Genomic DNA, 56,655 nt, shown 5'->3' with positions numbered 1-56,655 from the left:
ACTCTCCGAGGCGGCACGCCTGTTGACCAGGGTCGGGGACTGGCTGGAGTCACGGGACTGGCACAACCCCTCGTGGTGCCCCTGGCAGCTGGGACTGGCCTCGGCACTCGCCCGCACCGCTCCCGACCAGGCGGTGCTGCACGCCCAGGACGCCGCCAAGCGAGCCCGGGACTTCGGTGCGGCGTCGGCGATCGGCCAGGCGCTGCGTGTCCAGGCGGAGGTGACGGGTGGGCAGGCGGCGCTCGATCTGCACACGCAGGCCGTCGATCATCTGGAGCGGTCGCCCGCGGCGTACGAACTGGCCCGCGCCCTGGTGGGCCATGGCGCCGCGCTGGTCCGCAGCGGCCGGCTGCACGACGCCGCCGACCGGCTGTACCAGGGGCTGGAGGGAGCGGTGCACTGCGGCGCCGAGGGCCTGGCCGACCGGGCCAGGCGGGAACTCTCCGCAGCGGGTCTGCGCCCGCTGCCCCTGCGCTACACGCAGACGGACATGCTGACGGGCCCGGAACGCCGGGCCGCCGAGAAGACGGCCCAGGGCCACCCGGCGCCGGTGGTCGCGAAGGACCTGCGGATCACCGAGCAGGGCGTACGGCAGTTGCTGTCCTCCGTGTACCGCAAGCTCGGCACGGACACGGCGGGCCTCGCCGACGCCCTGGAGAGCTGCGCCCGGCCGGGGCGGTAGCGGGCCGCGGGGCGGGCCTCACATCGGGCCGGGGCCCGTCCCGCCCTTGAGGCGTTCCAGGTCGGAGGGGCGGACCTGGATGACGACGAGGGCGATCAGCGCGGCGACGGCGGTGAAGATCGCCGCCATGATGAAGGCGGCCGAGACACCGGCGGTGAGGATCTCGTCGGACCAGGGTTTCGGCACCTGCCCGGTCTGCTCGAACCGCAGGCGCTCGCTGGGGGTCGCCTGCCGGAGGAAGTCCGGGATCTGTTTCTCCGCCTCGTTGGTGCTGGCCGTGCCGTACATCGTGACCAGGATGGACAGGCCGAGCGAGCCGCCGACCTGCTGGGTGGCGTTGAGGAGTCCGGACGCCGCGCCGGTCTCCGGCGTGGCCACGTTGGACAGCGCCATGAGGGTCAGCGACACGAACTCCATGCCCATGCCCAGGCTGAAGACGAGCATCGGGCCGAGGACACTGCCCGCGTAGGTGGAGTCCACATCGGTCAGGGTGAGCCAGGCGAGGCCCGCGGCGGCCAGGATCGCGCCCACCACCATGAACGGTTTGGGCCCGTAGACGGGCAGGAAGCGCGACGCCAGTCCTGCGCCGACGGCGATGACCGCGCTGACCGGCAGGAAGGCCAGTCCGGCCGCGAGCGGGCTGAAGCCCAGCACGTTCTGCACGAAGAGCGTCAGGAAGAAGAACATGCCGAAGATCGCGGCGGCGAGGCACAGCATGATGCCGTAGGTGCCCGCGCGGTTGCGGTCGGCGAACATGTGCAGGGGCGTGATGGGCTGTCTGGAGCGCCGCTCGATCAGGATGAAGGCCGCCAGGACGACGACCGCCCCGACGAACGAGGCCACCGTGAGCGGATCCCGCCAGCCGTCCTGCGCGGCTCTGATGAACCCGTAGACGAGCAGCACCATGCCCGCGGTGGAGGTGAGCGCGCCGGCGATGTCGAAGCGCCCGGGGTGGCGCTCGGACTCCCTGATGTAACGGGGCGTGGCGAGCACGATGAGCAGGCCGATGGGCACGTTGACGAACAGCACCCACCGCCAGTTCAGCCACTCCACGAGCATGCCGCCGGCGAGCAGGCCGATCGCGCCGCCGCCGGCCGAGACCGCGGCGAATACGCCGAAGGCGCGGTTGCGTTCGGGCCCTTCGCGGAAGGTGGTGCTGATCAGGGCGAGGGACGTCGGGGAGGCGATGGCGCCGCCGACGCCCTGGAGGGCGCGTGCGCCGAGGAGTTGGCCGGAGTTCTGGGCGAACCCGCCGAGCAGGGAGGCGAGCACGAAGAGCAGCACGCCGAAGATGAAGACGCGCCGCCGGCCCAGGATGTCGCCGGCCCGGCCGCCGAGCAGCAGCAGGCCGCCGAAGGTGAGGGTGTAGGCGTTGACCACCCACGACAGGCTGGTGGTGGAGAAGTCGAGCGAACTCTGGATGTGCGGGAGCGCGATGTTCACGATGGTGATGTCGAGGACCACCATCAGCTGGCAGGAGGCGATGACGAACAGCGCCATCGCGTTTCCGCCACCACCGGATTCCCTGGTGGTGGTCGCCTGTGGTGAAGCCGGCTGCGGGCTGCTGCCTGCGGTGTCCACCGTTCGACGGTACGCCCGCCTCCCTGACGTCACCACTCGGGCCGGGTCCCAGCCGTCGCCGGGGACGGCCGCGAGCAGCAGCCGGGTGTACGGGTGGGCCGGATCGGTGAGTACCTGCCGGGTCGGGCCCTGCTCGACGATCCGGCCCTGGCGCATCACCGGCACGTCGTCGGTGATGTGCTGCACCACCGCCAGGTCGTGCCCGACGAAGACGGGCGCGACCCCGGTGTCCCGGCGGATCTCGTCGAGCGGCCGCAGGATCTGGGCCTGGACCGACACGTCCAGGGCGGCCACGGCCTCGTCCAGGACCAGCACCCACGGGCCCGGGGCGAGCGTCCGGGCGAGCGCACCGAGTCCGCTTCCATGTTCGCGAACGACTGGTCGTAGAGCACCTCGCCGCGTGCGTTGAGGGCGAGCACGTCGAGCAGCGAGACCCCCGGCGCCCTCGGCGGTGCCGCGCATCTCCTCCAGCAGGTGCGGGGCGTAGGAGGCGACCGGCTCCTGCCCGTGGGCGGCGCGGGCGGTGACCTGCTCCCAGGTCAGGCCGACGGAGTGGCCGAAGGCCTCCTCGTAGTGGGCGAGCGCGGTGTGCGGCCGGTCGCGGACGGCCTCGCCGTACTGGCGGCCGCGCTCGGCCGGGCTGCCGGAGATCCGGCGAGCGCCCCGGCTCGACGAGAGGGAGGGACGGGGACGCAGGGGGTGCCACAGCGGTCGAGGCCCGGGCCGCCGCGCTCAGCTCCTGAGACGCGCGCTCCGTCAGCCCGTCACCGGATCCGCCTCCGGTGCGGAGAAGGGGTGGCGGAGCGGCAGCGGCGGCCACGCCGGCATCGTGCAGCCCTCCACCGTGAAGGTGTGGCTTCCCGACCCGACCTCGAACGGCGGCTTGCCGCCGGGGAGTTCTACCCGGGCGGTGGTGTTGGGCGGGACGACCGCCGTGACCGTGACGGTGCCGCCCTGCCGCTCCCACCCGGCCTCGGCGCGCCCGTACGGCGTGAGGTGCGCGGCATGCGCGCGGGTCAGCGTGCCGCCGGGCACCGGTGCGATGCGCAGCCGCTTCCAGCCGGGCCCGGCCTGCCCGAGCCCGGCGACGGTGCGGTGCAGCCAGTCGGCGACCGCGCCGAGCGCGTAGTGGTTGAAGGAGGTCATCTCGCCAGGGTTGACGGTGCCGTCGGGCAGCAGCGAGTCCCAGCGCTCCCAGACCGTGGTGGCGCCCATGGTCACCGGGTACAGCCAGGACGGGCAGCCGGTCTCCAGCAGCATCCGGTAGGCGATCTCGGGCGCGCCCGCCTCGGTGAGCGCGTCGCAGATCAGCGGGGTGCCGGCGAACCCGGTCGCGATCCGGAACCCGGCCCGGCGGACGATCTCCACCAGGCGCCGGCCGGCCCGCTCGCGCTGCCGTGCGGTGGGCAGCAGCGCGAACCGCAGGGCCAGCGCGTACGCGGTCTGCGCGTCCGAGGCCAGCAGGCCGCCCGGAGTGACGAACTCGTCGGCGAAGGCGGCCCGCACCCGTCCGGCGAGCCGCGTGTACCGCTCGGCGTGCTCCGGCTTACCCAGCAGGGCCGCCACTTCGGCCATGATCTCGGCCGTGCGGGCCGCGTAGGCGTTGGCCACCAGGTCGCCGTCGGTCCGGGCGTCTCCCGGCCGGTCCGGCGGGGCGCCCGGGTCCAGCCAGTCGCCGAGCTGGAACTCGGCGCGCCACAGGCCACCGCCCTCCGTCGCATACCGCTCCAGTTCGTCGGCCCAGGCGGACATCGACTCCCACTGGGTGCGCAACAGGCCCTCGTCGCCGAAGGCCCGGTACAGCGCCCAGGGGACGAGGACCGCGCTGTCGGCCCAGATCGCGTTCGCCGCGCCCGGGAAGCCGTCGGGCAGGGCGTCGGGCACGACCAGCGGCGGGATCGCGCAGTCGGGGCGGGCGAGTTGCTCGGCGGCGAGGTCGCGCAGCCAGGAGCCGAGCATTCCGGAGCAGTCGTACAGGAAGGCGGCCGTGGGGGCGAAGACGGCGATGTCGCCGGTCCAGCCCAGGCGTTCGTCGCGCTGCGGGCAGTCGGTCGGCAGATCCAGGAAGTTGCCGCGCATACCCCACACGATGTTCGCGTGCAGTTGCTCGACCAGGGGGTCGGAGCACGCGAACCAGCCGGTGCGTTCCATGTCGGTGTGCAGGACGACGGCTTCGATGTCGTCGGGGTCCAACTCGCCAGGCCAGTCGTCCACTTGGGCGTACCGGAAGCCGTGGAAGGTGAAGAGCGGCTCGTACGTCTCGCCCTCGGGGGCGCCCTTGAGGGTGTAGCGGTCGGTGGCCTCGGCGTGCCTCAGGGGGCGCAGGGCGAGTTCGCCGTGTTCCAGGACCTCGGCGTGGCGCAGGGTGACCGTCCGCCCCGCCTCGCCCCGCACCCTGAGCCGCAGACGGCCGACCAGGTTCTGGCCGAAGTCCAGCACGGTGTGTCCGGCCGGGGTGGTCAGGACCCTCGCGGGCCTCAGTGTCCGCGTACGGCGTACGGGCGGGCCGGTCGGCGCCACCAAGTCGCCCCGGGGCATGCCCAGTTCGACGACGGGCACCCAGCCGTCGCCGGCCTCGCCGGGCGCGGACCAGCCGGGGCGCTCCAGGCGGGCGTCGTACTCCTCGCCGTCGTACAGCTCGGACCGCAGCGCCGGGCCGGTCGCGGCCTGCCAGTGCCCGTCGGTGGCGACGGTCTCGCGGCTCCCGTCGGTGTAGCGGATCTCCAGCTGGGCGAGCAGGGCGGGCCGGTCGCCGTAGACGGCGCGCCGGCCGCCGTGGAAGCCGAGCCGGCCGCTGTACCAGCCCTCGCCGAGCTGTGCGCCGAGCACGTTCGCGCCCTCGCGCAGCTGCTCCGTCACGTCGTAGACGGAGTAGCGCAGCCGGTGATGGTACGAGGACCAGCCCGGGGTGAGGACGTCCGCGCCGACCGGGCGGCCGTTGAGCTCCGGCCGGCAGACGCCGAGGGCGGTGACGTACAGGCGGGCCGAGGCGACCGGTGCGCGCAGCCGGAAGGAGCGGCGCAGCAGGACCACGGGCTGTGGCCGTCCCGGGTCGACGCCCAGGTCCGGGTGCGGGGCGATCGGGCGGGCCGTCCAGTCCGCCGCGTCCAGCAGTCCGGTCTCCGCGTACGCGACCGGCGACCAGGCGGAGACCCGGTCCTCGGCGTCCCGAACGCGCACCCGTGCCCCGACCCGCGTGCGCGACGCCAGGTCCGGCCCGGGCCACGGCACCAGCACCGACGCGTCCGAGGCGACACGACCGTCCGTCCCGCCGATACGGGTGCCGGCGTCGTCGAGCAGCTCGATCTCGTACGCCGACTGGCGCCAGCCGGGTGCGTCGGTCTCGGTGCGCCAGCTCAGCCGGGGCCGGGGCTCGCCGATGCCGAGCGGCTCCCGGTGGTGTTCGAAGACGGGGGCGGTGACCTCGGCCTGCATGGGGAAGCTCCTCACTCCGCGTTCTGCTCGTGAGTTCGTCGACCCGGCGATACGAGGCGGGCTTCGAGGCCGGTCGCCGGACCGGCCTCGCGGTCAGCGGCCGCCGCGGATCAGGCCGGTCAGATAGCGCCACAGCGACGAGCGCTGCCGGGCGGACGGGTCCGGCAGGACCTCTTCCGCCACCCCCGGCGCGGGGTCGTCCGCCGCCGGCCGCACGGGCGCCGAGGCGAGTTCGTACCGCACGGGCAGCGAGCGCAGGCCCCGCATGAACGGGGAAGAGCGCCAGGGCAGTTGGTCGGCGGGCAGCGCGAGGTCGAGGTGGTCGAACCGCTCGAACAGGCGCCCTACACCGGCCGCGGCGACCGTCGAGGCGAGCTCCCGGGCCGGACACTGCCGCGGACCGGCTCCCCAGGACAGATGCGCCCGGGTGCTGATGGTGGTGCCGGAGGCGACGTGGTCGGCGAAGAGCGGGTCGGCGTGCGCGGCGGCCGAGGAGACCCACACCGGGTCGCCCGCGCGGATCGTGTACTTGCCGAGCGGGGTGTCCTCGGCCGCGAAGCGCGGGACGAAGTTCACCAGGGGCGGCTTGCGCATGACCACCCGGTTCATGGTCTCCCTGACCATTCCGGCGGACAGGCTGGCGCGCACGCTGCTCTCCCCCGAGAGGACCTCGACGACGGTGTTGGAGATGAGGATGCCGACGTGGTCGGAGGTCATGCCCAGCAGCATGAACAGCTCGCGGGCGAGCTGGTCGAGCGAGAGGTCCGGGTGCGCGGCCAGCAGGTACGAGGGGAAGTCGTCGCCCGGCTTCTGCAGCTTCCCCGCGGCCAGTTCCGCCAGGGTCGCGAGCAGGCGCTCGAGCGCGGCCTCGGCGTCCGGGCCCGCGTCGAGCACGCGCCACATGTCCATCAGCGCGTCGTCGCCCTGCGAGCCGGGGAAGCCGAGCAGATGGCTCGCCACCATCAGCGGAAGCGGCCGGGAGAACTGCGCGGACAGGTCCGCCACGCCGGTCCTGCCGCCCTGTCCCACCAGGGTGATCAGCTCGTCGGCGTAGGCGGTGACGGCGGACTTCAGGCGCTTGGCCTGCGGGTGGCGCGGGTCCTGGAACGGCTTGAGGGCCACGTCCCACGCGGACCGCAGCGGCCGGTAGCCGGGGCCGCCCTGGATCAGGATGTGGTTGACCTCCAGGGACGGGCCGAGCGGCCAGTCGGCCGGCACCCTGCCCTCGGAGCGGGCCCGCCAGTTCTCCAGCCCCTTCGGGAAGCCGTCGTTGTCCTGGAGCACCTGGAGCGCCTCGCGGTAGCCGAGGACCAGCCAGGCGGGTACCCCCAGCAGATCGACCGGCGCGACCGGGCCGTGCTCGTGCCGCAGCCGCTCGTAGACGAGCGAGGGACGTGTCTCGTAGTCCCGGGTCAGCAGCGGTTCGGGACTCAGGGACTCCAGCCGCGTGTCGTCCAGGTCCACGGATCCGCCGTTACCCCACTGGGATTCCATCGTCTTGCCACCCCTCCGACACGCCCCGTACCGGCACACCATCAGCCGGTAGCCGGAAACGGTGGGGACCCTACCCCAGTACGAACTCGTGGGTAACGACGGGGGTGGGGTGACGGGGTGGAGTGACGGGGTGGAGTGACGGGGGCGGCGGGGCGGGCCGTGGATCAGGCGGCCGTGTAGCCGAGTTGACGGCGCATGTAGGGCGTCATGAGCGTCTTCGCCTTGGCCAGGGTGGTGGTGCGGCTGCCGAGGACGGCGGACTCGCCGCCGGGTACGGGCAGCACGGTCAGTCCGTCGGCCGGGCCGAACGGCACGATGAGGGGGGTGCGCTGGATCGGCCGGTAGAAGCGCGGTTCCTTGCGATGCTTGCCGGAACTCTGCAGGTAGGCGCGGATGTTGTGGGCGGCGATGTCCGCCTGGGCGAGGGCGGCGGGGGTGATCTTGAGTTCGCTGACGTCGTTCACGTCGCCGACGGCGAACACGTCGAGCTTCCCCTCGACGCGCAGTGTCCGGTCGACCTTGACGTGTCCGTCCCTGTTGAGCCAGTCGCCGTGTCCGGCCAGGCGGAGCCAGAGGGTGTTGGGGGTGGTTCCGGTCGCCCAGAAGGACAGGTCGGCATCGATGATGTCGCCGCGGGCGTCGCGGTAGGTGCCGAAGTCGTTTCCGGGGGACATGAAGGCGTCGAGCCGTACCTCGACATCGTGGGACTCCAGCCAGGCCAGTGCCTTGCGTCCCGGCCGGGTGCTGCCCGTGGAGTCGAGCAGCGCCGGCCCGGAGTGGGCGAGCGTGACCCGGGCGTCGGGGCGGGCGAGGCGGATCTCGGCGCTGAGTTCGACACCCCCGGGGCCGCCGCCGACGACGAGGACGTGTTCGGCCGTGGCGACGTTGCGCTGGTGTTCGGCGAAGGACTTGGCCGCCTCCTCGGTGGTGGTGCCCGAGAAGCGGGCCGGCTCGGGGTAGTCGGCGCCGGTGGCGATCACGACCACGTCGTAGGGCAGCCGCTCGCCGGTGGCGAGAACGACCTGCCGCTCGGCGGTGTCGATGCGGACACACTTGCCCGCGACCACCCGGCCGTTGCCGAGCAGCCGGTCGTACGGGATGAAGGGGGTGTGGGTCCACTCGGGGCGGATGCCTGCACGCAGGGAGGCGACGCGGTGGAAGAAGACCTCTTTGCGGTCCACGAGCGTGACCCGGGCGAGACCGTCCAGCCGCTTCGCCAGCCGGACACCGGCGTAGCCCCCGCCGATCACCACTACGTCGCCGTCGTACACACCGAGTCTCCTGTGCCTGGTGGGGGGGCGAGTGCCGCCGCGGACGGGCCCCGCTCGGATCGACCCCCGGCGGCCACTCGACTGACGGTGAGACTAGCCCTTGAAAGTTAAAGGGATTCCGAGGTTCCGTGCATGTTCCGTGAAGGGATCGGCACCCTGACCGGCCGTCACTTCCCCCAGATCTTCCGGTACGCCTCCTGATAGCCCGACGGGTCCCAGGTCGAGGCGCCCTCGCTGTTGCCGGCGGTGGCGATGTGGATGGGGGCCGTGTACCCGCTGGCCGGGCGGTCCGCGAAGGCGCGGTTGAACTCGTCGACGATCTGCCAGCCCTGGAGGGTGAGCGGCTCGGGCACGGTGGCGGCCTGGTACTGCTCGCTGTTGATGCGCTGGAAGGCGGACGGGTCGCCGTCGCCGGCGCCGATGTTGAAGGGCGGTCCCGAGCCCTTCTCGCCGGCCGCGCGGAAGGCGGGGGCGGCGTCGGCGAAGTACAGGTCGTTGATGGCGACGGAGTGGGTCCAGCGGTCCTGGAACCGGGAGAGCAGGGAGGAGATCTCCCGCGGGGTGCGGCTGCTCGCGTCGGGGATCGGGATGTTCTCGACCGAGAGCAGCCGCACGCCGGAGCAGGCGGCGAGTTCCTTCCGGATCAGGTCGGACTTGTTCCTGGCGAAGGGGATCGAGGCGTCGGTGATGACCACGACCCCGGCTCGGCCGTCCGAGTCGGAGATGATCCACTGCGCGCTGATGCGGGCCACGTCCTGGACCCGGGTGGTGACGTTGGTGAAGAGGTCGGGCCGGCGGCTGGGGCCGGGCTCGGGGACCGCGTGCCAGCCGATGAGCGGGATGCCCTGGGCGTTGGCCCGCGCGGCCTGCTGTGCCGTGGAGTCGGGGTCGAACCCGCCGATGACTATGCCCGCGGGCCTCAGGGCCACGGCCTCGCTCATGGCCGCCTGGATACCGGCCGGGGTGCCTCCGCCGTCGATCACCCGGACGTCCCATCCGATGACCCGCGCGGCTTCCCGCACGCCCTTCGCGGCGCCCGCGACGCCGGGATTGGTCATGGTCTGGGCGACGTAGACGATCGTCTTGCCGGACACCGCCGCGGGGCCGTCGGTGGGCCCGCCCCAGGGGATGTCGGTCCGCTCGGCGCGGGTGACGGCGGCCTGGGCCCTGGCGTTCACGGCGGGGCAGCCGCTCGGGCCCGTCGCGGTCTCGTCCGCGCCGTCCGACGAACCGCGTTCGCAGCCGACGAGGGCGGCCGCCGTCGCCAGCAGGGCGCAGGAGGCGAGCCGCGCGGTGCGGGCCGCGGGGGCGGGCTTGTGGTTGCGGTGCACGGAAGCTCCTGTGAGGGGATCGACGCGGCGGGACGTGCCGGGGGTCAGGGGGGTGTGCCCGCCGTTCCGGTCCCGGGCGTCGGGGAGGACGGCGGCGGGGGCGGCGCAGCGGGCGAGTCGCGGGCCGCGGCCCCGCCGCGCAGCCTGCGCCGGGCGGCGTATCCGGCCAGGCCCACGGCGATGAGCAGGGTGCCGCCGTGGAACAGCGGGACCGTCCAGAAGTCGGCCCCGAGCTGGGCGATGCCGGTGAGCCCGACGGCGAGGACGGCGACGGCGACGACGGTGCCGAGGGCGTTGGGCCGGCCCGGCTTGATCGCCGTGGAGCCGAGGAGGGCGCCGACGAAGGCGGGCAGCAGATAGTCGAGGCCGACGCTCGGGTTGCCGATCTGCTGCTGGGACGCGAGCAGCACACCGGCGAAGCCGACGATCAGCCCCGAGGCTGCGAACGCGTAGACGGTGTACTTGCGGGTCGGGATGCCGACCAGGTCGGCCGCCCGCGGGTTCGACCCGACGACGTACAGGTACCGGCCGAGCGGCAGCCGTTCCAGCACCAGCCAGAGGACCCCCGCGAGGGCGAGCACGTAGAAGGCCGGCACCGGGAGGCCGAGGAACGTGGAGTCGTAGAGGTCGGTGAACGCGGGCGGGAGGCCCTGCGGACCCGGGACGATCCGGCTGCCGTCGGTGATCCAGCCGGTCACGGCGTACAGCATGCTGCCGGTTCCCAGGGTGGCGATGAAGGAGTCGATACGGCCGAACTCGACGATGACGCCGTTGAGGACGCCCACGACCAGGCCTCCGGCGATCACCGTGAGGCAGGCGAGCGGCCAGGGCCAGGACTCGTTGACGATGAGCTGCAGCACCATCACGTGGGCCAGGCCGAGGCCGTAGCCGATGGACAGGTCGAACGCGCCGGTGACGATGGGGACCATGGCGGCGAGCGCGAGGACGGCGGGGATCGACTGGTTGGACAGGATCGAGTCGACGGTGTCCAGCGTGGGGAAGGTGTCCGGCAGGGCGAGGGAGAAGACCAGGTAGAGCACGGCGGTGAGGGCGAGCAGGCCGTAGGCGCCGATGTGGTGCCCGCCCGGTCTGCGCGGTCGGGTTCGGGGGCTCTTCATGGGTTCGTCGTGGTGGTGGACGGGGGCATGGCCGAGGCTGCCCGGGTGAGCCCGGCGACGGTGAGCGCCCTGCCGCTGAGTTCGGCCGTCACCGCCCCGCGGACGAAGACCAGGGTGCGCCGGCACACGCTCGCGACCTCCTCGAAGTCGGTGGACAGCAGCAGGACCGCCAGGCCTGCCTCCAGGGCCTCGTCGAGCAGGCGGTGGATGGCGGCCTTGGCGCCGATGTCCACGCTCGCGGTCGGCTCCTCGAGGATCAGCAGCCGCAGGTCCGTGCGCAGCCAGCGGCCGATCACCACCTTCTGCTGGTTGCCGCCGGAGAGGGTGGCGACGGGGGTCTCGCTGTCGCGGGGGCGCACCGAGAACCGTTCGATCAGAGCGGCGGCCGTGGCGCGTTCGCGCCGGGGGCCGATCCAGCGCGGCGCCGGCACGCCGCCCGCGCGCGGGTTGGCCAGGAGGTTCTCCCGCACGGTCAACTCGGCGAGGCAGCTCTCCCGCAGCCGGTCCCCCGGCACGAACCCCACACCGAGACCGACGGCCTCGGCGACCGTACGGGGGCGATACGACCGCCCGTACAGCACGGCCCGCCCGTCCAGGATCGGCCGGGCGCCGGCGAGGGCCCGGCCGAGGTCCATGTGCCCGGCGTCGGAGAGCCCAACCAGCCCGAGCACCTCCCCGCCCGCGAGTTCCAGACTGACGGGTCCGGCCAGGGGGGTGCGTACGGAGTCGAGGGTCAGGACGGGAGGTGTGCCTGCCGCCGGGGGCGGGGCCGGAGGTCCTCCGGCGGGGCGGGTGGCGAGGGGTTTCTCCTCGCCGACGATGTCCTGGACCAGGCGGGCGGGGCCGTGGTCCGTCAGGCTGCCGTGGCTGACGAGGTGGCCGTCGCGCAGGACGGCGAAGGTGTCGGCGACCTGGTAGACCTCGTCCAGGCGGTGGCTGACGTAGAGGACGGCGTGGCCGCGGTCGCGCAGGTCGTGCAGGACGTGGAAGAGCCGGGCGCTGTCCGTGGCGGGCAGGCGGGCGGTGGGCTCGTCGAGGACGATGAGCTTCGCGCGGGCCGCCAGGGCCCTGGCGATGGCGACCAGCGAGCGGTCGGCCGGTGCGAGCCCGGAGACCGGGGCGTCGGGGTCGAGGTGGGCGGCGACGACGCGCAGGGCGTCGACGCAGCGCGCACGGGTGCGGCGCCAGGAGATCAGCCCGGTCCGGCGCCCGTACCCGGTGGTCAGGGCGATGTTCTCGGCAACCGTCATCCACTCCACGAGACCGAGGTCCTGGTGGATGAAGGACATGTCGCGGGAGGCGGTGGGACTGCCGAGGGGCTGCCCGTCCACCGTGATCTGCCCCGCGTCGGCGTGATGGACTCCGGCGAGCACCTTGATGAGCGTGGACTTTCCGGCCCCGTTGGGACCGAGGAAGGCGAGCACACTGCCCGCGTACACATCGAGGTCGACCCCGGCCAGCGCGACGGTCCCGCCGAACCGCTTGCTGAGCCCGCGGATACGGACCAAGGGCTCCGGGCCGAAGGGCGAAGCCGCCTTCGCCGGCATGTCGGGAGCGTCGCGCACTCGATCAAATTACAGCATTTCGGGCATTTCACGGGGTGCTGGGGCTCCAACGGGGCTCTGCGGCTCAATGGCCGCGGAAGCGTCACGCGGCGTCGAGCCCGCATTCGGCCCAGATGACCTTGCCCTCCGGGAGGTAGCGCGTGCCCCAGCTCTGCGAGAGCTGCGCGACGAGGAACAGTCCGCGTCCCCCCTCGTCGGTGCCGGCCGCCCGGCGCAGATGCGGAGCGGTGTTGCTGGCGTCGGAGACCTCGCAGATCAGGGCGTGGCCGTAGAGCAGCCGAACCCGGATGGGCCCGGCGCCGTGCCGGATGGCATTGGTGATCAGCTCGCTGAGGATCAGCTCCGCGACGAACGCGGTCTCCTCGAGCCCCCACTCGGTCAGTCGCCTCGTCGCGTCCGCGCGCACCTCCCCGACGAGTGCCGGGTCGGCCGGAAGCTCCCAGGTGGCGATCCGGTCGGCGTCCAGGGCGTGGACGCGGGCCACGAGCAGGGCGATGTCGTCGTGCGGGTGCGCGGGCGCCACGGTGTCGAGGACCGCCTGGCAGGTGTCCTCGGGTGCGCGCTCCGGGTGGGCCAGGGCCGTACGCAGCTGCTCCAGGACCACGTCGACGTCACGGTCGCGGTCCTCGATGAGGCCGTCGGTGTAGAGGACCAGCTGACTGCCCGCGGGGAGGTCGACCTCGACGGCGTCGAAGGGCAGGCCGCCGAGTCCGAGCGGGGGTCCGGCCGGGAGGTCGGGGTAGGACACGGTGCCGTCGGGGTGGACGAGCGCGGGCGGCGGGTGCCCGGCGCGGGCCATCAGACACCGCTGCGAGGTGGGGTCGTAGACGGCGTAGAGGCAGGTCGCGCCGATGACGCCGGCGCCCTTGCCGTCGGGGTCCTCCCGGTCCAGGCGCCCCACGAGGTTGTCGAGGTGGACGAGGACCTCGTCCGGGGGGAAGTCCAGCTCGGCGAAGCTGCGCGCGGCGGTGCGCAGCCGGCCCATGGTGGCCGCGGAGAGCATGCCGTGGCCGACGACGTCGCCCACGAGGAGTCCGACGCGGGCACCGGAGAGGGGGATGACGTCGTACCAGTCTCCGCCCACGTCGGACTCGGCGGGCAGATAGCGGTGGGCGACCTCGACGGCGTCCTGGTCGGGCAGACCGTGCGGGAGGAGGCGGCGCTGGAGGGCCAGGACCATGGTGCGTTCATGGGTGTAGCGCCGGGCGTTGTCGATGGACAGGGCGGCGCGGGTGGCGAGTTCCTGGGCCAGCGAACAGTCGTCGTCGCCGAAGGAGCTCCCGGCGCGGTAGAAACTGGCGATGCCCAGGAGGACACCGCGGGCGAGCAGGGGCACCGCGATGAGGGAGTGGACGTGGGCCAGCAGGCGCGCGGTGTGCTCGGGGTCCTGGGCGAGCCATCCCGCGGCGGCCTTAAGATCCGGTTCCAGCACCGCCTCGCCACTGTTCAGGCAGCGCAGCTGGGGCGAGGTCGGACCGAAGTCGACGCGCTTGCCGGGCGAGGTGAAGGGCAGGCCCTCGCGTACGCCGTACAGCACCGTGCGGCGCAGGTCGGTGAGGGGGTCGGCGGACTCCTCGCCGCGCAGGACGGCGTCGGGCAGGTCGATGGTGACGAAGTCGGCCAGTCGCGGGACCGCCGTCTCGGCCAGTTCCTCGGCGGTGCGGCGCACGTCCAGGGTGGTGCCGATGCGGGCGCTGGCCTCGGACAGCAGTTCCAGGCGCCGGCGCGCGGCCAGGGCGTAGGCCCCGACGTGCGGCTCCCCCAGCATCACGAGCCCTCGGGCCGGGAAGGGGGCCTCGGCGCGATCGTCCCCGGCGTCGCGGCCCTCTTCGGCCCCGGCGTCGCGACTGCCGTCGACCCCGGCGTCGCGACCCCCGTGGGCCGCGGCGGCGTGGCCCGATCCACCCGTGACGGTCCCGCCGGGTCCGGCGGTTCCCCGATCACCGTCAGCCGCGACGGCGTCGCCCGGCCCGCCCGTGACGGTCCCGCCGGGTCCGGCGGTTCCCCGATCACCGTCAGCCGCGACGGCGTCGCCCGGCCCGCCCGTGACGGTCCGGCCGGGTCCGGCCGTGACGGTCTCCCCGAGGCCGGCGGCGCCCCGATCGCCGTCGGCGGTGACGGCCTCGCCGGACTTCCCGGCTCCCCGGCCGCCGTCGGCCGCGAGGACCGGGCCGGGCACGACGGCGGGGTGGCCGGACGGGAGGGTGATCGAGGGCCGGGCGGGCAGCGGGGCGGCCGGGAGGGCGGCAAGGCCCGTCAGCTCGTCGACCCGCTGCGGGAGGAGGAGGGACCCGCTCGCCGAGGAGTCGTGCGGCACTGCCTCGATGGCGACGCCCTGCACCCCGGACGCACTGGTCATCGGGCGGCTCACGAGTGTCACCCGCCGGCCGTCGGGCAGGGTCACGTCGACGGCGGCCCGCTGTGCACGGGAGATCAGCTCGGCGGCCTTCTCCCGCAGGATCGCCTGGTCACGAGGGTGGAAGTCGCGCACCGGCGCACCCGTCGCGGGGCCGCCGCGCAAGCCGACGGCCCCGGCTCCGGCCCCGGCCGCCAGATACGCCCGCAGCAGTGCGCGCTCGTGCGCGGAGCTCTGCCCCAGCAGCCGCCGCTCGATGATCTCGGCCGCCCGGCGGATCGTCGCGGCCAGCGCGGGGCGGTCGAAACCGCGCGGGTAGCCGAAGCAGAGGACGCCCTCGATGCGCCCGCTGAGCGGATCACGGACGGGAAGCGCGACGCAGGCGCTCTGCTGGGCGCGTTCCGCGAAGTGCTCGGCGCCGTGGACGCGGATGAGCTGCCGCTCCGCGAGGGCCAGACCGATGCCGTTCGTGCCGGCGACCTGCTCGGCGAACACGAACCCGGGGACCCGCTGGATCGCCGGCAGGTCCCTGGCCATCGCCGGATCCCCGAAGCGGCGCAGCAGGACCGTCCCGTTCCCGTCCGCGACCGAGATGTTGACCTTGCTGCCGGAGAAGGTGGACTGCAGCCGGTCCAGCACGGGAACGGCCGCGCGGACGATTCGGCCCCCCGGGTCGAAGTCCTCCCGGTAGGGGAGGTCGGACTCGTCCGGCGACAGCCCCAGGGACCGGCAGCGCTGCCACGAGTTCAGGATGGACGTCCGTACGCCCGCCTCGACGGACTCGCCCTGGAGAAACCGCTCGCGAGGAAGGGCGGGCCCCGTGCCGTCAGTCGCACGCCCCGCCGGCTTGGGTTCCTCGCCGGACCGAACCACGCTTCGCCTCACCTGCGCCTGCGATGAATCCGCTCATCGGAAAGAATCGTGCATTGATGAGGATACGGGCATTGCGGGCATGAGTCACGATTCGCTTGACCCGTCAGGGCGGGCGGCATCCGGCCCGGGAATCAGGGCATGCCGCACCTAGCCCAGGAAACTCAAGCGCACCGTCCGCTCCGGGTTGTCCTTGTTCGTGTCCACCAGGCAGACCGACTGCCACGTGCCGAGCTCCAGCCGGCCGTCCAGCACCGGAAGGGTCGCGTGGGGCGGGACGAGGGCGGGCAGGACGTGGTCGCGTCCGTGGCCGGGACTGCCGTGCCGGTGCTGCCAGCGGTCGTCGGCGGGCAGCAGCGTGTGCAGCGCGGCCAGGAGGTCGTCGTCGCTGCCGGCGCCGGTCTCGAGAACGGCGATCCCGGCTGTCGCGTGCGGGACGAAGACATTGAGGAGGCCGTCGCGGCCGGGGGCCGCCTCGCGCAGGAAGGACGCGCAGTCGCCGGTGATGTCGACGACCCTCTCCGTGGACCCGGAGGTGATGTTCAGAACTCGGGTGGTGAAGACATCTGACATGCCCCCATCCTGACGCACAGGCGGGGCCGCACCCCGTCACCCCGGACCGAGTGGCGATACCGGCGTCCACTGGACGAGACGCCGTTGACCGTGCGCATGCCACCTGGCTAGGTTCAGCCGCATGTTGCGTTCAGCCCTGCTCACCACGCGCGGTCACATCGACCTGCTGCGGGTGGCCTCCGCCGCGTGTCGCCGCGGCTGCTGACGCCCTCTCCTCTCCCTCTTCTCCGCTCACCTCGCCTTCGTCGCGCCTGCCCGCCGATCTCCCCTGATCCCGTGGGCGCGGTGATGACGAGGCGTGCCGTCAACGGCCCTCGCTCTCCCCCTGTGGAGCCTCTTCATGAGCATCAGCCATGCCCCGCCGAGGTCATCGGTACCCGATATTTCGCCTGAATCAGCTTCTGATCTCGACCTCCAGCCCCTCGTCCCCACCTCCTCCCGCCGCACCCGCGTCCCCCGCTGGCTGCGCCGCACCACCGGCCCGGTCCTGCTGCTGGTGTTGTGGCAACTCCTGAGCAGCACGGGCTCGTTGCCGCCGGACGTGCTCGCCTCGCCCGGCCGGATCGCCCAGGTCGGCGGGGACATGGTCGCCGACGGTTCGCTGCCCGCGGCCATGGGCACCTCGCTCCAGCGGGTCGCGGTCGGGCTGCTGTTCGGCCTGGTCGTCGGCACCGGACTCGCCCTGCTCTCGGGCCTGTTCCGGATCGGCGAGGACCTGGTGGACGCGCCCTTGCAGATGCTGCGGACCGTGCCGTTCGTGGGGCTCATCCCGCTGTTCATCATCTGGTTCGGCATCGGCGAGGCCCCCAAGGTCGCCATCATCACGCTCGGCGTGACCTTCCCGCTCTACCTCAACGTCTACGCCGGGATCCGTGGCGTGGACTCCCAGTTGATCGAGGCCGGGGAGTCCCTCGGACTGTCGCGGTGGGGCCTCGTACGGCATGTCGTGCTGCCCGGCGCGCTGCCGAGCGCTATGACCGGCCTGCGCTACTCGCTCGGCATCGCCTGGCTCGCGCTGGTCTTCGCCGAGCAGGTCAACGCCGACTCCGGCATCGGATTCCTCATGGTGCAGGCGCGGGACTTCCTGCGGACCGACGTGATCGTGGTCTGCCTGGTCGTCTACGCCTTCCTCGGCCTGCTCGCCGACTTCATCGTCCGCTCCCTCGAAAGGCTGCTGCTGCAATGGCGACCGACGTTCACCGGCCGGTGACCCCCCAGGCGGTCCACGTCGACGGGCTCACCCGCTCCTTCGACGGCCGTGCCGTCATCGACGACCTGCGACTGGACGTCAGGCCGGGCGAGTTCGTGGCCCTGCTCGGCCGCAGCGGCTGCGGCAAGTCGACGCTGCTGCGCATTCTCGCCGGGCTCGACCGCGACATCGAGGGCAGCGTCCTGGTGCCGCGCCGCAAGGCGGTCGCCTTCCAGGCACCGCGGCTGATGCCGTGGAAGAAGGTGTGGCGCAACATCCTGCTCGGCCTGCCGGGCAAGCCCGAGCGGGCCGTCGCCGAGCAGGCCCTCGACGAGGTCGGCCTCAGCCACCGCTCGGACACCTGGCCCAAAACCCTCTCCGGCGGTGAGGCCCAACGCGCTTCCCTGGCACGGGCGTTGGTGCGCGAGCCGGATCTGCTGCTGCTCGACGAGCCGTTCGGCGCGCTCGACGCGCTCACCCGCATCAAGGCCCAGCGGCTCGTGGGCGAGTTGTGGCAGCGCAGGGGGTGCGCGGTGCTCCTCGTCACCCACGACGTGGAGGAGGCCGTGCTGCTCGCCGACCGCGTCCTGGTGATGGACAACGGCGTCATCGCCCATGAGCAGCACATCGACCTCGACCGTCCCCGCGACATCGCCGACCCGCGCTTCGCCGCGCTGCGCGCCGAACTCCTCGAACGCCTGGGCGTCGAGGCGACGGCCGCCGAAGCCGCCTGACCCACCCAGCGAACTTCACGCACGACACGTACGCCACGTACGACCCACACGAACGGAACCGCCATGCGACGACACCTCGTCCCCGCCGCCCTGCTCCTGCCTCTCGCCCTTCTGCTCACCGCCTGCGGCGGGAACTCGGCCGCCGGTACGTCGGACGGCGGCACCGACGGCCAGGGCGACGTCACGATCAACGTCGGTGACCAGAAGGGTGGTTCGGAGGCCATCCTGCGGGCCGCCGGGGAGCTGGAGAACCTCGACTACAAGATCAAGTGGTCGACGTTCACCTCCGGCCCGCCCCTGCTGGAGGCCGTCAACGCCAAGGCCGTCGACATCGGCGGAGTGGGCAACACCCCGCCGGTGTTCGCGGCCGGGGCGGGTTCGAAGATCAAGGTCGTCGCCGCGTGGCACGGCACCTCCAAGGGCGACACCGTCCTCGTCCCGAACGACTCGTCCCTGAAGAACCCCGCGCAGCTCAAGGGCAAGTCGGTCGCCGTCGCCCAGGGGTCCTCCGCGAACTACCAGCTGGTCGCGTCACTGAGGAAGGTCGGGCTGAAGCTGAGCGACGTCAAGGTCAAGTACCTCCAGCCGGCCGACGCGCTCGCCGCGTTCACCGCCGGCAAGGTCGACGCGTGGGCGGTATGGGACCCGTACACCTCGCAGGTGCTGAAGGCCAAGCAGGGGCGGGTGCTGACCGACGGCGACGGCGTGACCAATGGGCTCACCTTCCAGGTCGCGGCACCGGACGCGCTGAAGGACAAGAAGAAGGCCGCCGCCGTCAAGGACTACCTGGAGCGGCTGCGGCGCGCCTACACCTGGGTGTACGACCACGAGGAGGAGTGGGCGAAGGTCTGGGCGAAGGACACCGGGCTCCCCGAGGACGTGGCACTGGCGGCGGTGAAGCGCACCTACACCACCCGGGTCGAGGTCGCGGTCGACAAGCCGCTGATCGCCTCCGAGCAGGAGATCGCCGACACGTTCACGGCGTTGAAGCTCATCCCGCGCAAGGTCGACTTCGCCGACTTCACCGACACCCGGTTCAACGGCGACCTGCCGCCGTCGACCACCGCGCCCCGGCCCTCGGAAGGCTCGTGACCTGACCTGACCTGACCGTGCGGGAAGATCCCTGCCTTCGGCGCGGTTGGTAGAAGCGTGAACAACACGCGCGAGGTCGAGGTGGTCGTCATAGGCGCAGGTCAGGCCGGTCTGGCCGGCGCCTTTCACCTGCGGCGAGCCGGTTTCGAGCCGGACCGCGACTTCGTCGTGCTGGACCACTCCCCCGGGCCCGGTGGCGCCTGGCAGTTCCGCTGGCCGTCGCTGACGTACGGCAAGGTGCACGGCATGCACGCGCTGCCGGGGATGGAACTCACCGGCGCGGACCCCGCGCGGCCGTCCGCCGAGGTGATCAGCGACTACTTCGACCGCTACGAGCGGACCTTCGACCTGCGGGTGCGGCGCCCGGTCGACGTACGCGCGGTGCGCGAGGGTTCCGGCGGGCGACTGCTCGTGGAGACCTCGGACGGTGTGTGGTCGACGCGGGCGCTGATCAACGCGACCGGCACCTGGGACCGGCCGTTCTGGCCGCGCTACCCCGGGCAGGAGACCTTCCGGGGACGGCAGTTGCACACCGCGCGGTACCCCGGGCCCGAGGAGTTCGCCGGGCAGCGGGTCGTCGTGGTGGGCGGCGGCGCGTCGGGCACTCAGCATCTGCTGGAGATCGCCGCGTACGCCGCCTCCACCACCTGGGTGACGCGGCGCCCGCCCGTCTTCCGTGAGGGGCCCTTCGACGAGGACGCGGGCCGGGCGGCGGTCGCGCTCGTCGAGGAGCGGGTACGGCAGGGGCTGCCGCCCAGGAGCGTCGTCTCGGTCACCGGGCTGCCGCTCAACGAAGCGATCCGGCAGGGCATCGAGGACGGGGTGCTCGACCGGCAGCCGATGTTCGACCGCGTCACCCCCACCGGGGTGGACTGGAAGGACGGCCGGCATGTCGACGCCGACGTCATCCTCTGGGCCACCGGCTTCCGGCCCGCCGTCGACCACCTCGCCCCGCTGCGGCTGCGGGAGCCGGGCGGCGGCATCCGTGTCGAGGGCACGCGCGCGGCCGCCGACCCGCGGATTCACCTCGTCGGCTACGGACCGTCGGCCAGCACGATCGGCGCGAACCGGGCCGGCCGGGCGGCCGTCCGCGACATCAGGCGACTGCTGACGCCGGAGCCGGCCGCGGCGTGACAGTGACGTGACGTCGGCTGCGGGCCGCTTACGGTTGGTCGCGCAGTTCCCCGCGCCCCTGAGGGGCCGCCGCCGTGCCCGTGCTCGTCCTCTGGGTGTTGAACTCCGCGACATTGCGCTGGTGTTCCGCGTAGTCCGCGGTGAAGCGGGTGTCGCCCGGCCGGACCGTGACGAAGTACAGCCAGTCGCCCGGGGGTGGGGTGACGGCGGCGCGCATCGCCTCCTCGCCCGGGTTGTCGATGGGTGTGGGCGGCAGGCCCATGCGCTGGTACGTGTTGTAGGGGTTGTCGATCCGAGTGTCGCTCTCCGTCGTCCGCAGGGTGGAGCGGCCCAGCGCGTAGTTGACGGTGGAGTCCATCTGGAGCGGCATACCGCGTTCGAGGCGGTTGAAGACGACCCGGGCCACCTTGCCCATGTCGGCCGCGGTGGCCGCCTCCGCCTGGACGATGCTCGCGATGGTGACGGCCTGGTAGACGTTCATCGCGTTGCGCTGGGCCCCCGCGGCGATGGGCGCGCCGTTGAACTTCTCGTTCGCGGTGTCGATCATCCGCGCCAGGAGCTTCTCCGGCTTGGCCTTCCAGGGGAGCGGATAGGTCGCCGGGAAGAGGTAGCCCTCCGGGTTGCCGTGGGCGTCGTCCGGCAGTTTCGCGGCGACCTTCGCGACGGACTTCTTCGCGCTGCCGGCGGGCAGGGCGAGGGCCTTGTCGACGGCGGCGTAGACCTGGCTCGCGCGCCAGCCCTCGGGAATCACCAGGGTCGCGGTCCGGCCGCCGCCGTCCCCGGGCCCCAGAATCAGCAGCGGCACCGCCACGGCGGTGCCGACCAGCACGGCTCCGGTCGCGACGAGGACGATACGGCCCCGGCGCGTCAGTCGCAGGGTGCTCCGTGGCGGAGTGTTCGTCTGCATGCGGGCACGGTAACCCGCATTTCGTCACAAACCTGGCATATCTTCAGCTTGTCGGTTCCAGTTGGGCATCCCGGCGTACGAGCGCCGCGTACCGTCCGTCCCGCTCCAGGAGTTCCTCGTGCGTGCCGCGTTCGACGGCACGCCCCGAGTCGAGGACCACGATCTGGTCGGCACGCCGCACCGTGGACAGCCGGTGGGCGATGGTCAGCGTGGTGCGGTCGGCCGAGAGGGCGTCGATGGCCTCCTGGACGGCGGCCTCGGTCCGGGTGTCCAGGGCGCTGGTGGCCTCGTCGAGGATGAGGACCGGCGGGTCGCGCAGAATCGTGCGCGCGATGGCCAGACGCTGCTTCTCACCGCCGGAGAAGCGGTGGCCGCGCTCGCCGACGACGGTGTCGTAGCCGTCGGGCAGGGACGCGATGTGGTCGTGGATCTGCGCCGCCTTCGCCGCCTGGTACAGCTCCTCGTCGGTGGCGTCGGGCCTGGCGAAGCGCAGGTTGTCGGCGACCGAGGCGTGAAAGAGGTACGTCTCCTGCGAGACGACGCCGACCGCGCGCGCCAGGGTGTCGAAGTCGAGGTCACGGACGTCGACCCCGTCGAGGGTGACACGGCCGCCGGTAACGTCGTAGAGCCGGGGCACCAGATAGCCCAGCGTGGACTTGCCTGCGCCCGTGGAGCCGACGAGGGCGAGGCTGCTGCCCGCCGGGACGGTGAGGTCGATGGCGTCGAGGACCGGGCCGCCCTTGTCGTCGTAGCCGAAGGACACGTTGTCGAAGCGGACCTCGCCCTTGACCCGGTCGAGGCGGACCGGGTCCGCGCGCTCGGTGATGTCGACGGGCAGGTCGAGGTACTCGAAGATGCGCTGGAAGAGGGCGAGCGAGCTCTGGATCTGCACACCGGTCGACAGCAGGCTCACGGCCGGGCGGAACAGGCCCTGCTGGAGCGAGACGAACGCGACGATCGTGCCGATGGAGACCTGGGGGCCGCCCAGTTGGAGGGCCATGCCCGCGGTCCAGTAGATGACGGCGGGCAGGGCGGCCATCACGATCGTGATCACGGCCATGCGCCAGCGGCCGGCCATGTTCGACCGCACCTCGAGGTCGACGAGTTCCTCGGACTCGTCGGCGAAGGACTTCGTCAGCGAGTCGGAGCGGCCCATCGTGCGGCCGAGCAGGATGCCGCTGACGGAGAGCGACTCGGTGACGGTGGCGGCCATGGCGGCCATCTGCTTCTGGCGCTGGGTGGTGATCCTGCGGCGCTCCTTGCCGACGCGGCGGCTGATCCACACGAACACCGGCAGCAGCAGCAGCGAGACGACGGTCAGGCGCCAGTCGAGGACGACCATCGCGACGATCGTCGCGACGACGCTGGTCAGGTTGGAGACCAGGGAGGTCGCGGTGGAGGTGACGGTGGCCTGCATGCCGCCGATGTCGTTGGCGATGCGGGACTGCACCTCGCCCGTGCGCGTGCGCGTGAAGAACGCCAGGGACATGCGCTGGAGCCGGCCGTAGACGGCGGTGCGCAGGTCGTGCATGACACGCTGGCCGACCGTCGTCGAGATCAGGGTCTGCAGCACGCCGAAGACGCTGGTGAGGACGGCGCTGAGGATCATGCCGAGGGCGAGCAGGCTGAGCAGGCCGGTGCGCCCTTCGGGGATCGCGACGTCGAGGATCTCCTTCAGCATGAAGGGCGTGGCGACCGAGACCAGCGACGCGGCGCCGACCAGCAGGCCTACGATCGCGAGGCGGCCACGGTAGGGCCGGAAGAGCCTGAGGATGCGGCGAACCTGCCGGGGCTGTTCCTTCGAGCCGTCGGGTGGGGTCCAGGGGGTTTCGTGATCGGGAGGCATGGGCTCCTTCGAGAGCGGTACGGCACCGGCGGGCGCCGGGCGGGTCGGATCGTAGCTCATTGTTACCTATACTCACAATGAACTGCATCCTGATATTGTTCCCGTATGACCACGCCCGATCCCGACGGCCTGCTCGCCGAGCAGCTGCTGCGGCTCACCCGCCGGGTCCATCGCATCCAGAAGCACCATCTGGAGCAGCGCGACCTCGGTATCACCCCGGCCCAGTCCCGGCTGCTGCGCACCCTCGCGCACTGGGGTTCGCCGCCGCGCATGGCCGATTTGGCCGAACGCCTGGAGGTGGTGCCCCGGGCCGTGACGACGCTGGTCGACGCGCTGGAGGCGAGCGGGAAGGTACGGCGGGTCCCGGACCCGGCGAACCGGCGAGTGATCCGCATCGAGCTAACGGACGACGGGCACGGCGCGCTGCGCGAGCTGCGGGCGGCGCGCAGATCGGCCGCGGAGGAGATCCTCGCCCCGCTGGCCGATGATCAGCGCGCGGCGCTCGGAGGGCTGTTGGACACGCTGATCGACGGGGCGCCGGTACGGCGGTGCTGAGGGCTTCGCCGATCAGGCGGGGGGGCGGGTCGGCGGCGCTGAGGGCTTCGCCGATCAGGCGGGAGTCGGCCGGGCGGTGCTGAGAGCCTCACCGACCAAGTGGGCGCCAGCCCGGCGGCGCTGGGGACTTCGCCCATCCTTCCGGAGCCGGCCGGGCGGTGCCGAGAGCCTCACCGACCAAGTGGGCGCCGACGTGACGGAGCCCAGTAGCCGGCGCCAACCCGACGGCGCCGAGGGCCGCACCGACGAACCGACCAAGTGGGCGCCAGCCCGGCGGCACTCAAGACCCTCCCATCCACCGGGAGTCAACCCAGCGGCACCGAGAGCCCCACCGAACGAGAGGGCTCCAGCCCAGCGGCGCTCAGAACCCCTCCCATCCACCGAGAGCCAACCCGACGCCGTCGAGCCCATCAACCAGGCGCCGGCCCCACGGCACCAAGAGACTCGCCCATGAGCTGGGCGTCGGCCCGACGACGGTGCCAGATGCCTCGCCGATCGGCCGGGAGCCGGTGCCGAGGGGCTGAAGCCTGGAGCGGGCACGGCTCGCGAAACGGGCCGCGGCCGCCGCTCGTGCTGCTGGAGCGATGGCCGCGGCCCGTTCGGCTTGGGTGGGTCAACCGACCTCGGGGGCGGGTTCCTTGGGCTTCTGGGTGGGGATGCCCGAGGCCGGGGCATCGGCCGCCGTCGGCTCGACCGCCGGGGCTTCGGCGCCGACGCCCTTGTCGCCGTCGCCCTGGTCGTCGTCCTCCGGCGGAGCCGCGTAGTCGCCGTCGAGCGTCTTCTTCGCCCGGTCGGTGTCCAGGGCGCCCTCCCAACGGGACACCGCGAACACGGCGACGCAGTTGCCGAGCAGGTTCGTGACGACGCGCATCGAGTCCATGATGCGGTCCACGCCGAGCAGCAGAGCCACCGCTCCGGCCGGAATCGCACCCAGGGAAGAGGCGGTCGCGGACAGCGCGAGGAACGCCGAACCGGGGATGCCCGCCATGCCCTTGCTGGTCAGCATCAGCACCAGGACCACGGTGACCTGCTGGCCGAGGGTCAGGTCCACGCCCACCGCCTGGGCGATGAACAGCGTGCCGATGGACAGGTAGAGCGAGGCGCCGTCGAGGTTGAAGGAGTAGCCCGTGGGCAGCACGAGACCCACGGCGTCGTCGCGGGCGCCGGCCCGCCGCAGCTTCTGCATCACCCGCGGCATGACCGCCTCGGTGGACGCGGTACCGAGCGCGAGCAGCATCTCCTCGCGGATGTAGCGCAGGAACTTCCACAGGCTGAGCCCGGTCACCAGGCGCAGAGCGACGGCGAGCAGCACGATGAACAACGCCGCCGCCACATAGCAGAGCACGATGAGCTTGGCGTACGTCTTCATCACGCCCAGCCCGTAGTTGCCGACGAGGTGGGCCATCGCGCCGAACACCGCGATCGGCGCCAGCCGCATGATGAAGCCGACGACCGCGAAGATGACCTCCTGGGCCTGGTCGATCGCGGGCAGGATCTTCGGCACCTTGGTGTGCCCGAGGTGCAGCAGGGCGGCGCCCACCAGACAGGCCAGGATCAGGACCTGGAGCAACTCGTTGTCGGCGAAGGCGCCGACGAAACTCTCGGGCAGCGCGTGAAGGAGGAACTCGGTCGTCGAGGGCAGATGCTCGCCGCCGGTCGTCTTCTCCACGGCGGAGGCGTCCAGCGAGGAGGGGTCGACGTTCATTCCCTTGCCGGGCCCGACGAGGTTGGCGGCGAGGAGACCGATGACCAGGGCGACCGTGGAGGCGATCTCGAACCAGATCAGGGCCTTGACCCCGATCCGGCCGAAGGCCTTCAGGTCACCGGCCTTGGCGATGCCGACGACGACCACGCAGAACACCAGCGGCGAGATCACGGTCTTGATGAGGCGGGTGAAACCGTCGCCGAGCGGCTGGAGAGCCGTGGCCGTGTCCGGCCACAGCTTTCCGACGACGATTCCGAGAACGAGCGCGCAGAGAACCTGCGCGAAAAGTGAGGTACGCAGTGTGCGTGCGACACGTCGCGGCAGAGACGGTACGGACGGTGGCACGGGGCCTCCTTGGGGGGACGGGCTACACAGAGGCCGGAGGGGACTTCTGCGATACGGAAAGTTGCTTCCGTAACCGAACACTCTGGAGGCTGTCTTGATCGCGCACAAGACCGCAATGTTTCGGACACGTAAAAGTGGCTTAAGTGACGCATGTCACACGGGCCCCACCGCTCCCGTCAGCAACGGTCGCGGTCTCCCGTGAGCACCCCCTGCACCGAGGTCAGCGTGCGGTCGTAGCAGCCGTGCGAGCCGTGCAGCCGGTAGCGCTCGCTCGTGGTGCCGACGGCGTGCCGCTGGTCGCGGGGCACGTTCGCCGTGTACGTGGCGTCGCCCGTGTAGGAGTCGTCGAGCCGCGACCAGGCGGTGCGCCGGCCGCCCCGCGACTCGACGGTCGTGGCGCGGTCGCCGAGGGTCAGCACGGTGCGCAGCCGGTCGCCCGCCCCGAGGGTGGTCGTGCCATCCATCGTGTAGGTCCGGTGCGTGCGGGTGCTGCGGGCCGGTCCGCGCCCGTCGACGGTCACCCACTCGTCGTCGGTCCAGATGGCCTCGAGCCCGTCGCTCGTCTCACCGTCGGTCCAGCGGTGCTCGGAGGTGTGGGCGAGCGAGCGGGCTACGGTCGTCGTGACGCGGCCGTGCGAGGTGTCCACGTATCCGGCGACGGTCAGCCGGTGCGCGCCCTCGGTGTCCACCCGGTGCTCCGAACCGGGCGTGTGGTCCGAGGAGTCGGTGAGGTCGCCCTCCCGGTGCACGGTGAGCTTCCCGGTGACGTGGGCGCGCCCCTCGTCCTGCCAGACGAGGACGTTCACGGGAGTGCTCCAGCCGGCCTGCCCCTCCGGGACGCCGACGACCGAGACCTCGACGCGGTGCGGCCGGCCGTCGTTGAGGAGCCCGGCGAAGGGGGTGAGGTCGTAGGTGATCGGTTTGATGTCGAAGGCGCGCGGACCCGGGATCACGTACCAGAGGAACGGGTTGGACCAGCCGCCGGTCCACACGGTCGGGAACGGCGTGGCGATGCCCGCGAGCCGGCCGTCCACGCGGATCTGAACCTCTCGGTAAGGGCCCCGGTCGGTTTTGCAGGAGTACGGCGCGGGATCGGGCACCGAGAGGTACCAGTACTCCTCGCAGCCGCCGCCGGAGCCGGTGGCGTACACCTCGGCGACGATGCGCTCGCTGTTGCGCGGCGTGGTGAGGGCCGAGTCGTCGTCGAGGGTGAGGACCCGGTCGGGGCTCTCGCCGTCCGGGCGGCCCTGGTAGAACGTCAGCGTGACCTTGACGTCGAGGACGCCCGTGTAGGTGTCGTCGACGACGTTGCCGATGAGCATCTCGACGTCCTGGCTGCCGCGGAAGGTGTCGCCGTAGCGCGTGACGTCCTTCTCCACGGACCACTCGATGCCGTCGGGCGAGGGCTGCGGCGTCGACGTACGGAAGATCTCCACCCCGCCGACGTGCAGATAGCCGAGCCGGTCGTACTGGCGCCCCTTGACCTTCCCGTCGAGCCGCAGCACGACCTTGCTCCAGCGGTCGCCGCAGTCGTCGGGCGGGGTGTACGTGCCCCGGTACGGCGTGAAGTCGCGGAACTGCGCCCGGGCGACGGTGACCTCGCAGGACGGGCCGTCCGGCCTGCCGACGGGCGGGGCGGCCGTGACCGGGTCGTGCCAGTCGGTGCCGAACTCGGCGGGGACGTCGGCCGCCCGGGCGGGACCCGTTCCGAGGAGGGTGCTCGCCAGGAGGGTCGCCCCCGCAAGCATGGACATGACTATCCGTCTCTTCATGGCCGGTGTTCTACGGGGAGTCCGCCGCCTCCGCAATGAGCAACCGCCCGTCGAGGCAGCGCCGTTCCCACCCCTGTCGGCCGGTTCCCGCCGGTGGGACGCGCGCGCACAAGAAAACCGGTTGCCTCCGACCACATCGCGAAGCGAACCTGTCACGGTTTGCTGCCATCGGCCGAACCCCCATCCCCCTGACACGAGCCACTGGGACGTCATGCAGATTCAAGACCTTCCCTACGCCGACCCCGGCGTGCCGGACGCGCGTTCGGGTCCCCGATTCCTGTGGTGGCTCTTCCGGAATCAGCTGGGCGGACAGCTCAAGTCGCTGGCCTGGGGGCTGCTGCACTTCGCCTCCGTCGCCGCGCTGCCGTTCTGCGTCGGAGTCGCCGTACAGGCCGTCGTCGACCGCTCCGGCGCGCGGCTCGCCCTGGCGGGCGGCCTGCTGGCGCTGGCCTGCGTCGGCAACGCGGTCGGCGACACCTTCCTGCACCGCACCGCCATCACCAACTGGATCACGGCGGCCGCCCGCGTCCAGCAGCTGCTCGCCCGCAAGGCCGCCCAGCTGGGCTCGGCGCTGACCCGGCGCGTCGCGGCCGGTGAGGTCGTCGCCGTGTCCACGGGTGACGTCGAGAAGATCGGCTGGTTCGTGGAGGCCTGGTCACGGTTCACCGCGGCCCTGGTCACCATCGTGCTGGTCTGCGTCGGTCTGCTCGTCTACCAGCCCGCGCTCGGCGTGGTCGTGGCCGTCGGCCTGCCCGTGCTGGCACTCGCCGTGCTGCCCCTGCTGCCCCGCGCCACCCGGCGGGCCGACACCCAGCGCGAGAAGGCCGGACGCGCCACCGAACTCGCCTCGGACACCGTCGCCGGGCTGCGCGTACTGCGCGGCATCGGCGGCGAGGAACTGTTCCTCGACCGCTACCGCAGCGCCTCCCAGGAAGTACGGCACGCGGCCGTGCGCAGCGCCCGGATGTGGTCCCTGATCTCCGCGATCCAGGTGCTGCTGCCCGGACTGCTGCTCATCGCCGTCGTCTGGCACGGCGTGCAGCTCGCCCGCCAGGGCCGGATCACCGTCGGCGAACTGGTCACCGTCTACAGCTCGGTGATGGTCCTGACCTATCCGCTGCGGCACTTCGAGGAGATCGCCATGGCGTACTCCTTCTCGCGGCCCTCGGCCAAGCGGGCCGCGGGCGTGCTGTCGCTGGAGCGGGCTACGGACACCGCCGGGTCCCGCGCCGCCGAGGCCCCCTCCGGAGACCTGTACGACCCGGAGACCGGGCTGCTCGCGTCCGCCGGCCGGCTCACCGCCGTGGTGTGCGGCGACCCTGACGCGGCGGGCCGGCTGGCGGAACGGCTGGGCGGACACCCGTCGCAGGAGGGCACCCCGGTGCTGCTGGACGGTGTGCCGCTCGACGAACTCCCGCTGGACTCGGCCCGTACGGCCGTCCTCGTCCAGGACAAGGATCCGGTGCTGCTCTCCGGCTCGCTGCGCGAACTGCTCGACGTACCCGCGTCGGGTGCCGTGGAGCCGCGGCAGGCGCTGGCGGCCGCGCAGTGCGACGACGTGCTGGCGGCGCTGGCGCAGGGCTCGCTGGACGCCGCCGACCCCATGGACGCCCGGATCACCGAACGCGGCCGGTCCCTGTCCGGCGGTCAGCGCCAGCGGCTCGCGCTCGCCCGGTCGCTGATCACGGACCCGGAGGTGCTGGTCCTGGACGAGCCGACCTCGGCCGTCGACTCGCACACCGAGGCACGGATCGCCCAGGGCGTGCGGGAGCTGCGCGCGGAGCGCACGACCGTGGTGTTCACCTCCTCCCCGCTGCTGCTGGACCGCGCCGACCGGGTCGTGTTCCTGGACGACGGCGAGGTCGCCGCGGTCGGCGCCCACCGCGAGCTGGTGCGCACCGAGCCCCGCTACCGGGCGGTGGTCACACGCGAGACCGAGGACGAGGCCGCCCTGAACGGTGCGGCCGACCTGACCGACGTACTGGCGGAACTGGAAGAGATCGAGGAGAAGGCATGATCGGCGTGGCGCCACCGGCGTACGACCCGGCGGCCCCGACGACGGCGAACACCCTGCCGGTCGGTGCCCCCGCGACCGTCCGCGCCTACGCGGCGGAACTGCTGCGCCGGCACCGCCGGGCGTTTCTGCTGCTCGTCACCGTCAACACGGTCGCCGTCATCGCCTCGATGGCCGGTCCGTGGCTGCTGGGCGGGCTCGTGGAGCGGGTGTCCGACGGGGCGCGGGACCTGCGGCTGGAACTCACGGCGGGGCTGTTCGTGGCCGCGCTGGCCGTCCAGGCGGCGTTCGTCCACCAGGTGCGGCTGCGCGGCGCGATGCTCGGTGAGCGGATGCTGGCCGACCTGCGCGAGGACTTCCTCGTGCGGTCGGTCGGGCTGCCGCCGGGCGTGCTGGAGCGGGCCGGGACCGGGGATCTGCTGTCGCGGATCACGACGGACATCGACCGGCTGGGCAACGCCATGCGCGAGGCCGTGCCACAGCTGTCGATCGGCGTGGTGTGGGTGGTGCTGCTGATGGGCGGGCTGGTGGTCACGGCGCCGCCGCTGGCGCTCGCCGTGCTGCTCTCCCTGCCACTGCTGGTGGTCGGCTGCCGCTGGTACTTCCGGCGGGCGCCGGCCGCCTACCGCTCGGAGTCCGCCGGGTACGCCGCGGTGGCCGCCGCGCTCGCCGAGACCGTGGACGCCGGCCGTACGGTCGAGGCGCACCGCCTCGGAGCCCGCCGGGTGGCGCTGTCCGAGCGCCGGATCAAGGAGTGGACGGCCTGGGAGCGCTACACGCTGTGGCTGCGGTCGGTGCTCTTCCCGGTCATCAACGTCACCCACGTGACGGTCCTCGCCTCGGTCCTGATGGTCGGCGGTGTGTTCGCCCTCCAGGGCTGGATCGACGTCGGGCAGGTCACGACGGGTGCGCTGATCGCCCAGATGCTCGTCGACCCGGTGGGCATGATCCTGCGCTGGTACGACGAGCTGCAGGTGGCCCAGGTGTCGCTGGCCCGGCTGGTCGGGGTCCGGGACATCGAGCCGGAGGCCGGCGACTCCTCCGTGGCTCCCGACGGACGCCATGTGCGGGCCGACCGGGTGCACTTCGGCTATCTGGAGGGCGTGGACGTCCTGCGCAAGGTGTCCCTGGAGGTCTCCCCCGGCACCCGGCTGGCCCTGGTCGGGCCCTCGGGTGCGGGCAAGTCGACGCTGGGCCGGCTGCTCGCCGGGATCTACGCGCCCCGGGACGGCCGGATCACCCTGGGCGACGCCGAGCTGTCCCGCATGCCGGCGGAACGCGTCCGGTCACATGTCGCGCTGGTCAACCAGGAGCACCACGTGTTCGTGGGCTCCCTGCGCGACAACCTCCGCCTCGCCCGGACCGACGCGGTCGAAGCCGAGCTCTGGGCGGCGCTGGGCGCGGTCGACGCGGACGGCTGGGCCCGGGCGCTCGACGACGGCCTGGACACCGAGGTCGGCTCCGGCGGCCTGGCGCTCACCCCGGCCCAGGCCCAGCAGATCGCCCTGGCCCGCCTCGTCCTCGCGGACCCGCACACCCTGGTCCTGGACGAGGCGACGTCCCTGCTCGACCCCCGAGCCGCCCGCCACCTGGAACGCTCCCTGGCCCGCGTCCTCGACGGCCGCACCGTCGTGGCCATCGCCCACCGCCTCCACACCGCCCACGACGCGGACGTCATCGCCGTCGTCGAGAACGGCCGGATCAGCGAGCTGGGCAGCCATGAGGAGTTGGTGGCGGCGGAGGGGGCGTACGCGGCGCTGTGGAGGTCCTGGCACGGGTGACGCACCGCCCCGCGGTACCTGAACCGACGGCCTCGACCGGCCGGGGCGCGGTCGTGGCCCCGCGGTACCTGAACCGACGGCCTCGACCGGCCGGGGCCCGGTCGTGACGCCGGGCCGGGACGGCGAGGGCCGGACCGTGACGCCGAGGGCGCTGTGCACGGCCGTTCGGCCCGTCCGCTTCCGGCACAGCTGACGCGTCCGTTCGGCCGGGCCCCGGGCCGGTCGACCGTGCTCGGCTCTGCCCGGGTGGTCCGGCCACGCGGCGACCGAGCCGCGCAGCCAGGACCGTATGGCCCTGGGCCGTCGACGGTTCCGGCTTCTGCCCACCAGGCGGACGGCCCCGGCGTCCGCCTGGTGGGCAGAAGCCTCAGGGCCTCGGCCAAGCCTCCGGCAGGGGTCCGTGGCGTTGCGCGGGGACGAGGCCGGGTGGAAGGCTGGAATCAGGCACCGGTTCGGGGAACGGGCCCGTCCCCACCCCCCTGGAGGTACCCGTGAACAGGTCCGACGGTTGGGGAGACGATGTCTACCAACCGGATCAAGACGAGCAGCGAGAGGACACGGGGCTGCTCGACGCCGAGGACACCCTGGTGGACGACGGCGTCGACGATCCCCTGGACCGGGGCTGGTCCCCTCCCGAGCGGCCCTGGGCCGTCGAGCACCTCGGTGTGACGGCGGCCGAGCGGCGCGCGGGCGAGACGCTGGACCAGCGGCTCGCCGAGGAGCTGCCGGATGCCGTCGCCCCGGACGGTGACGGTCTCGGGGACTGCCAGGGCACCGACGGGGAACTCCTGGACAACGAGGTCGGCGACGCCCGCTCCGGCCGGCTCGTGGCACCCGACGAGGGCGCGCACGAGGACGAGGAGAGCGCGCTGGTCGCCATGGACGTGGGCATCGACGGCGCGGCGGCGTCGGCCGAGGAAGCCGCCGTGCACGTCGTCGACGAGGACACCCTGTCCGGCTGAGGCAAGGAGCATCCATGCAGCAGGACAAACACCCCGACTACCACCCGGTCGTCTTCCGCGACCGGACCGCCGGATACGCCTTCCTGACCCGGTCCACCGCGACCAGCGGCGAACGCATCGAGTGGGACGACGGCGAGACCTACCCGGTCGTGGACGTGGAGATCTCCGCGGAGAGCCACCCCTTCTACACGGGCAAGGCCCGCACGGTGGACTCGGAGGGCCGGGTCGCCCGGTTCGAGCGGAGGTACGGCGGCTCCTGAACCCGGCCGGAAGCCCCGGGGCGCTCAGATGACGTTGAGCGCCGCCGCGCAGCCCACCCCGCCGAGCAGCATGAAGACGGGCATCAGCACCCTGAGCTCGACCCAGCTGCCCGCCCGGAACCGCAGGGCCTTCGGCGGCCCGAGCGGGTACCAGCGCTTGCGCCCCACGGGTATGGGCCACAGGATCGGGCACCCGGACACGGTCAGCGCGTCCCCGATGCCGTGGACGATCGCCCCCAGCACGACCGGCAGCCCCAGCCACAGGTACTCCTGCCCCGGCGCCGTGAACAGCCAGTCCGCGCCGTTGCCCGGCTTGTCCAGGACACCGGCGAGGATCCACGCCGTGGTCGCGGCCAGCAGCCACACCAGGACATCGCTGCTGGAGCCGCGCGCCGCCCGCCACAGCAGACCCTCGATGGCCAGGACCAGGTGCACGAAGAGGATCGCCAGCACGCCCCAGCGGTCACTGGTGATCGCCACGACCGAGGTGCCCGCACCGATCAGGACCGCCCACAGCCAGGTGTGCGTGAGCGTCCGGTGCCCCCCGGAGCGGCGCGGGTCGCCCTGCTTCTTCGTCGCCTTGTAGACGGCGTACGACAGCTTGTCCACGATCTCGCACAGCCAGCGTGAGAGCGGTCCGAAGGACCGGGAGATGGTGGCCGCCTTGTGGTCGAGGTCCGGGGCGAGCGCGGCACCGGCGCAGATCAGGGCACCCACGAGAAGGACCGGCCAGGGCATCGGATGCCCGGCCGCGGCGGCCGCCGCACCGACGCCGAGCCAGGCGGCGGCGCCCGACAGTGAGTGTGCTGGTCCCATCATGGCAGTTGCCCGCCCCATTCCTCGTGTGCCGCTGTCCAGTTGACCGGGTGCGCTGACGTGTCGTCGGCGACCCAGCGTAGCGTTCGTGATCTTCGGGCCCGCAGCCGATTCCCGCATCGGGCATCAGGCCAGGCAAGATGGGGGCGTGACCCTCATCGATCAGCTGCCGCGGACCCCCGACCCCGACGCCTTGTACGAAGCCTTCGAGTCGTGGGCCGGCGAGCGGGGTCTCACGCTCTATCCCCACCAGGAGGAGGCGCTGATCGAGGTGGTCTCCGGCGCGAACGTGATCGTGTCGACGCCCACCGGTTCCGGCAAGAGCATGATCGCGGCGGGTGCGCACTTCGCCGCGCTGGCCCGCGACGAGGTCACCTTCTACACGGCTCCGATCAAGGCGCTGGTGTCGGAGAAGTTCTTCGAACTGTGCAAGATCTTCGGCACGGAGAACGTCGGCATGCTGACCGGCGACGCGTCCGTGAACTCCGACGCCCCCGTCATCTGCTGCACCGCCGAGGTCCTGGCGTCGATCGCGCTGCGCGACGGCAAGGACGCGGACGTCGGCCAGGTCGTGATGGACGAGTTCCACTTCTACGCGGAGGGCGACCGCGGCTGGGCCTGGCAGATCCCGATCCTGGAACTGCCGCAGGCGCAGTTCGTGCTGATGTCGGCGACGCTCGGCGACGTCTCCTTCTTCGAGAAGGACCTCACCCGCCGCACCGGCCGCCCGACGGCGGTGGTCCGCTCGGCGACCCGTCCGGTGCCGCTGTCCTACGAGTACCGCTACACCCCGCTCACCGAGACGCTCACCGACCTGCTGGAGGCCCGGCAGGCGCCCGTCTACATCGTGCACTTCACGCAGGCGCAGGCCGTGGAGCGGGCGCAGGCGCTGATGAGCATCAACATGTGCTCACGTGCGGAGAAGGAGCAGATCGCCGAGCTGATCGGCAACTTCCGCTTCACCACGAAGTTCGGCCGCAACCTCTCGCGCTACGTCCGGCACGGCATCGGCGTCCACCACGCGGGCATGCTGCCCAAGTACCGCCGCCTGGTGGAGAAGCTGGCGCAGGCCGGTCTGCTGAAGGTCATCTGCGGCACGGACACGCTCGGCGTGGGCGTCAACGTCCCCATCCGCACCGTGCTGTTCACCGCCCTCACCAAGTACGACGGCACCCGCGTACGCACCCTGCGGGCCCGGGAGTTCCACCAGATCGCGGGCCGCGCCGGGCGGGCCGGTTTCGACACGGAGGGCTTCGTCGTCGCGCAGGCGCCCGAGCACGTCGTAGAGAACGAGAAGGCGCTGGCCAAGGCGGGCGACGACCCGAAGAAGCGCCGCAAGGTCGTCCGCAAGAAGGCTCCGGAGGGCTTCGTCGCCTGGTCGGAGCAGACCTTCGAGAAGCTCATCGGCTCCGAACCGGAGCCCCTGGCCTCCCGGTTCCGGGTGACGCACACGATGCTGCTCTCGGTGATCGCCCGCCCCGGCAACGCCTTCGAGGCGATGCGGCGCATGCTGGAGGACAACCACGAGCCGCGCAAGCAGCAGCTGCGGCACATCCGCCGGGCCATCGCGATCTACCGCTCGCTGCTCGACGGGGGCATCGTCGAGAAGCTCGACCAGCCGGATTCCGAGGGCCGTATCGTCCGCCTCACGGTCGATCTCCAGCAGGACTTCGCGCTCAACCAGCCGCTGTCCACCTTCGCGCTCGCCGCGTTCGAGCTGCTGGACCCCGAGTCCCCGTCGTACGCCCTCGACATGGTGTCCGTCGTGGAGTCGACGCTCGACGATCCACGTCAGATCCTGGCCGCCCAGCAGAACAAGGCGCGCGGCGAGGCCGTCGCCGCGATGAAGGCCGACGGGGTCGAGTACGAGGACCGCATGGAGCGCCTCCAGGACATCACGTACCCGAAGCCCTTGGAGGAGCTGCTCTTCCACGCGTACGACACGTACCGCAAGAGCCACCCCTGGGTCGGCGACCATCCGCTGTCGCCGAAGTCGGTCATCCGCGACATGTACGAACGGGCGATGTCCTTCACGGAGTTGGTGTCCCACTACGAGCTGGCCCGCACCGAGGGCATCGTGCTGCGCTATCTCGCCAGCGCCTTCAAGGCCCTGGACCACACCGTCCCGGACGACCTCAAGTCCGAGGATCTGGAAGACCTGATCGCGTGGCTGGGCGAGATGGTGCGCCAGGTCGACTCCAGCCTGCTGGACGAGTGGGAGCAGCTCGCCAACCCGGCGGAGATGACCGCCGAGGAGGCCCAGGAGAAGGCCGACGAGGTCAAGCCGGTCACCGCCAACGCCCGCGCCTTCCGCGTCCTGGTCCGCAACGCCATGTTCCGCCGGGTCGAGCTGGCCGCCCTCGACCACGTCGAGGAGCTGGGCGAGATGGACGCGGAGTCCGGCTGGGACGCCGACGCGTGGGGCGAGGCGCTGGACAAGTACTTCGACGAGTACGAGGACCTCGGCACCGGACCCGACGCCCGCGGCCCCAAGCTGCTGCTCATCGAGGAGGAGCCGGAGAACGCCCTGTGGCGGGTCCGGCAGATCTTCCACGACCCGAACGGCGACCACGACTGGGGCATCAGCGCGGAGGTCGACCTGACCGCCTCCGACGCGGAGGGCCGCGCGATCGTCCGCGTCACCGACGTCGGCCAGCTGTGAACGGCCGGACCGCAGCGAGCACAGGAGAATCCCACCCATGACGACGAACCCGGCCGAGAGACTCGTCGACCTGCTCGACCTGGAGCAGATCGAGGTCAACATCTTCCGTGGCCGCAGCCCGCAGGAGTCCCTCCAGCGGGTCTTCGGCGGCCAGGTGGCGGGCCAGGCCCTGGTCGCCGCCGGCCGCACCACGGAGGGCGACCGCCCCGTGCACTCGCTGCACGCGTACTTCCTGCGCCCGGGCATCCCGGGTGTGCCGATCGTCTACCAGGTCGAGCGGGTGCGCGACGGGCGGTCGTTCACGACCCGCCGGGTCACGGCCGTGCAGCAGGGCCGCACGATATTCAATCTCACCGCCTCCTTCCACAAGCCGGAAGAGGGCAGCTTCGAGCATCAGCTGCCGCCGGCCCGCAAGGTCCCGGACCCGGAGTCGCTGCCCACGGTCACGGACGAGATCCGGGAGCACCTGGGCGCGCTGCCCGAGCAGCTGGAGCGGATGGCCCGCCGCCAGCCCTTCGACATCCGCTACGTGGACCGGCTGCGCTGGAGCGCCGAGGAGGTCGAGGACTCCGAGCCGCGCAGCGCGGTGTGGATGCGCGCGGTCGGACCACTGGGCGACGACCCGCTGGTCCACACCTGCGCCCTCACCTACGCCAGCGACATGACCCTCCTGGACGCCGTCCGCATCCCGGTCGAGCCGCTGTGGGGGCCGCGGGGCTTCGACATGGCGTCACTGGACCACGCGATGTGGTTCCACCGCCCGTTCCGCGCCGACGACTGGCTGCTGTACGACCAGGAGTCGCCGATCGCGGTCGGCGGCCGTGGTCTGGCCCGGGGCCGGATCTACGACCGTGAGGGCCGGCTGGTCGTCTCGGTCGTGCAGGAGGGACTCTTCCGCAAGCTGGACTGACCTGTCCGCGGGCTGGACCGACCCGGGTTTCCGCCGCTCGGGGGCACGCGCGCTTCGGCACTCCGTTCGCGCCCGTGCCCCGATCCGGTGACCATGGCAGGAGGAGGCACCGCCGGCGTCACACGCCCGCCGATCCGGGAGGTGGCCACGCTGCACACCGTGCTCCCCGTCCTCTTCGCGATCTGCGCGGCCTTCAGCAATGCCGTCGCGACGGTGCTGCAGCGCAAAGCCGCGCTCACCGTGCCGCGCTCCGAAGGCTTCCGGGCCGGGCTGATGCTCGATCTGCTGCGACGGCGCGTCTGGCTGGCCGGCATCCTCGCGGTGATCGCCGCCGCCGTCTGCCAGGCGCTGGCGCTGGCGACCGGGCCGCTGACGATCGTGCAGCCGCTGTTCGTGCTGGAGCTGCCTCTGACCCTCATCGTCGCCTCGCTGCTGATGCACCGGCATCTGCCGGGCGTGGGCTGGCTGGCCGTGACGGTGGTGGTGGCCGGGCTGGCGGTGGCGCTCGCCGCCGCGTCCCCCTCGGGCAATCGCACCCATGTGGAGCTGGACCGCTGGATCCCGGCGCTCGCCGTGTGCGCGGGAGCGGTCGTCGCCCTCGCCCTCGCCGCCCTCAAGCGCCCGGAGGGCCGGGCCCGGGCGGCATGTCTGGGTGCCGCGACGGCGATCAGCTACGCGGTGACCGCGGCCCTGATGAAAGCCGCCATGCACATCCTCGACGAGCAGGGACTCGTGGGTTTCTTCACCGCCTGGCAGACGTACGCCTTCGCGGCGACCGGCGTGTGCGCCCTGTTCCTGCTGGAGAACGCCATGCAGGCCGGCCCGCTGGTCGCCTCGCAGCCCGCGCTCACCCTCGGCGACGCGCTGGTGAGCCTCGCCCTCGGCATCCTCCTGTACGAGGAGACGATCCGCTCCGGGTGGTGGCTGCTGCCCCAACTGTTCGGCGTCGCACTGATCGCCGCGGGGGTGTTCGCCCTGGCGCGGATCCCGCTTACCCAGTCGCTGGTGGCGCCGGGCGAGGAACGCCAGACGGCGGGAGCCCCCTGAGCCGTGGAGGTCACGATGGAGCGTCTCAGCGAGCGGGTGACGATCGTCACCGGCGGGGCCGCAGGCATAGGGGCCGCGGTGGCACGCGCGCTCGCGGCCGAGGGCGCCTCCGTGGTGGTCGCCGCCATCCGGGACACCGAAGGGGCGGCCCTGGCGGCAGAACTCGGCGGCCCGGCCCGCTACCTGCACCTGGACGTCACCGGCGAGGACGACTGGCAGCGGGCCCTGGCGGAGACGGAGCGGGACCTCGGCCCGGTCTCGGTCCTGGTCAACATCGCGGGGATCATCGACTGGGGCACGATGGAGGAGCAGAGCCCCGCGTCGTCCCGCCATGTCGTCGACGTCAACCTCACGGGCGCCTGGCTGGGCATGCGCGCGGCGGCACCGTCGCTGCGCCGGGCCGGGGGCGGCGTGATCGTGAACATGTCCTCCCTCGCCGGGCTGACCGCCTACGCCGGTGTCGGGGCGTACGCGGCCGGCAAGTGGGGTCTTCGCGGCCTGACGAAGGTCGCCGCGCTGGAACTCGCGCCCGACCGGGTCCGGGTCTGCTCCGTCCACCCCGGCGCCATCCGCACGCGGATGACGGGCCGGCTTCGGCGACGCGTACACCGCGGGGCAGCCCGTCCCCCGCTTCGGCGAGCCCGAGGAGGTCGCCCGCATGGTGCTCTTCATCGTCACCGAGGCCCCCTTCTCGACGGGCTGCGAGTTCATCGTGGACGGCGGCATCCCCGCCGGGGCACCGGCCGTTCTGACTCCTGACGACTGACCGATCAGGTTTCCTGGAGCACGGACAGCACATTCCCAGCGGGGTCGGTGAACCAGGCGATCAGCGGGCCGCCGCCGCGGAAGATGCCCTTGTCGTCCGCCTTGAGGTGGTCGTAGTGCTCGAACCGCACGCCTCTCCTCGTCAGCTCGTCGACCGCGGCCTCGATGTCGTCGACGGGGAAGTTGAGGATGGTGAACGTCGCCGGGGTGTGGTCCTGCTTGGGATAGACCAGGGTGTCCCGGTCACCCGCGATGTGCAGGAACAGCAGGCCGTTCTCCTCCGACACCCGGAGTCCGAGCGTCTCGCCGTAGAACGTCCTGGCCGCGTCGATGTCGTTCACCGAGAACCCGCTGAACGCCTTCGTCTCACTGAACATGATCGCCTCCTGGAATGGTCTCCTTACCATTCCGACCGGGACGCATCCGGAAACTCATCGCTTTTCACCCTGAAAGTCGCCGGGCTCTGCGCTGCAGCCATCCCAGGAGGCCGTGTGACGGGGCGCGGCCCTGGGTCTCGGGCCGGTCTCCAGCCGGAACCGGGGGTGGCGCGGTCGTCGCTGCCGATGGCGTCGGGGCCGGTTCCGGGGCGGGACGCGGCGCCTGGTGCTTCCTCCGCGCTGTCTCCATCGTGTGGGCCAGGTCCGCTCGGAACCAGGCCACTTCGTCGGGCTCGCTCGCCGTCATGAGCGTCTCGGCCCGTTCGGCGGCGGGTGAACCGGGGGTGCCGTGCGCCGGGAGGCGAGGACGGAGGCGGTGCAGGTGGGCGCGCTCGTAGGGGTCCGCCACGACTTCCGCCACGTCGGCGGGGTCGAGAAGACAGGCGACGGCTGCCGCGCGAGCCCAGGCGTCGTCCCCCGTCTCCCGCGTCAGGAATCCGATGTGGCGTCCCCGCCAGTTGCGAGGCCGCCGGTCCAGCCCGTCCTTCTGCCCTTCTCTGATCTGTGCGGGTGTGCGCCCCTTCAGCAGTCGGGCGTTGCTCTCCTCCGCCGCGAACTGCCGCAGTTCCTCGGCCAGATACAGCCAGACGACCGCCCGATAGCGGTTCAGGTAGAAGGTCACCGGCACGAGCAGGCCGAAGCGGGCGAGACTCGTGAATCTGGCGGGGGTCACCCCCAGGAGCCCGGCGCCCTCATGGGTGCCGGCGGTCGCGACCCGCTCGCGCAGTTCGTCCGGGAAGCCGTCCCCGGCACGCAGCCGGTCGATCTCGGCGCGGGCGACGCGTAGCCCTCCGCCGCCTTCGTCGGGAACGGTCCGGATGAGCCCGAGATTCACCGCGAGGTCGAACTCACCGCGCTTGAGGTCGAGTTCGCGGGCGGCCCGGCTCGGGGCGCAGGTGAGGCGGTCGGATTTCGCGATGGTGCCTGACATGGTCGGTCTCCCCCGTGGAGTCGGCGGCTCACGCCGTGTGCGGTCGCCGTGAGAAAACCGTAACCGCTCCGGCACGTTGCGTGACGAGCCTGTGGATAACTCCGCGGAGGAGGGCGAATCTGCAGGTCAGGCTTCTGTGGTCGGTTTCCGTTCCGGCTGGCGGGCATCCACGTCGAGATGCTCGCCGACCCGGTTGACCAGAAGTGTCATCTCGTACGCGATCTGGCCTATGTCGGCCTCGGCACCGCTGAGGACACACAGACAACTGCCCGTGCCGGCCGCGGTGACGAAGAGCACCGCGTCGTCGAACTCGATCATCGTCTGGCGTACGCTGCCCGCGCCGAAGTGCCGTCCCGAGCCCTTGGCCAGGCTGTGCAACCCGGACGACACGGCCGCGAGGTGCTCCGCGTCCTCGCGGCGCAGCCCCGTGCTCGCCCCGGTCACCAGGCCGTCGTTGGACAGGACCAGTGCGTGCCGCACCTGGTGGACGCGCTCGGTCAGGTCGTCCAGCAGCCAGTCGAGTCCCTGGTTCTGCGCCATGTTCCGATCTCCCCGTTTTCTCCCCGTGCGATTCTCCCCCTGGCCGGAGGATCTCCACGCCAGCCTTCCCCACGACCGCTGCCGGGGCAAGGAGGATGGGAGCCATGGCACAGAAGATGACCGATGCGCAATGGCGGGAGTTCGTTTCCTACGGCACCCGCACCGCGAAGCTCTCCACCGTCAGGGCCGACGGGAGTCCGCACGTGGCCCCGATCTGGTTCCTGCTGGACGGGGACGAGGTGGTGTTCAACACCGGCGAGAACACCGTGAAAGGGCGCAATCTCGCCCGTGACGGCCGGGTCGCCCTGTGTGTGGACGACGACCGGCCGCCCTACTCCTTCGTGGTGGTCCAGGGCCGTGCCCGACTGGTGAGCGACCTCGACGAGGTGCGGCACTGGGCGACCCGGATCGGCGCGCGGTACATGGGCGAGGAACGCGCCGAGGAGTTCGGCGCGCGCAACGGCGTCCCGGGCGAACTCCTCGTCCGTGTCACCGTCGACCGGGTCCTGGCGGAGCGGGACATCGCGGACTGATCTCGGGGAGCTCCGTACCTCCGGTCAGCCGACCGAGTCGAGGAGCCGGGCGGTGTGCATCCGCCCGGCGTACTCGACGAGCCTGATCAGCACCTCCTTCCCCGAGTCACGGTCACGGGCGTCGCACAGCACCACGGGCGTCCCCCGGTCGAGGTCGAGGGCGCGCGAGACGTCCGGGGCGCCGTGCTGCCGGGCGCCCGCGAAGCAGTTGACGGCGACCACGAACGGGATGCGCCGGTGCTCGAAGTAGTCGACCGCCGGGAAGCAGTCCTCCAGACGGCGGGTGTCCGCGAGTACCACCGCGCCGAGCGCCCCTTGTGACAACTCGTCCCACAGGAACCAGAACCGGTCCTGGCCCGGCGTGCCGAACAGGTACAGGGAGAGGCCGGACCTGATGGTGATGCGCCCGAAGTCCATGGCGACGGTCGTGGTGGTCTTGTGGTCCACGCCGCCGGTGTCGTCCACCGACTGCCCCGCTTCGCTGAGCAGTTCCTCGGTGCGCAGCGGCCGGATCTCGCTGACGGCGCCCACCAGCGTGGTCTTGCCCACGCCGAAGCCGCCGGCGACCAGGATCTTCAACGCCAGTGCGCCGGTGTCGCCGCCTGAGGCGTCGGAGTGCTCGGAGACCATTAGTCACTTCTCTCGTGTCGGGTGGGGTGTGCGTTCATCTACAGCGCCCTCAGTCCCGCGATCACCTCGCGCAGGATCCGTTCGTCGGGCAGTTGGGCCGGCGGTACGGGGCGGCTGACGGTGACGCAGCCGAGTTCCAGGAGGTCGCCGAGGAGGACCCTGATCACCCCCACGGGCAGGTCCGCTCCGGCGGCGAGTTCGGCGACCGACTGGGTCTCCGGGCGGCACAGGTCGAGGAGGGTCCGGTGTTCCGGGCCGAGCGGGGCGTCGTCCGCGCCGGGCGCGCCGGGATCCAGCGTGACCAGGGCGATCAGGTCGAACCGCACGCCGGTGGGGCCGGGCCGGGTGCGTCCGCCCGTCATGGCGTAGGGGCGGACGAGCGGGCCGGCCTCGTGGTCGTACCACTGGCTGCCCTGCTCGCTCAGGGTGCCCGTCGTGTCCTCGGTCATCTGCGCGGACCGCTCTCTCTGCTCATCCGGCGGCGGACGGCCGCGCGCCGGCTCGGGGCGCCGTGCCGAGGTGCTCGCCGACTCGTTTGACCAGGCGGGCCATCTCGTACGCCACGAGGCCTATGTCGGCTGTCACGGCGGTGAGAAGGGCGAGGCAGGAGCCGTCGCCGGCGGCGGCCACGAACAGGAAGCCCTCGTCCATCTCCACCATGGTCTGGCGGACGCCGCCGGCGCCGAAGTGCCGTCCGGCTCCCTTGGCGAGGCTGTGGAAGCCCGAGGCGACCGCTGCGAGGTGCTCGGCGTCCTCGCGCCGGAGGCCGGTCGAGGCACCTACGGCGAGGCCGTCGTTGGAGAGGACCACGGCGTGCCGTATGTCGCTCACGCGGAGCACCAGATCGTCCAGCAGCCAGTCGAGTTCGCCGGAGCGCCGGGCGGTATGCGTGCTCGGGTCCTGGATCATGCGGGGTCTCCTTCGCTGCTGTCTCTGCCCTTCGCGGGGCCGGGAGTGGTGCCGCGGCCGGGTTGCCTGCCGCCGCCGCGTGCCCAGCCGTCGCGGTACGCCGCCATGCGGTCGCGTACGACTTCGGGAGTGCGTTCGTCGTCCTGGGGAGCCGGCGTCGGTGGCGGTTCCTCGGGGCGCCCCTCGCGCAGTTGGGGGGCGAGACTGGCCTGTCGTACGCGACGCGGGAGGTCCTCGGAGCCTTCGGGCTGCTCCTGGGGGCGGTGCAGTCGCAAGGTGGCGACTCCTGGGGGTGGGGTGTGGCTCGGGGTCTCGGGCGCGGCCGGTACGGGAGCCACGAGGGCGCGCCGGTCGGCCGGTGCGGGGACGACATCCTGGAGCGGGGTGTCGTCGGGCACGCGCGCGTAGGCGCGTCCCTCGGGCGGCCGCGCCTGCGCCGCTTCGCCGGGGGAACGTTCCGTCGCTCCGGTGTGCAGGAGGGCGGTGGGCAGCAGGACGACGGCGGTGGTGCCGCCGTAGGGCGAGGTCTTCAGATGGACCTTGACCTCGTGCCGGGCGGCGAGTCGGCTGACCACGAACAGGCCGAGCCGGTCGCTGTCGAACAGGTCGAGGGCCTCGGACTGCGCGATGCGGCGGTTGGCTTCGGCGAGGGTCTCCTGGCCCATGCCGAGGCCGCGGTCCTCGATCTCGACGGCGTAGCCGTTGCCGACGGGTTCGCCGGTGACGCGCACGCGCGTGTGGGGCGGCGAGAACTGGGCGGCGTTCTCGATGATCTCGGCGAGCAGGTGGGTGAGGTCGGCGACGGCCGTGCCGATGACGGCTGCTTCGGGGAGTTGCCGTACCTCCACGCGCGCGTAGTCCTCGACTTCGGAGACGGCCGCGCGGACCACGTCGGTCAGGACGACGGGCATGCGCCAGGCCCGGCCGGGGGCGGCTCCGGAGAGGATGATCAGGCTCTCCGCGTGGCGCCGCATGCGGGTGGTGAGGTGGTCGAGGCGGAAGAGGTCGCTCAGCTCGTTCGGGTCGTCGGAGCGGCGCTCCATGCTGTCGAGAAGGCTCAGCTGCCGGTGGACGAGGATCTGGCTGCGGCGGGCGAGGTTGACGAAGACACCGGAGATGCCGCTGGCGAGCTCGGCGCGCTCCGCAGCGGCCCGCAGCGCGGCGCGGTGGACTGTTCCGAGGGCCTCGGCGACCTGCCCGGCCTCGTCCTCCGCGGGCGGTCCCGGCGGCGCCTCGGCACGGACGTCGATCTCCTCGCCCGCGCGCAGTCTCCGCATGGCCTCGGGGAGTTTGCGCCGGGCGATCTCCAGGGCGCCGTTGCGCAGGCTCACCAGTTCCACCACCAGGCCGCGTCCGATGCGTACGGAGATGACGAGCGAGGCGGCGACGGCGGCGAGACCGAGCAGGACGGCGGCGCCGGCCGGGGTGAGCAGTCCTCGGGTGAAGGGGTCGGCCCGTTTCGCGACGCCGCGTGCCGCGTCGTCCTCGATGGTGCGCATGCCGTGCCGCACGCGCGTGTGAGCGGTGTTCCAGGTGCTCGCGGGTGCCGCCTCGACCGCCCTGGCGCCCGGCCCGCGGGCGAGGATCCCGTCCTCGGCTTCGCCCAGGCCCGCGTAGGCGCTGCTGTCGGCGAGGGCGTTCCATGCCGAGCGTTCGGTGCCGCGCAGGTCGGCGACGGCCGATCCGGTGAGGGTGCGGCGCAGGTCGACGGCGCCGGTGAAGAGCCGCAGCCGCTCCCCGGTCAGGGTGCCGGACAGGCGGGCGCTGGCCAGCACCGCGTCCTCCTGGGCCAACGCCTCGCCCGCGCGGGCGAATTCGAGCAGCACGCGCGCGTCGGAGCCGAGGTCGGCGTCCTGGATGCCGGTGAGGGCACCGCCGGCGCCGAAGGCCGCCGAGATGGTCCGCGTGTAGCGGCTGTACGTCTCGGCCCAGCCCACGCTCCGGTCCCGCACCGCGGTCCGCAGCGGCCGCAGTTCCTCCGTCCCGGTGACGAACGCCTCCAGCCGGCGGGCGACTCCGGCGGGGAGTTCCTCGCTGTCGGCGACGGTGTTGCCCTTGCCGAGCCGCAGTCTCGCGACGGCGCGGTCGGTGCGCCGCGCGAGTTCGTCCAGTTCGCCGGACGGTACGGCCGACGGGTCGGTGGCGTGGCGTACCGCGGCCGCGCGTTCGGTCTGGAGGGCGGCGACCGCCGCGGAGACGGGGGCGCGGACCATGGCGTCCACGCGCTGGACCTGCCGCAGCCGGGCTACGTCCTGGGCCGTGGTGACGGTGGCGTAGGCCCACAGGGCCAGGAGGGAGACGACCGGCACCATCAGCAGGCAGACGATCTTGGCGCGCACGGTGCGCGGACGTATGTGCCAGCGCTCCGCGCGCGTGGCCGCCCCGTCCGGTGCGGCGCCCGAGGGTGCCTCCGGGCTCTCGTCAGCCGGTGGCCCGGCGTGCGCGCGGCGACCGCGCACGGGCGGTTGAGGCGCCTCGGCGCCGGTTGTGGGGGTCCTACGGGGTGTACGCATGGACTCCTCGCTGGGGAGTGTTCGGGGGCGTGCCGGGCGTCGTGGCGCCGCGGAGATCCATCAGGAGCCCCTAGGGGGCGACGCTCTCGACCGGCCGCTGGGCCGAGGCGGACGCCTCGCGCTCGCCCGCCGTCGGCGAGAGTGCGACGAAGGCCGAGGTCAGGAAGAGGTAGGACCCGAGGCCGACGGCGAGGGGGAAGATGAACTGCATCGCCGTGGCCCCGGGCAGTGCCTCCCCGGAGGGCGTGACCCGCACGCTCACCGCGAACATCCCGGTGTAGTGCATGCTGCTGACAGCCGCGCCCATGATCAGGGAGGCGATGGTGACCGCGACGGGCGACTTGATGTTGAGCGCCGCCCACAGGGCCGCCGTCGCCGCGACGACGGCGATCAGGACGGAGAGCCCGACGAGCACCGGGTCGTAGGTCACGTCACCGTGCAGGCGGACGGCCGCCATGCCCAGGTAGTGCATGCTCGCGACGCCGAGGCCGGTGGTGAGGCCGCCGAGGAAGAGGGCCCGGCCGCGGTCCCGGCCGTAGCCGACGGCGAAGACGCCGGCGCAGACGACGACCATGGCGACGAGCAGGCTCAGCAGGGTGAGCGGCACGTCGTAGCGGATGTCGGTGCCGGCGACGCCGAACCCGAGCATGGCCACGAAGTGCATGGTCCAGATGCCGGTGCCGATCGCCGAGGCGGCGGTGACGAGCCAGTTGCGGCGCGAACGCCCGGTGGCGCGGAGCGCGCGGACGGTGCAGCGCAGTCCGAGCGCGGCGCCTGTGCAGGCCATCGCGTACGACAGCGCGGGGGTCAGCCACCCCAGGGCGGCGTGGTCCAGGTGTCCCATGGCCCCGGGACGCTAGACCCGGCAAGGGCGCACGAAAGGGGCGCATTTCGAAAGGTGTTGGAATATGACGCAAGGATGTACCGGAACGATCGCGTCACGCTCGAACATGTGCACAGAGGCGTCCATCCGTGCCGGTGAGGAATCATGCCGTACATGAGCGACGACCAGACGCGTGTCCAGGAGTTCTTCACCCCCCGTGCCGCCGACTGGGACAGCAGGTTCCCCGACGACGGTCCGGCCTACGCGGCGGCGGTGGCCGAGCTCGGACTGCGCGCGGGCGACCGGGTGCTCGACGCGGGGTGCGGCACCGGACGGGCCCTGCCGCCGCTGCGTGCCGCCGTGGGGCCCTCGGGGGTGGTCCTCGGGGCCGATCTGACCCCGGCCATGCTGCGGGAGGCCGGACGGGCCGGACGGGACCGTGACGGGCAGCTGCTGCTCACGGACGTCGCCGCGCTGCCCTTGCGTTCGCGGTCGCTGGACGCGGTGTTCGGTGCGGGCCTCGTCTCGCACCTGGCGAGTCCGGCCGAGAACCTGCGCGAGCTGGCGCGGGTGGTGCGTCCCGGTGGTGTGCTGGCGCTGTTCCACCCGATCGGCAGGGCGGCGCTGGCCGCACGCCACGGCCGCCCGCTCACCCCGGACGACCTGCGCGCCGAGCCCAACCTCCGTCCGCTGCTGGCCGGTTCAGGGTGGCGCATGACGTCGTACGTCGACGAGGACACCCGCTTCCTGTCGCTCGCCGTCCGCGAGGACTGAGCCGGCGTGTCACCCGGCCTCGGTGTCCGTCGCCTCCACGTGCCGCACGGGGCAGCCCCGGAGGCCCGGGACCGGACGCGTGCCGAGGTCGGCGAGCCGGTATCCGTACGGGTAGCCCTTGATCTCCCAGTTCTGGCGGGCGAAGTGCGGGGTACGCCGGGGTGCCATCAGGCGGACGGCGCGCCCTCGAAGCCGTACCGCGCGACGCACCCACGCGCGCGTGGCGGTGCTCGGCGGGGTGTAGCGGAAGGCGTGCAGGAGCGAGTCGTCGAGCAGCGCGAGGGTCGTGGTGCGCAGCAGGGGTGCGAGCGGGCGCGGGTACCAGGACGCCATCAGGCCGAGCGTGGCGTCGGAGACCCGCCGGGCTTCCGCGTCCCAGGCGAAGTGGGCCGCCTCGTAGGTATCGAGGCAGGTCTCGAACTCCTCGTAGGTCTGCGGGATGTCCTTGATGCCCATGTGCCGCCCGAGCGTGCCGTAGTGGACGGCACTGGCGACGATCTCGTGGCGTGACATCCTGCGCCACCCGTAGGCGTCGATCCACCGTTTGGGCGTCACGACGAACGTGCAGAGCACGTAGCGCATGTCGTCGTCGCTGATGTCGTAGCCGCGGTGCATCTGGTTGATGCGGCGGATCGCGGTCTTCCCCGGCTCGCTGCCGAAACCGTGCTCGACGACGGCGTCCAGGAGCAGCGAGGTGTCGTCGTAGCGCTTCTGCGTCCGCTCCGTGAGCTCCGCCGTCTCCGCGAGCAGCCGGCCGATGCTCGGGACGGCGTAGGTGCGGTACAGGGCCAGCTCCAGGGCACGGGTGAAGTCCCAGGGGAACTCGTACGCCACGCTCAGCCGGTAGATCTCCGTGGCCTCCTGGTACGGGTCCATCCGCCGGATCTGAATCAGCCGGTCGAAGCGCTTCACCGTGCCGTCCCCCTTCTGTCACAGGTTCTCCAACTTTACGTTGGTGACCGGGAGATGAAAGATCAGACACAACAACCGCACAGGGGGAAGGTGGTCAGCATGTGGGGCAGGTTCCGCAAGGCCGGGGGACGAGTCGCCGATGCCTTGCGCACGGAGACGAAGACCGACGGGGACAAACGTCCACACAATCTTTTCGAGGCTGCCGCGGTCTATGTCGCGGCGGGCGCGGAGGACGACCAGGAGCGGGCCGACGAGGCGGCCGGCTGGGTGTCGCCGGAGGCACTGTCGTTCGGGGTGAACGAGCTGGCCTGCCGGGCCGTCATCGCGCTCGCACGGGAACGCGGCGAGTCTCCGCGGACCGTGGCCCGTGAGTTGCTGGGGCTGCCGACGGCGTAATGAGCGGGGTCCGGACGGCCGATTCGCCCCGTCCGCCGGAAAACTGCAGCTCGGGTGCGCTTGCGGGCAGTGACAAGCGGCTTCCGCGCGCACTAGGGTGCGCGCCGTTGGGCGAATCGATGGGGAGGCTGGGATGGCCGGGACGGACGAGGACGCCGTCGCCGCCGCGGACGACGCGCTCTATGTGCTCACGGCGGTGCTGCTGACGCCTGCGAAGTTCCCGGGCGTCCTGGGCGACGACTATCCGGAGGCGTGCGCGGCGCTCGGTCTCGCACCGCTCGCCGACGGGTACGGGCTGGTGCTCGGCCAGGACGGCGACGGCTGCCGGTGGACCGTCGCCATCGACGACGTCTCCCTGGTCGCCGTCGCGATCGCGTCCTGGGACTGCGGTATGGAGTACGAACTGTCGCCCGACGAGCGCTCGGTCGTCGCGGCCCTGCCCGGCTGGCCGCTCGCGGTCGCCGTCGCGGCGCCCGGCGTGCCCGCGCCGCACGATCCGCGTCCGGAGGCCGACGACCGGCCTCCGCTGGCTCCGCCGGACACCACCGTCTGGGGGCCGGCGCAGCGGCGCCTGGGCGCGGACGAGATCGCGCTGCAGTGGGCGACATGGCGGGAGCAGGTGAACGACTCGGAGTTTCCGGCGCCTGGGTCCTCGGAAGCGCCGGACGACGAGGACAGGGCGCCGGACGACGAGGACCGGGGCGAGGCGGCCGACGCTCCGGACGGGAGCGGGGCGAACGGCCGGCCGGGCCACAGCGTCATCCGGCGGGTCCTCGCGGAGGCCCGCACCTACATCGACTCGCCGCCGCCGCTGGGCCGGGTCCGTTCGTCGTTCGCGACGGGTGACGCGCGGATCCTGCGGGCGGACGGTCCGGGCTGGTCGCTCGTGGCCAGGACCGACGACATCGCCTTCGTACTCCTCGACGAGGAACCCGGCGAGGTCCTGCCGGTGGGCCGAGGGCCGGAGCTGCCGGGGCTCCTCGAGGCGCTCGACAAGATGGCCGTGCGGCCGAACTGATCCGGCGACGGCCTTCGGCCGCGCCGGGCCGGCGCCTCAGCGACCGATCTCCTTACGGGTGGCACGGCGCAGCCTGCGCCGCTGCGACGGATCCAGCATGAGATACGCGGCGGCCGGGACGCCCAGGATGATCAGGAGCGATGCCCACCAGGGCAGCCAGATCAACAGGATGAGCCCGACCGCCACACCACCTGCGGCGATCTTGGCGTTCTTGGACATGAGTGTCGCCTCCTTCGCGGCCACTGCCGCTCTCTGTCTCGAAAACGGGCCCGCGCCTGCAACGGTTCCTGACCGCGACCCTGAGACATCCCTGAGGTGCGCCCCCTACACACCCCTGACCCCCTCATAGTGACTCAGCTCACACCTTAGTCATACCCGTGTGCGCCAGACGTGCTGTACCCTCGGCGACTCCGACTCGCTAGTCAAATTTGAGGAATCAGTCATAGCCGAGTACTTGACTTCCCCGGCACCCTCCTCCTCGCCCTCCACCGCACCTGCCTCCGTCTCCTCCGAACTGGCCCACTGCCGCGCCGTGTTCCTGCCCGGCGACCCGGCCCGCACCGGCGGCATCGCCTTCTGGCGGCCCGACGGCGAGGTCTTGCCGACCGTGGCATCGGCGTCCGTGACATCGCCGACCGTGGCACCGGCCTCCGCCGCGAACCTGACCGTCGTCGTGCCCGGCAGCGACGGAATCGAGGCGGAGAGCGTGCCCGCCGTCCTGTTGCCGGTGCACGCGGCCCTGCCGGTCCTCACCAGCGCGCGGGTGAGCGCGCAGGGGCACCGGTCCACCGTGTTCTGGGGCGCGGCGGCCGTGCACGCCCTGCACCTCGTGGCGCGCGGGCTGCTGTTGCCGGGGCTGTCCCCGGGCGACCACGACGCCTGGCGCACGGGTCCCCTGCGCGCCCAGGACGTCGAGGCCCTGCGCCGGCTCGCCGCCGCGATGCCGCCCGAGGCGCACGCCGTGCCGCTCTCGGGCGCGGGGCCGCTGCGGCTGCCCGACCCGGAGCGGCTCCTGCGCGCCTTCCTCGACGCCGTCGCCGACACCCTGCCCCGCTCCCCCGCCGCACCGCTGGTGACCGGCGGTCCCGCCTACGCGTCGCCCGAGCCGGTGCACCTGCCCGAGCAGCGCGCCTGGGCCGCCGACGTCGCCGCGGGCCACGACGCGGGCGTGCGGCTGTCGCTGCGGATCGAGGTGCCCGGCCTGACGTCCGCGGCGGCCGACGCGGACGTTTCGTTCCGGGCCGTGCTCCAGGTGCACGGAGTGAGCGATCCCGCGCTGGTCGCGGACGCCGCGGAGGTCTGGGCCGGCTCCAAGGGCGAGGCCTTCGGCCCACGCGCGCGGATGGACGTCCTGCTCGCCCTGCGGCGCGCGGCCCGGGCCTGGGCCCCGCTCACGCCGCTGCTGTCCGCGACCGTGCCGGACGCCGTCGACCTCGCCGACGAGGAGGTCACCGAACTGCTCGGCGCGGGCGCCCGTGCGCTGGCGGCGGCCGGGGTCGACGTGCACTGGCCGAAGGGACTGACCCGCGAGTTCAGCACGCGCGCGGAGGTGGGGCCGGTGGGGCCTTCGGACGAGGAGGCGGAGGAGTCCGCCACGTCCGCCGCGGCCCTTCCGTCGTTCCTGTCCGCCGACGCGCTGCTCGCCTTCAACTGGTCGTTCGCGCTGGGCGACCGTCGGCTGAGCCGCGAGGAGCTGGACCGGCTCGCCGAGGCCAAGCGCCCTGTGGTGCGGCTGCGTGACCAGTGGGTCCTGATCGACCCTCAGGAGGTACGGCTCGCCCGCTCCCGGCAGGACCACAAGGTCACACCTGTGGAGGCGCTGGGCGCGGCCCTGACGGGCTGGGCGGAGGTGGAGGGCAGCCGGGTCGAGGTGCGGCCCACCGGATGGCTGGCGGCCCTGCGGGAACGACTCGCGGACCCCGAGGCACAGCGGCCCGTGGAGCAGCCCGCCGCCCTCGCGGCCACCCTGAGGGACTACCAGCGGCGGGGCCTGAACTGGCTCGCGGGCATGACCTCCCTGGGCCTCGGCTGCTGCCTCGCCGACGACATGGGGCTCGGCAAGACGATCACGCTGATCGCCCTGCACCTGCACCGGCAGACCGACGCAGAGTCCGCCGGGCCCACGCTGGTGGTCTGCCCGACGTCCCTGATGGGCAACTGGCAGCGGGAGATCGAGCGGTTCGCGCCCGGCACCCCCGTGCGGCGATTCCACGGCGCACGGCGCAGCCTCGACGACCTGGCCGACGGGGAGTTCGTGCTCACCACGTACGGCACGATGCGCCTGGACGCGCCCCGGCTCACCCAGGTGCCGTGGGGCATGCTCGTGGCGGACGAGGCCCAGCACGTGAAGAACCCGTACTCCTCGACCGCGCGGGAGCTGCGTGCCCTCGGCGCACGCGCGCGCGTGGCGCTCACCGGCACCCCGGTGGAGAACAACCTGTCGGAGCTGTGGGCGATCCTCGACTGGACCACTCCGGGGCTGCTGGGCCGGCTCGGCACCTTCCGCAGGCGGTACGCGGAGGCCGTCGAGGGCGGTCAGGACCCGGCCGCCGCGGACCGGCTGGCCCGGCTCGTACGGCCGTTCCTGCTCCGCCGCCGCAAGGCGGACCCGGGGATCGCGCCCGAGCTGCCGCCGAAGACCGAGACCGATCACGCCGTGTCGCTCACCCAGGAGCAGACGGGTCTGTACGAGGCGGTGGTGCGCGAGGCGCTGGCCGAGATCTCCGGCGTCGGCAGCATGGCGCGACGCGGCCTGATCGTGAAGCTGCTGACCGGCCTCAAGCAGATCTGCAACCACCCGGCGCAGTACCTCAAGGAGGAGCGCCCGGTGATCGCCGGACGCTCCGGGAAGCTGGAACTGCTGGACGAGCTGCTCGACACAATTCTGGCCGAGGAGGCGAGCGTGCTGGTCTTCACGCAGTACGTCCAGATGGCCCGCCTCCTCGAACGGCACCTGGCCGCCCGCGGCACGCCCTCGCAGTTCCTGCACGGCGGGACACCCGTCGCCGAGCGGGAGGCCATGGTGCGGCGCTTCCAGGACGGCGAAGTGCCGGTGTTCCTGCTGTCGTTGAAGGCGGCGGGCACCGGTCTGAACCTCACCCGGGCCGAGCACGTCGTGCACTACGACCGCTGGTGGAACCCGGCCGTCGAGGCACAGGCCACCGACCGCGCCTACCGCATCGGCCAGACCCGGCCCGTGCAGGTGCACAGGATCATCGCGGAGGGAACCATCGAGGACCGCATCGCCGAACTGCTGGTCCGCAAGCGGGAGCTGGCGGACTCCGTCCTGGGCTCCGGCGAGGCGGCGCTCACGGAACTGACGGACGCGGAACTGGCGGAACTGGTCGAACTGCGAGAGGGCCTGCGATGACTCGGTACGACGGTGACACGGAGCGCACGTTCGCCGCGCTGCCGCCCGCTCACGGGCGCGGCTTCGCACAGACCTGGTGGGGCCAGGCCTGGATGAAGGCCCTGGAGGACACCGCGCTGGACTCGGCGCAGCTCAAGACGGGCCGACGGCTCGCCCGCGCGGGAGCGGTCGGCGCGGTGTCGGTGCGCCCGGGCCGGCTCACGGCCGTCGTCCAGGACCGCGACCGCACGGCGCACCGGGCCGACGTCCTGCTGGAGGAGCTCTCGTCCGAACAGTGGGACCGCCTCCTGGACATGACGGTGGAGCGGGCCGGGCATGTGGCGGCGCTGCTGGACCGGGAGATGCCGCCGCACCTGGTCGAGGACGCGGCGGCCGCGGGTGTCGAACTGCTGCCGGGCCTGGGCGATCTGGAGCCGGAGTGCGACTGCGGCGCCTGGGACCACTGCGGGCACACGGCGGCGCTCTGCTACCAGGTGGCGCGCCTGCTGGACCAGGATCCGTTCGTCCTGATGCTGATGCGGGGCCGCGACGAAGCCGCCCTGCTGGACGACCTCCAGACCCGCGGCGGAGGATCCGCAGCGGAGTCCTCCGGGCCGGAGGGCGTGGACGCGGCCGAGGCGTATACGGCCGGTGACATCCTGCCCCCGCTGCCGGACCTGCCCGCACTCCCCGACGAGCCGGGGCTGCCGCCGTCCCTGGACACCGAGACGCCGCCCGCTCCCGGCATCGACCCCGCCGCGCTGGAGTTCCTGGCCGCACGGACCGCCGTACAGGCCCACCGCCTGCTCGCGGAGGCCCTCCGGGGCACCTCCGACGCGGAGTTGACGGTGGCGCAGGACGCGGTGCGGCTGGCCGCGGGCGCCCCCGGAGGCGACGTGGCGGACCGTCTCGCCGACGGGTCGGAACGCGGCCGGGAGGGGCTCGAAGCGGCGGTCCGTGCCTGGCACCTCGGCGGTACGGCCGCACTCGCCGTGCTCGATGAGGAGTGGCGGGTCGAGGGCGAAACGCTCGCACGCGCGCGTGCCGCCCTGGATTCGGCCTGGGATACGGACGAGCGGCCCCGGCTGCGGGCGCGAGGCAACCGGTGGACGGTCGTCGGCGCACCGGTCCAGCTGCGCCTCGGCCGGGACGGCCGGTGGTGGCCGTACGGCAAGGAACGCGGCCGCTGGGTGCCCGCGGGAGGCGCCGCACAGGATCCGGCGACGGCCCTCACGTCGGCTGAGCCGGCCGCCGGAGACGGAACCGCACCGGAAGAGGCGCCCCTACGGCAGTAGTTCGCCGGTGTCCAGGGACGGGAGGAGCGATTCGAGGTCGCTGGGCAGATCGCTCGGCAGTCCGCTCGGAAAGCCCGACGGCAACCGGGTCCGCAGCTCGCTGGGTACTTCGGTGGGCAGCTTGGTGGGGATGCCGTAGGAAGGAGCAGGGGTACGGCTCGTGCTCCCGGCGGGCGGCTCCCGGTCCGGCGAGCCGTCGCCTCCCCTGGCCATCAGCACCACCGCGCACACGGCTGCGGCGGCCACGAGCACGGTGATCAGGATGAGCAGCGGATTCCGCCGCTGAGGCGGTACGGGCGACAGGGCCATGCCGACCAGGGTCGCCGTGCACCGCTCAAGGCGCGAGCGGTGCACGGGAGTTGATACGGACCCATGGCGTGGATCGCATGATTCCGTAGCATTCCAGGCCGTATGCCCCGTGCACGCCAGTCACGCGTACGCGCGCGGACTCAGCGGATCAGTGGACTCAGCCGCGCGCTCCCAGAAGATGGTCCATGGCCAGCTGGTCCAGGTGCTCGAAGGCCATGCCACGGGCGGCGGCCGCGTCGACGTCGAAGGCCTCGAAGGCCGACCGGTCGGCGAGCAGGGCCTGGAGGCCGTCCGCGGCGGTGGGCTGGGCCAGCTCGTCCAGGCGGGCCGCGCTCAGCGCCTCCTGGACCTCCGGGTCGGCACGGAAGGCCGCGGCGCGGTCCTTGAGGATGAGGTAGTTGCGCATGCAGCCGGCCGCCGACGCCCACACCCCGTCGAGGTCCTCGGTCCGCGGGGGCTTGAAGTCGAAGTGCCGCGGGCCGGTGTAGCCGGCCGACTCCAGCAGGTCGACCAGCCAGAACGCGGCACGCAGATCGCCGGCGCCGAAACGCAGGTCCTGGTCGTACTTGATGCCGGACTGGCCGTTGAGGTCGATGTGGAACAGCTTGCCCGCCCACAGCGCCTGCGCGATGCCGTGCGGGAAGTTCAGCCCGGCCATCTGCTCGTGCCCGACCTCGGGGTTGACGCCGTACAGCTCCGGACGCTCCAGGCGCTCGATGAACGCCAGGGCGTGGCCGACGGTCGGCAGGAGGATGTCGCCGCGCGGCTCGTTGGGCTTGGGCTCGATCGCGAAGCGCAGGTCGTAGCCCTGGGAGGTGACGTACTCGCCGAGCAGGTCGAAGGCCTCCTTCATCCGGTCCAGGGCCGCGCGGACGTCCTTGGCGGCACCGGACTCGGCACCCTCGCGGCCGCCCCAGGCCACGTACACCTGGGCGCCGAGCTCGGCGGCGAGGTCGATGTTGCGGATGGTCTTGCGCAGCGCGTAGCGGCGCACGTCGCGGTCGTTGGCGGTGAACGCGCCGTCCTTGAAGACCGGATGGGTGAAGAGGTTGGTGGTCGCCATCGGGACCTTCATGCCCGTGGCGTCCAGCGCCTGCCGGAAGCGCTTGATGTGGGCCTCGCGCTCGGTGTCGCTCGAGCCGAACGGGATCAGGTCGTCGTCGTGGAAGGTGACGCCGTGCGCGCCGAGCTCGGACAGACGCCGCACCGACTCGACCGGGTCGAGAGCACGTCGCGTGGCGTCGCCGAAGGGATCCCGTCCCTGCCAGCCGACGGTCCACAGGCCGAAGGTGAACCTGTCCTCGGGGGTGGGCTGGTAGCTCATGCCGCGGCTCCTCGCTCGCTGAGACTATTTCGTCATGGCGATTTACAAATTAGTATGCGAGCACCTCTCTGGGAAGAGACAGCACCCCTCTGGGAAGACACAAGGTGTCTCGGATGGAGAGAAGCAGGACCGGAGACGGACGAGAGAAGAGGGAGAAGCCCGATGTCAGCAGCCGAGGGTCCGCTCGTCGTCGGCGTGGACTCGTCCACCCAGTCCACCAAGGCGCTGGTCGTCGACGCGGCCACCGGCCGGGTCGTGGCGAGCGGCCAGGCCCCGCACACCGTCTCCTCGGGGGCGGGACGCGAGAGCGATCCGCGCCAGTGGTGGGACGCGCTGTGCGAGGCCCTGCGCCAGTGCGGTGACGCGGCGCACGAGGCCGCCGCGGTCTCGGTCGGCGGGCAGCAGCACGGCCTGGTCACCCTGGACGACCGGGGCGAGCCGGTGCGTCCGGCCCTGCTGTGGAACGACGTGCGCTCGGCGCCGCAGGCGCGCCGGCTGACCGAGGAACTGGGCGGCGCGAAGGTCTGGGCCGAGCGCGCCGGAAGCGTCCCCGCCGCTTCCTTCACGGTCACCAAGTGGGCCTGGCTGGCCGAGCACGAGCCGGAGGCGGTCCGGGCCACGAAGGCCGTGCGCCTCCCCCACGACTACCTCACCGAGCGGCTCACCGGGCAGGGCACGACCGACCGCGGCGACGTCTCCGGGACGGGCTGGTGGGCGTCCGGGACGGAGTCGTACGACGAGGAGATCCTGGCGCACGTGGGTCTCGACCCGGCCCTGCTGCCCCGTGTGGTCCGGCCCGGGGAGGTGGCGGGCACGGTGCACAGCCACGATCTGCCGTTCTCCAAGGGCACTCTGGTCGCGCCCGGGACCGGCGACAACGCCGCCGCGGCCCTGGGACTCGGGCTGCGTCCGGGTGTGCCGGTGATGAGCCTCGGCACCTCGGGCACGGTGTACGCCGTCTCGCGGCACCGACCCGCCGATCCGAGCGGCACGGTGGCGGGCTTCGCCGACGCCCGCGGTGACTGGCTGCCGCTGGCCTGCACGCTGAACTGCACACTCGCCGTCGACCGCGTCGCGACGCTGCTGGGCCTGGACCGCGACGCCGTGGAACCCGGAACGGCCGTGACCCTGCTGCCGTATCTGGACGGCGAACGCACCCCGAACCTGCCCAACGCCTCCGGCCTGCTGCA

General features: G+C 72.4%; 47 protein-coding genes and 2 pseudogenes (2 of these 49 only partly in view). 22 read left to right on the top strand and 27 right to left on the bottom strand.

Annotated features, from left to right (window positions below; all coding sequences use genetic code 11):
• Nucleotides 1–682 carry the 3' end of an ATP-binding protein gene (locus ACZ58V_RS19185; RefSeq protein WP_471290976.1) on the top strand. The gene continues 2,228 nt to the left of window position 1, outside the view, so the window shows 682 of its 2,910 coding nt (coding positions 2,229–2,910); its start codon lies beyond the left edge, outside the window; the stop codon is at nt 680–682.
• 18 nt (nt 683–700) lie between these two features.
• On the opposite strand, the gene ACZ58V_RS19180 is transcribed toward ACZ58V_RS19185, so the two are convergent.
• From ACZ58V_RS19180 to ACZ58V_RS19135, 10 genes and pseudogenes are all read right to left on the bottom strand, one after another.
• Nucleotides 701–2,182, bottom strand: coding sequence for an MFS transporter (locus tag ACZ58V_RS19180; protein ID WP_468189557.1), 1,482 nt, complete (start codon nt 2,180–2,182; stop codon nt 701–703).
• Between the two features lie 153 nt (nt 2,183–2,335).
• Nucleotides 2,336–2,419 (bottom strand): annotated as a pseudogene (locus tag ACZ58V_RS19175) (ABC transporter ATP-binding protein); the annotation flags it as partial.
• 600 nt (nt 2,420–3,019) lie between these two features.
• Entirely contained in the window at nt 3,020–5,698 is a 2,679-nt protein-coding gene (locus ACZ58V_RS19170; RefSeq protein ID WP_471290974.1) for a family 78 glycoside hydrolase catalytic domain, read from the bottom strand.
• 93 nt (nt 5,699–5,791) lie between these two features.
• Nucleotides 5,792–7,192, bottom strand: a complete 1,401-nt coding sequence (locus tag ACZ58V_RS19165; RefSeq protein ID WP_468188763.1) for a cytochrome P450 — start codon at nt 7,190–7,192, stop codon at nt 5,792–5,794.
• A gap of 164 nt (nt 7,193–7,356) precedes the next feature.
• Entirely contained in the window at nt 7,357–8,463 is a 1,107-nt protein-coding gene (locus tag ACZ58V_RS19160; protein ID WP_468188760.1) for an NAD(P)/FAD-dependent oxidoreductase, read from the bottom strand.
• 167 nt (nt 8,464–8,630) lie between these two features.
• Nucleotides 8,631–9,794 (bottom strand): substrate-binding domain-containing protein, encoded by a 1,164-nt coding sequence (locus ACZ58V_RS19155; RefSeq protein WP_468188758.1) that lies wholly within the window; start codon nt 9,792–9,794, stop codon nt 8,631–8,633.
• Nucleotides 9,795–9,838: 44 nt separating this feature from the next.
• The gene (locus tag ACZ58V_RS19150; protein WP_468188755.1) at nt 9,839–10,912 is read right to left on the bottom strand and encodes an ABC transporter permease; all 1,074 of its coding nucleotides are present in this window, start codon (nt 10,910–10,912) and stop codon (nt 9,839–9,841) included.
• Nucleotides 10,909–12,459, bottom strand: a complete 1,551-nt coding sequence (locus ACZ58V_RS19145; protein WP_471290971.1) for a sugar ABC transporter ATP-binding protein — start codon at nt 12,457–12,459, stop codon at nt 10,909–10,911. Before ACZ58V_RS19145 ends, ACZ58V_RS19150 begins: the two co-directional genes overlap by 4 nt.
• A gap of 100 nt (nt 12,460–12,559) precedes the next feature.
• Complete coding sequence (locus ACZ58V_RS19140) at nt 12,560–15,706, bottom strand: ATP-binding SpoIIE family protein phosphatase (protein WP_471290969.1); 3,147 nt, start codon at nt 15,704–15,706, stop codon at nt 12,560–12,562.
• Nucleotides 15,707–15,853: 147 nt separating this feature from the next.
• Nucleotides 15,854–16,276: a YjbQ family protein gene (locus ACZ58V_RS19135; protein WP_468188749.1), complete on the bottom strand. Its 423-nt coding sequence runs from the start codon at nt 16,274–16,276 to the stop codon at nt 15,854–15,856.
• Nucleotides 16,277–16,397: 121 nt separating this feature from the next.
• Between ACZ58V_RS19135 and ACZ58V_RS19130 the strand changes: the two genes are divergently transcribed.
• From ACZ58V_RS19130 to ACZ58V_RS19110, 5 genes are all read left to right on the top strand, one after another.
• The gene (locus ACZ58V_RS19130; protein ID WP_349817350.1) at nt 16,398–16,481 is read left to right on the top strand and encodes a putative leader peptide; all 84 of its coding nucleotides are present in this window, start codon (nt 16,398–16,400) and stop codon (nt 16,479–16,481) included.
• 135 nt (nt 16,482–16,616) lie between these two features.
• Nucleotides 16,617–17,486, top strand: a complete 870-nt coding sequence (locus ACZ58V_RS19125) for an ABC transporter permease (protein ID WP_468188747.1) — start codon at nt 16,617–16,619, stop codon at nt 17,484–17,486.
• A complete protein-coding gene (locus tag ACZ58V_RS19120) occupies nt 17,459–18,199 on the top strand; it encodes an ABC transporter ATP-binding protein (RefSeq protein ID WP_471290967.1) in 741 nt (246 codons plus the stop codon). The genes ACZ58V_RS19125 and ACZ58V_RS19120 overlap by 28 nt, the downstream gene beginning before the upstream one ends.
• A 63-nt stretch (nt 18,200–18,262) precedes the next feature.
• Nucleotides 18,263–19,291: an ABC transporter substrate-binding protein gene (locus ACZ58V_RS19115; RefSeq protein WP_468188742.1), complete on the top strand. Its 1,029-nt coding sequence runs from the start codon at nt 18,263–18,265 to the stop codon at nt 19,289–19,291.
• A gap of 57 nt (nt 19,292–19,348) precedes the next feature.
• Nucleotides 19,349–20,425: an NAD(P)-binding domain-containing protein gene (locus ACZ58V_RS19110; protein WP_471290964.1), complete on the top strand. Its 1,077-nt coding sequence runs from the start codon at nt 19,349–19,351 to the stop codon at nt 20,423–20,425.
• A 28-nt stretch (nt 20,426–20,453) separates the two neighbouring features.
• Here the strand turns inward: ACZ58V_RS19110 and mltG are convergent, their stop codons facing one another.
• Together mltG and ACZ58V_RS19100 are read right to left on the bottom strand one after the other, a co-directional pair.
• Nucleotides 20,454–21,332 carry an endolytic transglycosylase MltG gene (mltG, locus tag ACZ58V_RS19105; RefSeq protein ID WP_468188738.1) on the bottom strand — a complete coding sequence of 293 codons (879 nt, stop codon included), beginning with the start codon at nt 21,330–21,332 and terminating at the stop codon, nt 20,454–20,456.
• Between the two features lie 43 nt (nt 21,333–21,375).
• Complete coding sequence (locus ACZ58V_RS19100) at nt 21,376–23,178, bottom strand: ABC transporter ATP-binding protein (protein ID WP_468188736.1); 1,803 nt, start codon at nt 23,176–23,178, stop codon at nt 21,376–21,378.
• A 105-nt stretch (nt 23,179–23,283) separates the two neighbouring features.
• On the opposite strand from ACZ58V_RS19100, the gene ACZ58V_RS19095 reads away from it, so the two are divergent.
• Nucleotides 23,284–23,733, top strand: a complete 450-nt coding sequence (locus tag ACZ58V_RS19095) for a MarR family winged helix-turn-helix transcriptional regulator (protein WP_468188733.1) — start codon at nt 23,284–23,286, stop codon at nt 23,731–23,733.
• Between the two features lie 613 nt (nt 23,734–24,346).
• On the opposite strand, the gene ACZ58V_RS19090 is transcribed toward ACZ58V_RS19095, so the two are convergent.
• Nucleotides 24,347–25,783: a cation:dicarboxylate symporter family transporter gene (locus ACZ58V_RS19090; RefSeq protein WP_468188731.1), complete on the bottom strand. Its 1,437-nt coding sequence runs from the start codon at nt 25,781–25,783 to the stop codon at nt 24,347–24,349.
• A gap of 176 nt (nt 25,784–25,959) precedes the next feature.
• Nucleotides 25,960–27,555: a peptide-N4-asparagine amidase gene (locus tag ACZ58V_RS19085; protein WP_471290961.1), complete on the bottom strand. Its 1,596-nt coding sequence runs from the start codon at nt 27,553–27,555 to the stop codon at nt 25,960–25,962.
• Nucleotides 27,556–27,766: 211 nt separating this feature from the next.
• Here ACZ58V_RS19085 and ACZ58V_RS19080 point away from each other — a divergent pair, with 211 nt between their 5' ends.
• From ACZ58V_RS19080 to ACZ58V_RS19065, 4 genes are all read left to right on the top strand, one after another.
• The gene (locus ACZ58V_RS19080; protein WP_471290959.1) at nt 27,767–29,572 is read left to right on the top strand and encodes an ABC transporter ATP-binding protein; all 1,806 of its coding nucleotides are present in this window, start codon (nt 27,767–27,769) and stop codon (nt 29,570–29,572) included.
• Nucleotides 29,569–31,350, top strand: a complete 1,782-nt coding sequence (locus ACZ58V_RS19075) for an ABC transporter ATP-binding protein (RefSeq protein WP_471290957.1) — start codon at nt 29,569–29,571, stop codon at nt 31,348–31,350. Before ACZ58V_RS19080 ends, ACZ58V_RS19075 begins: the two co-directional genes overlap by 4 nt.
• Nucleotides 31,351–31,841: 491 nt before the next feature.
• Nucleotides 31,842–32,312 (top strand): DUF5709 domain-containing protein, encoded by a 471-nt coding sequence (locus ACZ58V_RS19070; protein WP_468188722.1) that lies wholly within the window; start codon nt 31,842–31,844, stop codon nt 32,310–32,312.
• A 14-nt stretch (nt 32,313–32,326) separates the two neighbouring features.
• Nucleotides 32,327–32,572 (top strand): type B 50S ribosomal protein L31, encoded by a 246-nt coding sequence (locus ACZ58V_RS19065; RefSeq protein ID WP_468188719.1) that lies wholly within the window; start codon nt 32,327–32,329, stop codon nt 32,570–32,572.
• Between the two features lie 24 nt (nt 32,573–32,596).
• Here the strand turns inward: ACZ58V_RS19065 and ACZ58V_RS19060 are convergent, their stop codons facing one another.
• Nucleotides 32,597–33,391: a metal-dependent hydrolase gene (locus ACZ58V_RS19060; protein ID WP_471290955.1), complete on the bottom strand. Its 795-nt coding sequence runs from the start codon at nt 33,389–33,391 to the stop codon at nt 32,597–32,599.
• 145 nt (nt 33,392–33,536) lie between these two features.
• Here ACZ58V_RS19060 and ACZ58V_RS19055 point away from each other — a divergent pair, with 145 nt between their 5' ends.
• The 4 genes and pseudogenes from ACZ58V_RS19055 (at nt 33,537) to ACZ58V_RS19040 (ending at nt 38,773) form a co-directional block, all read left to right on the top strand.
• A complete protein-coding gene (locus ACZ58V_RS19055) occupies nt 33,537–36,050 on the top strand; it encodes a DEAD/DEAH box helicase (RefSeq protein ID WP_468188716.1) in 2,514 nt (837 codons plus the stop codon).
• Nucleotides 36,051–36,087: 37 nt separating this feature from the next.
• Nucleotides 36,088–36,960, top strand: coding sequence for an acyl-CoA thioesterase (locus ACZ58V_RS19050; RefSeq protein ID WP_184599180.1), 873 nt, complete (start codon nt 36,088–36,090; stop codon nt 36,958–36,960).
• A 150-nt stretch (nt 36,961–37,110) separates the two neighbouring features.
• On the top strand, nt 37,111–38,007 hold the full coding sequence (locus tag ACZ58V_RS19045; RefSeq protein ID WP_468189554.1) for a DMT family transporter: 897 nt from the start codon (nt 37,111–37,113) through the stop codon (nt 38,005–38,007).
• Between the two features lie 15 nt (nt 38,008–38,022).
• Nucleotides 38,023–38,773: pseudogene (locus ACZ58V_RS19040) on the top strand (SDR family NAD(P)-dependent oxidoreductase).
• A 4-nt stretch (nt 38,774–38,777) separates the two neighbouring features.
• Here the strand turns inward: ACZ58V_RS19040 and ACZ58V_RS19035 are convergent.
• The 3 genes from ACZ58V_RS19035 to ACZ58V_RS19025 form a co-directional block, all read right to left on the bottom strand.
• A complete protein-coding gene (locus ACZ58V_RS19035) occupies nt 38,778–39,149 on the bottom strand; it encodes a VOC family protein (RefSeq protein WP_468188714.1) in 372 nt (123 codons plus the stop codon).
• A gap of 64 nt (nt 39,150–39,213) precedes the next feature.
• Nucleotides 39,214–40,140, bottom strand: a complete 927-nt coding sequence (locus tag ACZ58V_RS19030) for a DUF6397 family protein (RefSeq protein ID WP_471290952.1) — start codon at nt 40,138–40,140, stop codon at nt 39,214–39,216.
• Between the two features lie 126 nt (nt 40,141–40,266).
• Nucleotides 40,267–40,680 (bottom strand): roadblock/LC7 domain-containing protein, encoded by a 414-nt coding sequence (locus ACZ58V_RS19025; protein ID WP_468188710.1) that lies wholly within the window; start codon nt 40,678–40,680, stop codon nt 40,267–40,269.
• 104 nt (nt 40,681–40,784) lie between these two features.
• Between ACZ58V_RS19025 and ACZ58V_RS19020 the strand changes: the two genes are divergently transcribed.
• Entirely contained in the window at nt 40,785–41,213 is a 429-nt protein-coding gene (locus ACZ58V_RS19020) for a PPOX class F420-dependent oxidoreductase (RefSeq protein WP_471290950.1), read from the top strand.
• 24 nt (nt 41,214–41,237) lie between these two features.
• Here ACZ58V_RS19020 and ACZ58V_RS19015 read toward each other — a convergent pair whose 3' ends face one another.
• The 5 genes from ACZ58V_RS19015 to ACZ58V_RS18995 form a co-directional block, all read right to left on the bottom strand.
• Entirely contained in the window at nt 41,238–41,843 is a 606-nt protein-coding gene (locus ACZ58V_RS19015; protein WP_468188706.1) for a GTP-binding protein, read from the bottom strand.
• 38 nt (nt 41,844–41,881) lie between these two features.
• A complete protein-coding gene (locus ACZ58V_RS19010; protein ID WP_468188704.1) occupies nt 41,882–42,292 on the bottom strand; it encodes a DUF742 domain-containing protein in 411 nt (136 codons plus the stop codon).
• A 22-nt stretch (nt 42,293–42,314) separates the two neighbouring features.
• A complete protein-coding gene (locus tag ACZ58V_RS19005) occupies nt 42,315–42,752 on the bottom strand; it encodes a roadblock/LC7 domain-containing protein (RefSeq protein ID WP_471290948.1) in 438 nt (145 codons plus the stop codon).
• Nucleotides 42,749–45,265 (bottom strand): sensor histidine kinase, encoded by a 2,517-nt coding sequence (locus ACZ58V_RS19000; RefSeq protein WP_471290946.1) that lies wholly within the window; start codon nt 45,263–45,265, stop codon nt 42,749–42,751. The genes ACZ58V_RS19005 and ACZ58V_RS19000 overlap by 4 nt, the downstream gene beginning before the upstream one ends.
• Nucleotides 45,266–45,335: 70 nt before the next feature.
• Nucleotides 45,336–46,109: an MHYT domain-containing protein gene (locus ACZ58V_RS18995; protein ID WP_471290944.1), complete on the bottom strand. Its 774-nt coding sequence runs from the start codon at nt 46,107–46,109 to the stop codon at nt 45,336–45,338.
• A gap of 153 nt (nt 46,110–46,262) precedes the next feature.
• Between ACZ58V_RS18995 and ACZ58V_RS18990 the strand changes: the two genes are divergently transcribed.
• Nucleotides 46,263–46,862 carry a class I SAM-dependent methyltransferase gene (locus tag ACZ58V_RS18990; RefSeq protein ID WP_471290942.1) on the top strand — a complete coding sequence of 200 codons (600 nt, stop codon included), beginning with the start codon at nt 46,263–46,265 and terminating at the stop codon, nt 46,860–46,862.
• A 9-nt stretch (nt 46,863–46,871) separates the two neighbouring features.
• Here ACZ58V_RS18990 and ACZ58V_RS18985 read toward each other — a convergent pair whose 3' ends face one another.
• Nucleotides 46,872–47,774 (bottom strand): oxygenase MpaB family protein, encoded by a 903-nt coding sequence (locus ACZ58V_RS18985; RefSeq protein WP_471290940.1) that lies wholly within the window; start codon nt 47,772–47,774, stop codon nt 46,872–46,874.
• A gap of 99 nt (nt 47,775–47,873) precedes the next feature.
• On the opposite strand from ACZ58V_RS18985, the gene ACZ58V_RS18980 reads away from it, so the two are divergent.
• Together ACZ58V_RS18980 and ACZ58V_RS18975 are read left to right on the top strand one after the other, a co-directional pair.
• Nucleotides 47,874–48,170, top strand: a complete 297-nt coding sequence (locus ACZ58V_RS18980; RefSeq protein ID WP_468188693.1) for a hypothetical protein — start codon at nt 47,874–47,876, stop codon at nt 48,168–48,170.
• 133 nt (nt 48,171–48,303) lie between these two features.
• A complete protein-coding gene (locus ACZ58V_RS18975) occupies nt 48,304–49,188 on the top strand; it encodes a hypothetical protein (protein ID WP_468188691.1) in 885 nt (294 codons plus the stop codon).
• 36 nt (nt 49,189–49,224) lie between these two features.
• On the opposite strand, the gene ACZ58V_RS18970 is transcribed toward ACZ58V_RS18975, so the two are convergent.
• Nucleotides 49,225–49,407, bottom strand: coding sequence for a hypothetical protein (locus ACZ58V_RS18970; RefSeq protein ID WP_261683932.1), 183 nt, complete (start codon nt 49,405–49,407; stop codon nt 49,225–49,227).
• A gap of 235 nt (nt 49,408–49,642) precedes the next feature.
• Here ACZ58V_RS18970 and ACZ58V_RS18965 point away from each other — a divergent pair, with 235 nt between their 5' ends.
• Both ACZ58V_RS18965 and ACZ58V_RS18960 read left to right on the top strand, forming a co-directional pair.
• Nucleotides 49,643–52,558: a DEAD/DEAH box helicase gene (locus ACZ58V_RS18965; RefSeq protein WP_471290937.1), complete on the top strand. Its 2,916-nt coding sequence runs from the start codon at nt 49,643–49,645 to the stop codon at nt 52,556–52,558.
• The gene (locus ACZ58V_RS18960) at nt 52,555–53,832 is read left to right on the top strand and encodes an SWIM zinc finger family protein (protein WP_468188687.1); all 1,278 of its coding nucleotides are present in this window, start codon (nt 52,555–52,557) and stop codon (nt 53,830–53,832) included. The genes ACZ58V_RS18965 and ACZ58V_RS18960 overlap by 4 nt, the downstream gene beginning before the upstream one ends.
• On the opposite strand, the gene ACZ58V_RS18955 is transcribed toward ACZ58V_RS18960, so the two are convergent.
• Nucleotides 53,821–54,141, bottom strand: coding sequence for a hypothetical protein (locus tag ACZ58V_RS18955; protein WP_468188685.1), 321 nt, complete (start codon nt 54,139–54,141; stop codon nt 53,821–53,823). The genes ACZ58V_RS18960 and ACZ58V_RS18955 overlap by 12 nt on opposite strands.
• 157 nt (nt 54,142–54,298) lie before the next feature.
• The gene (gene xylA / locus ACZ58V_RS18950; protein ID WP_468188683.1) at nt 54,299–55,465 is read right to left on the bottom strand and encodes a xylose isomerase; all 1,167 of its coding nucleotides are present in this window, start codon (nt 55,463–55,465) and stop codon (nt 54,299–54,301) included.
• A gap of 162 nt (nt 55,466–55,627) precedes the next feature.
• On the opposite strand from xylA, the gene xylB reads away from it, so the two are divergent.
• Nucleotides 55,628–56,655, top strand: partial view of a xylulokinase gene (gene xylB / locus ACZ58V_RS18945; protein ID WP_468188681.1) — the 5' portion only. 415 nt of this gene lie beyond the right edge of the window; 1,028 of the gene's 1,443 nt are visible here — the first part of the coding sequence; it begins with the start codon at nt 55,628–55,630; its stop codon lies beyond the right edge, outside the window.

The sequence above is a fragment of the Streptomyces sp. NPDC040589 genome (genome assembly GCF_055594445.1).
The sequence above is the reverse complement of the archived record's forward strand: the minus strand, read 5'-3'. Positions and strand labels throughout refer to the sequence as shown.

What these genes read in the sequence shown, in the direction of transcription:
- ACZ58V_RS18980 (WP_468188693.1), top strand. Translation starts at nt 47,874, where the DNA reads ATGTGGGGCAGGTTCCGCAAGGCCGGGGGACGAGTCGCCGATGCCTTG.
- ACZ58V_RS19065 (WP_468188719.1), top strand. Translation starts at nt 32,327, where the DNA reads ATGCAGCAGGACAAACACCCCGACTACCACCCGGTCGTCTTCCGCGAC.
- ACZ58V_RS18955 (WP_468188685.1), bottom strand. Translation starts at nt 54,141, where the DNA reads ATGGCCCTGTCGCCCGTACCGCCTCAGCGGCGGAATCCGCTGCTCATC.
- ACZ58V_RS19135 (WP_468188749.1), bottom strand. Translation starts at nt 16,276, where the DNA reads ATGTCAGATGTCTTCACCACCCGAGTTCTGAACATCACCTCCGGGTCC.
- ACZ58V_RS19080 (WP_471290959.1), top strand. Translation starts at nt 27,767, where the DNA reads ATGCAGATTCAAGACCTTCCCTACGCCGACCCCGGCGTGCCGGACGCG.
- ACZ58V_RS19035 (WP_468188714.1), bottom strand. Translation starts at nt 39,149, where the DNA reads ATGTTCAGTGAGACGAAGGCGTTCAGCGGGTTCTCGGTGAACGACATC.
- ACZ58V_RS19170 (WP_471290974.1), bottom strand. Translation starts at nt 5,698, where the DNA reads ATGCAGGCCGAGGTCACCGCCCCCGTCTTCGAACACCACCGGGAGCCG.
- ACZ58V_RS19050 (WP_184599180.1), top strand. Translation starts at nt 36,088, where the DNA reads ATGACGACGAACCCGGCCGAGAGACTCGTCGACCTGCTCGACCTGGAG.
- ACZ58V_RS19030 (WP_471290952.1), bottom strand. Translation starts at nt 40,140, where the DNA reads ATGTCAGGCACCATCGCGAAATCCGACCGCCTCACCTGCGCCCCGAGC.
- ACZ58V_RS19100 (WP_468188736.1), bottom strand. Translation starts at nt 23,178, where the DNA reads ATGCCTCCCGATCACGAAACCCCCTGGACCCCACCCGACGGCTCGAAG.
- xylA (WP_468188683.1), bottom strand. Translation starts at nt 55,465, where the DNA reads ATGAGCTACCAGCCCACCCCCGAGGACAGGTTCACCTTCGGCCTGTGG.
- ACZ58V_RS19005 (WP_471290948.1), bottom strand. Translation starts at nt 42,752, where the DNA reads ATGATCCAGGACCCGAGCACGCATACCGCCCGGCGCTCCGGCGAACTC.
- mltG (WP_468188738.1), bottom strand. Translation starts at nt 21,332, where the DNA reads ATGCAGACGAACACTCCGCCACGGAGCACCCTGCGACTGACGCGCCGG.
- ACZ58V_RS19115 (WP_468188742.1), top strand. Translation starts at nt 18,263, where the DNA reads ATGCGACGACACCTCGTCCCCGCCGCCCTGCTCCTGCCTCTCGCCCTT.
- ACZ58V_RS19000 (WP_471290946.1), bottom strand. Translation starts at nt 45,265, where the DNA reads ATGCGTACACCCCGTAGGACCCCCACAACCGGCGCCGAGGCGCCTCAA.
- ACZ58V_RS19130 (WP_349817350.1), top strand. Translation starts at nt 16,398, where the DNA reads ATGTTGCGTTCAGCCCTGCTCACCACGCGCGGTCACATCGACCTGCTG.
- ACZ58V_RS19145 (WP_471290971.1), bottom strand. Translation starts at nt 12,459, where the DNA reads ATGCCGGCGAAGGCGGCTTCGCCCTTCGGCCCGGAGCCCTTGGTCCGT.
- ACZ58V_RS19060 (WP_471290955.1), bottom strand. Translation starts at nt 33,391, where the DNA reads ATGATGGGACCAGCACACTCACTGTCGGGCGCCGCCGCCTGGCTCGGC.
- ACZ58V_RS19075 (WP_471290957.1), top strand. Translation starts at nt 29,569, where the DNA reads ATGATCGGCGTGGCGCCACCGGCGTACGACCCGGCGGCCCCGACGACG.
- ACZ58V_RS18990 (WP_471290942.1), top strand. Translation starts at nt 46,263, where the DNA reads ATGAGCGACGACCAGACGCGTGTCCAGGAGTTCTTCACCCCCCGTGCC.
- ACZ58V_RS19125 (WP_468188747.1), top strand. Translation starts at nt 16,617, where the DNA reads ATGAGCATCAGCCATGCCCCGCCGAGGTCATCGGTACCCGATATTTCG.
- ACZ58V_RS19095 (WP_468188733.1), top strand. Translation starts at nt 23,284, where the DNA reads ATGACCACGCCCGATCCCGACGGCCTGCTCGCCGAGCAGCTGCTGCGG.
- ACZ58V_RS18995 (WP_471290944.1), bottom strand. Translation starts at nt 46,109, where the DNA reads ATGGGACACCTGGACCACGCCGCCCTGGGGTGGCTGACCCCCGCGCTG.
- ACZ58V_RS19165 (WP_468188763.1), bottom strand. Translation starts at nt 7,192, where the DNA reads ATGGAATCCCAGTGGGGTAACGGCGGATCCGTGGACCTGGACGACACG.
- ACZ58V_RS19015 (WP_468188706.1), bottom strand. Translation starts at nt 41,843, where the DNA reads ATGGTCTCCGAGCACTCCGACGCCTCAGGCGGCGACACCGGCGCACTG.
- ACZ58V_RS19180 (WP_468189557.1), bottom strand. Translation starts at nt 2,182, where the DNA reads ATGGCGCTGTTCGTCATCGCCTCCTGCCAGCTGATGGTGGTCCTCGAC.
- ACZ58V_RS19025 (WP_468188710.1), bottom strand. Translation starts at nt 40,680, where the DNA reads ATGGCGCAGAACCAGGGACTCGACTGGCTGCTGGACGACCTGACCGAG.
- ACZ58V_RS19150 (WP_468188755.1), bottom strand. Translation starts at nt 10,912, where the DNA reads ATGAAGAGCCCCCGAACCCGACCGCGCAGACCGGGCGGGCACCACATC.
- ACZ58V_RS19020 (WP_471290950.1), top strand. Translation starts at nt 40,785, where the DNA reads ATGGCACAGAAGATGACCGATGCGCAATGGCGGGAGTTCGTTTCCTAC.
- ACZ58V_RS19120 (WP_471290967.1), top strand. Translation starts at nt 17,459, where the DNA reads ATGGCGACCGACGTTCACCGGCCGGTGACCCCCCAGGCGGTCCACGTC.
- ACZ58V_RS19010 (WP_468188704.1), bottom strand. Translation starts at nt 42,292, where the DNA reads ATGACCGAGGACACGACGGGCACCCTGAGCGAGCAGGGCAGCCAGTGG.
- ACZ58V_RS18970 (WP_261683932.1), bottom strand. Translation starts at nt 49,407, where the DNA reads ATGTCCAAGAACGCCAAGATCGCCGCAGGTGGTGTGGCGGTCGGGCTC.
- ACZ58V_RS19085 (WP_471290961.1), bottom strand. Translation starts at nt 27,555, where the DNA reads ATGAAGAGACGGATAGTCATGTCCATGCTTGCGGGGGCGACCCTCCTG.
- ACZ58V_RS18975 (WP_468188691.1), top strand. Translation starts at nt 48,304, where the DNA reads ATGGCCGGGACGGACGAGGACGCCGTCGCCGCCGCGGACGACGCGCTC.
- ACZ58V_RS18960 (WP_468188687.1), top strand. Translation starts at nt 52,555, where the DNA reads ATGACTCGGTACGACGGTGACACGGAGCGCACGTTCGCCGCGCTGCCG.